Consider the following 55,532-nt stretch of genomic DNA (forward strand, 5'->3'; position numbering starts at 1 on the left):
CGAGGCGATCTCCCTCATGGGGGACAAGATCCGCGCCAAGGAGACGGTGAGCGCGGCCGGAGTGCCGGTCGTGCCCGGCGGCCGCGACCCCGAACTGGCCGGGGCCGCCCGCGAGCTGGGCGCACCCGTGCTGCTCAAGCCCAGCGCCGGCGGCGGCGGCAAGGGCATGCGGCTGGTGCGGGACCTCACCGCGCTGGAGGACGAGATCGCCGCCGCCCGCCGTGAGGCCCGCGCCTCCTTCGGCGACGACACGCTCCTGGTCGAGCGGTGGATCGACCGGCCCCGGCACATCGAGATCCAGGTCCTGGCCGACGGCCACGGGAACGTCGTCCACCTCGGCGAGCGCGAGTGCTCCCTCCAGCGCCGCCACCAGAAGATCGTCGAGGAGGCGCCGAGCGTGCTCCTCGACGAGGCCACCCGCGCCGCGATGGGCGAGGCGGCGGTGCGGGCGGCCCGCTCCTGCGGGTACCGGGGCGCGGGCACGGTGGAGTTCATCGTCCCCGGCCAGGACCCGACGTCGTACCACTTCATGGAGATGAACACCCGCCTCCAGGTGGAGCACCCGGTGACCGAGCTGGTCACGGGCGTGGACCTGGTGGAGTGGCAGCTGCGGGTGGCGGCCGGCGAGGCCCTGCCCTTCGGACAGGACGACATCGCGCTCACCGGGCACGCCGTGGAGGCCCGCGTCTGCGCCGAGGACCCCGCGCGCGGCTTCCTGCCCTCCGGGGGCACGGTGCTCAGGCTGCGCGAGCCGCGGGGCGACGGCGTGCGCACCGACTCGGGCCTGAGCGAGGGCGGCGAGGTCGGCAGCCTGTACGACCCGATGCTGTCCAAGGTGATCGCGTACGGCCCCGACCGGGCGACCGCGCTCAGGAGGCTGCGGGCGGCCCTGGCGGAGACGGTCACGCTGGGCGTGCAGACCAACGCCGGGTTCCTGCGCCGGCTGCTGGCCCACCCGGCGGTCGTGGCGGGCGAGCTGGACACCGGGCTGGTCGAGCGGGTGGTGGTGGAGCTGGTCCCGGACGGCGTGCCGGAGGAGGTCTACGAGGCCGCCGCGGCCGTACGCCTGGACGGGCTCAGGCCCCGGGACCGGGGGTGGACGGACCCGTTCTCCGTGCCGAGCGGGTGGCGGCTGGGAGGGGCGCACCGGCCGGTGGCCTTCGACCTGCGGGCGACGGGACTCGAACCCGTCACTCACCAGGCGCGCGGGACCCACACCGTCACCGACGAGCGGGTCGCCGTCACCCTCGACGGTGTCCGGCACACCTTCCACCGGGCCGGCGACTGGCTGGGCCGGGACGGCGACGCCTGGCAGGTGCGCGACCACGATCCGGTCGCCGCGTCCCTGACCGGCGCCGCGCGCACCGGCGTCGACTCGCTGACCGCGCCCATGCCGGGCACGGTGACGGTGGTGAAGGTCGCCGTCGGCGACGAGGTGGCCGCGGGCCAGAGCCTGCTGGTGGTGGAGGCGATGAAGATGGAGCACGTCATCTCGGCCCCGCACGCCGGCACGGTCGCCGCACTCGACGTCACCCCGGGCACGGCGGTCGCCATGGACCAGGTGCTGGCCGTCGTCGCCGCGCACGAGGAGGCGGCCCGATGACCGGGCGGGGACTGCCGATGGTGGTACCGGCCGGCCGGCTGCCCGCACGGGTGAGGATCCACGAGGTCGGCGCGCGCGACGGGCTCCAGAACGAGAAAGCGACCGTGCCGACGGAGGTGAAGGCGGAGTTCGTGCGCCGGCTCGCCGGGGCGGGGCTGACGACGATCGAGGCGACCAGCTTCGTCCACCCGAAGTGGGTGCCGCAGCTCGCGGACGCCGAGGAGCTGTTCCCGCTCGTCTCCGGCCTGCCGGTGGAGCTGCCGGTGCTGGTGCCGAACGAGCGCGGCCTGGAGCGGGCCCTGGCGCTCGGCGCGCGCCGGGTCGCCGTGTTCGCGAGCGCCACCGAGTCCTTCGCCAAGGCCAACCTCAACCGCACGGTGGACGAGGCGCTGGCCATGTTCGAGCCGGTGGTGGAGCGGGCGAAGGCCGGCGGTGTGCACGTGCGGGGCTACCTCTCCATGTGCTTCGGCGACCCCTGGGAGGGGGCGGTGCCGGTCCCGCAGGTGGTGCGGGTGTGCCGGGCCCTGCTCGACATGGGCTGCGACGAGCTGAGCCTCGGTGACACGATCGGCGTCGCCACCCCGGGACACGTCCTCGCGCTCCTGGCCGCCCTCGGCGAACAGGGCGTCCCGGCCGGTGTGCTCGGCGTGCACTTCCACGACACCTACGGCCAGGCCCTCGCCAACACCCTGGCCGCCCTCCAGTACGGCGTCACCACCGTGGACGCCTCCGCGGGCGGCCTGGGCGGCTGCCCGTTCGCGCGGTCCGCCACCGGCAACCTCGCCACCGAGGACCTCGTGTGGATGCTGCACGGCCTCGGCATCGAGACCGGGGCCGACCTCGGCCGCCTCGTCGCCACCAGCGTGTGGATGGCCGGGCGGCTGGGCCGGCCCAGCCCGTCCCGCACCGTCCGCGCCCTGTCCCACGAGGAGTTCCGGGGCCGAGAGGGCCGCGAGGCCCGCAAGGAGCAGTGACCGCCATGGACCACCGACTCTCCCCCGAGCTGGAAGACCTCCGGCGCACCGTCGAGGAGTTCGCGCACGACGTCGTCGCGCCGAAGATCGGCGACTTCTACGAGCGGCACGAGTTCCCGTACGAGATCGTCCGCGAGATGGGCCGGATGGGCCTGTTCGGGCTGCCGTTCCCCGAGGAGTACGGCGGCATGGGCGGCGACTACCTCGCCCTCGGGCTGGCGCTGGAGGAACTGGCGCGCGTCGACTCGTCCGTGGCGATCACCCTGGAGGCGGGCGTCTCCCTGGGCGCCATGCCGATCCATCTGTTCGGCACGGAGGAGCAGAAGCGGACCTGGCTCCCCCGGCTCTGCTCCGGCGAGGCGCTCGGCGCGTTCGGGCTCACCGAACCCGACGGCGGCTCGGACGCGGGCGCGACGCGCACGACGGCCCGTCTGGACGAGACGACGGGTGAATGGGTGATCAACGGCACCAAGTGCTTCATCACCAACTCGGGCACCGACATCACGGCCCTGGTCACGGTCACGGCGGTGACCGGCCGCACACCGGACGGCAAGCCGCTGATCTCGGCGATCGTCGTCCCGTCCGGCACCCCCGGCTTCACCGTCGCCGCCCCCTACTCGAAGGTCGGCTGGAACGCCTCGGACACCCGCGAGCTGTCGTTCTCCGACGTCCGTGTCCCGGCGGCCAACCTGCTCGGCGAGGAGGGCCGCGGCTACGCCCAGTTCCTGCGCATCCTGGACGAGGGCCGCGTCGCCATCGCGGCGCTCGCCACCGGACTCGCCCAGGGCTGTGTCGACGAGTCGGTGCGCTACGCGCGCCAACGCCACGCCTTCGGCCGGCCGATCGGCGCCAACCAGGCCATCCAGTTCAAGATCGCCGACATGGAGATGAAGGCCCACACGGCCCGCCTGGCGTGGCGGGACGCGGCGAGCCGCCTGGTGGCCGGCGAGCCCTTCAAGAAGGAGGCGGCCCTCGCGAAGCTCCACTCCTCCACCGTCGCCGTCGACAACGCCCGCGACGCCACCCAGATCCACGGCGGCTACGGCTTCATGAACGAGTACCCGGTCGCCCGCATGTGGCGCGACTCCAAGATCCTGGAGATCGGCGAGGGCACGAGCGAGGTGCAGCGGATGCTGATCGCGCGGGAGTTGGGGCTGGTGGGCTGACGGGACGGACCCGCTAACCCCCCAGCAGCCCCCGCACGCCCTCGATCAGGTCCCGCACCGGCGTCGCCGCCGCCCCGAGGGCCGCGACGACGCCGGAGAGGGCGACGAGGGCCGCGCGCCGGTCCTCGGGGGTGCGGACGGGGTCGGCGACGACGGGCAGGTTGTCGTCGACCGTCCGCGCGTCCTCGGGGCCGAGGTGCGCGCGCAGTTCCCGGAGCTGTCTGCGCAGTTCCTCGATCGCCTGGTCGGCCGCGCTCGCCCCGCCGAACTTGACGATGCCCTGGCTGTGCGAGGTGTTGACCATGTTGACGTGGTCGCCGGGCCCGCTGTGATCGAAGTTGAAGGTGCTCATTTCTTCACGACCCCCGTGTTGAACAGTCCGCCGTACATGTTCACGTTGTCCCCGAAGTGGTAGTTCTTCGGGTTGACCAGCACCCGCTCGACCCGCACCTGGAACTCGGAGCCCGGGTTCTCGATGGAGTGGACGATGTACTGGACCAGCCGGCGCAGTTGCTCCGGGTCGGGCAGCGTCACCAGCGCCGTGGACGCGCTGCTCGTCTCGACGGCCAGCACGTGCTCGGCGGGCGCCGTCCACACCTTCAGCATCCGCAGGAGCAGCCAGGTGACGACCACGACGCCCAGGACCCACACGCCCTGCTCGCTGTCGTCCCGGCTGCTGTACGAGGAGGCGCTGCGGTTGACCGCCCGGAGGACGACGAGCGCCACCACGACGACGGCCGTCCACTTCAGGAAGTCGCTGAGCGCCTCCATCCTCTTCGGCTTGAGCACGAAGGTGTGCACGCGGGTGATGTTGTGCAGCGGGTAGGCCGCCTCACCGACCCACAGCAGCCGTCTGCTCACCTTCAGGTCGACGCCGGTCCCGCCGCGCGGAGGCGGTGGTACCGGCAGCGACGAACCGAGCGTTCCCTGGGTCTCCACCAGTCCCCCCGTCGCACGTGCACCGGCGCGCACATGAGGACCATTTAGCAGCCGAGGACGGCTCGACGAGAGGCTGTTTACGGTCAACTACCTGGGAAGACGGACACTTTGGCCGAACAGGGACTCGAAACACGCTTCTCACAGGATGTGGATCACATCACCACACCCCTGGACAAGATCTGAGGTTAGGCTAACCTACCTTCGAATTGTCAGGCGGTATCCGCACGTTCGAAAGCAGCCACACTCATGTCCAACGCCAGAGCCACCCACCTCACCCGCCGCGGCATCCTCGCCGCCGGTGGCGCCCTCGGCCTCGGTGCCGTTCTCGCTGCCTGCGGGGACGACGACGCGACGAGCGGTGGCTCGGACGCGTCGGCGGGCGCCTCCGCCAAGTCCGGCGCCTGGACGTTCAAGGACGACCGCGGCACCACGGTGAAGCTCGACAAGGTCCCCGCGAACATCGTCGCGTTCACGGGTGTCGCCGCCGCGCTGTACGACTACGGCATCCAGGTCAAGGGCGTCTTCGGCCCGACCAAGACCACCGACGGCAAGGCCGACGTCCAGGCCGGCGACATGGACATCACCAAGGTGGAGATCCTGGGCAACGTCTGGGACGAGTTCAACGTCGAGAAGTACGCGGCGCTCGCCCCCGACGTCCTGATCTCCACCCTGTTCGACGACGCCGGCACCCTCTGGTACGTGCCCGAGGCCTCCAAGGACAAGATCGCCAAGCTCGCCCCGAGCGTCGGCGTCTCCGTCTACGACCGCCAGCTCACCGCGCCGCTGGAGCGCATGTGGGAGCTGGCCGAGTCGCTGGGCGCCGACATGACGGCGTCCCAGGTCACCGACGCCAAGACCCGGTTCGAGACGGCGGCCACCCGGCTGCGCGCGGCCGCCAAGGCCAAGCCCGACATCAAGGTGCTGGCCGGTTCCGCGAGCGACCAGATCTTCTACGTCTCCGGCACCAACCTCTCCATCGACCTGGAGTACTTCAAGGCCCTCGGCGTGAACTTCGTCGAGCCGCCGGAGAGCGCCAAGGCCGAGGGCGGCGGCTGGTACGAGTCCCTGAGCTGGGAGAACGTCGACAAGTACGCGGCGGACATCATCATGCTGGACGACCGTTCCTCGGCCCTCCAGGCCTCCGCGATCACCAAGGCGACGTGGAAGCAGCTCCCCGCGGTGAAGGCGAACCAGATCATCTCCCGTTCGCCCGAGCCGATCCTTTCGTACGACAAGTGCGTACCGCTGCTGGAGACCCTCGCCGAGGCTCTCGAGAACGCGAAGAAGGTCGCCTGACCCCCTGTTCGGTCGCGCGGTGAGGGGCCGCGGGCCGGCCGCGGCCGAGCCGCGCACCGGCACCGCCCCGGGCCCCTGAGCCGGCCGCCCTCCCCCACGCCTCAGGAGCTCCCATGACCACGGCCGTAGCCGCCCCGTTCCGCTTCTTCTCCCTCCAGGTCGTGACGACGAGGCGGCTCGGCCCGTCTCTGGTGCGGGTGAGCTTCGCCGGGGAGGACCTGAGGCACTTCCTCTCCGACGGGCAGGACCAGTCGCTGTCGCTGTTCCTGCCGCACCCGGGACAGAGCGAGCCGCGGATTCCCCACGAGCTCGGATGGGGGTCGCCCCGCTCGGGCGAAGCCGGCGGCGGGGGAGGCTGGTGGCAGGCCTGGCAGGAACTCCCGGACGACGTACGGGCGGTGATGCGTTCGTACACGCTGCGGTCGCTGCGCCGCGACGCGATGGGCCGGACCACCGGGATCGACATCGACTTCGTGCTGCACACTCCGGCCGGTCCGGCGTCCGCCTGGGCCGCCCGGGCGGCGGCCGGGGACCGGGTCGTGCTGCTGGGGCCGGCCGTCGCCGACAACCGCGCCATCCGCTTCCGCCCGCCGCAGGACACCGACCTGGTGCTGCTGTGGGGCGACGAGACGGCCCTGCCGGCGATTTCGTCGATCCTGGAGTCGCTGCCGGCCGGCCTGCGCGTGCGGGCCTGGCTGGAGGTGCGGGACGCCGGGAACGTGCAGGACCTGCTGACCCTCGCGGACGCCGAGATCACCTGGCTCGTCCGCGAGGACGGCTGCGACGGACCCGGCGAGGACGGCACCGGTGGCGCCCCCGCCGCGCTGGGCGTCCTGCGGGACACCGAACTCCCGCCCGCCGAGCGGCCGTACGCCTGGATCGCGGGCGAGTCGGCCTGTGTGAAGCAGCTGCGCCGGCATCTCGTCGGTGAGCGCGGCATGGACCGGCGCCGGGTCACCTTCGTCGGGTACTGGCGTCAGGGCCTGACGGAGGAACAGCTCCGGGCGCAGAGGTGACGACCGCCGCGCTCCCACCGGCCCGCGACCACTGAGTGCAAACGTGATCACTGTCACCGTCACGCCTGGATTGCGATCACGTTACTTAGGTTAGGCTAACCTAAGTTGAACCCGAGGCTCCGCCCCTGAGTCCGTACCGCAGCGGACCGTCCCCATCGGAGGACCCCCACCATGCGCTCGCACCTGCTCAATGACACGACCGCGGAGCAATACCGCCGCTCCGTGACCGAAGGAGTCGAGCGGGTGGCCGCCAAACTCGCCGCCACCGACCGTCCGTTCACCGGCGTCACGGTCGACGCCCTCGCCCCCCGCATCGAGGAGATCGACCTCGACAAGCCGCTGCACGACACGGCGGCGGTCCTGGACGAGCTGGAGGAGGTCTACCTCCGCGACGCCATCTACTTCCACCACCCCCGCTACCTCGCCCACCTCAACTGCCCGGTCGTCATACCGGCCGTGCTCGGCGAGGCGGTGCTCTCCGCCGTCAACTCCTCCCTCGACACCTGGGACCAGTCGGCCGGCGGCACACTCATCGAGCGCAAACTGATCGACTGGACGGCCGCCCGCATCGGGCTCGGCGCCTCCGCCGACGGCGTGTTCACCTCCGGCGGCAGCCAGTCCAACCTCCAGGCGCTGCTGCTCGCCCGCGACGAGGCCAAGAGCGACTCCCTGGCGAAACTGCGCATCTTCGCCTCCGAGGTCAGCCACTTCAGCGTGAAGAAGTCCGCGAAACTCCTCGGCCTCGGCCAGGACGCCGTGGTGACCATCCCCGTGGACCACGACAAGCGCATGCAGACCGTCGCTCTCGCCCGTGAACTGGAGCGCTGCGCCGAGGACGGCCTGATCCCCATGGCCGTCGTCGCCACGGCCGGCACCACCGACTTCGGCTCCATCGACCCGCTGCCCGAGATCGCCGAGCTGTGCGCCCAGTACGGCACCTGGATGCACGTCGACGCCGCCTACGGCTGCGGACTGCTCGCCTCGGTGAAGTACCGCGACCGCATCGACGGCATCGAGCGCGCCGACTCCGTCACCGTCGACTACCACAAGTCCTTCTTCCAGCCGGTGAGTTCCTCCGCGGTGCTGGTGAAGGACGCGACCACGCTGCGCCACGCCACCTACCACGCGGAGTACCTCAACCCCCGCCGCATGGTGCAGGAACGTATCCCCAACCAGGTGGACAAGTCCCTGCAGACCACCCGCCGCTTCGACGCGCTGAAGCTGTGGATGACCCTGCGCGTGATGGGCGCCGACGGCATCGGGCAGCTCTTCGACGAGGTGTGCGACCTGGCGGTCGAGGGCTGGAACCTGCTGGCCGCCGACCCGCGCTTCGACGTCGTCGTCCAGCCGACGCTGTCCACCCTGGTCTTCCGCTACATCCCGCAGACCGTCACCGACCCGGCCGAGATCGACCGGGCCAACCTCTACGCCCGCAAGGCCCTCTTCGCCTCCGGCGACGCGGTCGTCGCCGGCACCAAGGTCGGCGCCCGCCAGTACCTGAAGTTCACCCTGCTCAACCCCGAGACCACGCCGGCCGACATCGCCGCCGTCCTCGACCTGATCGCCGGCCACGCCGAGCAGTACCTGGGAGAGTCCCTTGACCGCGCTTGCTGAGACCACCGACGCCACGAAAAGGACCTACGACGTCGTGGGCATCGGGCTCGGCCCCTTCAACCTCGGCCTCGCCTGCCTGACCGAACCCATCGAGGAGCTCGACGCGGTCTTCCTGGAGTCCAAGCCGGACTTCGAGTGGCACGCCGGCATGTTCCTCGAAGGCGCCCACCTCCAGACCCCGTTCATGTCGGACCTGGTCACCCTCGCCGACCCGACGTCGCCGTACTCCTTCCTCAACTACCTGAAGGAGAAGGGCCGGCTGTACTCGTTCTACATCCGGGAGAACTTCTACCCGCTGCGCGTCGAGTACGACGACTACTGCCGCTGGGCCGCGAACAAACTGAGCAGCGTCCGCTTCTCCACGACGGTCGCCGAGGTGACCTACGAGGACGAGCTCTACGTCGTGCGCACCACCGCCGGCGACGTCTACCGCGCCCGGCACCTGGTCCTGGGCACCGGCACCTCGCCGCACGTCCCGCGGGCCTGCCAGGGCCTGGGCGGCGACTTCTTCCACAACTCCCGCTACGTGCAGAACAAGGCGGAGCTCCAGAAGAAGCGGTCGATCACGATCGTCGGCTCCGGCCAGTCCGCCGCCGAGATCTACTACGACCTCCTCGCCGAGATCGACGTCCACGGCTACCAGCTGAACTGGGTCACCCGCTCCCCGCGCTTCTTCCCGCTGGAGTACACCAAGCTCACGCTGGAGATGACCTCGCCGGAGTACATCGACTACTTCCGCGAGCTGCCGGAGGCCACCCGCTACCGGCTCACGGCGGAGCAGAAAGGTCTCTTCAAGGGTATCGACGGCGACCTGATCAACGAGATCTTCGACCTGCTGTACCAGAAGAACCTCGGCGGTCCGGTGCCCACCCGCCTGCTCACCAACTCGTCCCTGAACGGCGCCACGTACGACGACGGCGCCTACACCCTGTCCTTCCGCCAGGAGGAGCAGGAGAAGGAGTACGAGCTGACCTCCGAGGGCCTGGTCCTGGCCACCGGCTACCAGTACGCCGAGCCCGAGTTCCTCGCACCGGTCCGCGACCGGCTGCGCTACGACTCCCGGGGCAACTTCGACGTGGCCCGCAACTACTCCATCGACACCACGGGCCGCGGTGTGTTCCTGCAGAACGCGGGCGTGCACACGCACAGCATCACCAGCCCGGACCTCGGCATGGGCGCCTACCGCAACAGCTACATCATCCGTGAGCTGCTCGGCGGCGAGTACTACCCGGTCGAGAAGACGATCGCCTTCCAGGAGTTCGCCGTATGACCACCAGCACGACCATCGGCCCCCTCACCCTGCGCCCCCTCGACCCGATCGAGGACGCCGAGCTGCTGCACGGCTGGGTCACCCACCCCAAAGCGGCCTTCTGGATGATGCAGGACGCGAAACTGGAGGACGTCGAGCGCGCCTACATGGAGATCGCGGCGGACGAGCACCACCACGCCCTGCTCGGCCTGCACGACGGCGACCCGGCCTTCCTGATGGAGTACTACGACCCGGCCCACCGGGAGCTGGTCGGCCTGTACGAGCCGCAGCCCGGCGACGTCGGCATGCACTTCCTGGTCGCCCCCACCGACCGGCCCCTGCACGGCTTCACCCGCGCGGTGATCACGGCCGTGATGGCGCACCTGTTCGCCGACCCGGCGGTCGAGCGGGTCGTGGTCGAGCCGGACGTCTCCAACAAGGCCGTCCACGCCCTGAACGAGGCCGTCGGCTTCGTCCCCGAGCGGGAGATCCGGAAGCCGGAGAAGAAAGCGCTGCTGAGCTTCTGCACCCGGGAGCGGTTCACCGCCGCCACGGGGGTGAACCCGTGAGCCTCGCCGACGCCGTGGCCCATCTCTCCCCCGAACGCTGGGAGAAGGCCAACCGCCTCCTGGTCCGCAAAGCCCTCGCGGAGTTCGCCCACGAGCGGCTGATCACCCCCGAGCAGCGGGGCGACCGGTACGTCGTGCGCAGCGACGACGGCCTGACGTCCTACCGCTTCACCGCCGTGCGCCGCGCCCTGGACCACTGGCAGGTCGACGCCGACTCGATCACCCGTACCCGGGACGGCGCCGACCTGCCGGTCGCGGCGCTGGACTTCTTCATCGAGCTGCGCGCCGCGCTCGGGCTGAGCGACGAGATCCTGCCGGTCTACCTGGAGGAGATCTCCTCCACCCTCTCCGGCACCTGCTACAAGCTGACCAAACCACAGCCGACCTCGGCCGAGCTGGCCCGCTCGGACTTCCAGGCGATCGAGACCGGGATGACCGAGGGCCACCCCTGCTTCGTCGCCAACAACGGGCGGCTCGGCTTCGGCATCCACGAGTACCTGTCGTACGCGCCGGAGACCGCGAGCCCGGTCCGCCTGGTGTGGCTGGCCGCGCACCGGTCGCGGGCGGCGTTCACGGCGGGCGTCGGCATCGCGTACGAGTCGTTCGTCCGGCAGGAGCTGGGCGAGGCGACAGTCGACCGGTTCGACGGCGTCCTGCGCGAGCAGGGCCTCGACCCGGCCGACTACCTCCTGATGCCCGTCCACCCCTGGCAGTGGTGGAACAAGCTGTCCGTCACCTTCGCCGCCGAGGTGGCGCGGAAGAACCTGGTGTGCCTGGGCGAGGGCGACGACGAGTACCTGGCCCAGCAGTCCATCCGGACCTTCTTCAACACCTCGCACCCCGAGAAGCACTACGTGAAGACGGCCCTGTCCGTCATCAACATGGGCTTCATGCGCGGCCTGTCGGCGGCGTACATGGAGGCGACCCCGGCGATCAACGACTGGCTGGCGCAGCTCATCGACAACGACCCGGTGCTGAAGTCGACGGGCCTGTCGATCATCCGGGAGCGGGCGGCCGTGGGCTACCGGCACCTGGAGTACGAGGCGGCGACGGACCGCTACTCGCCGTACCGCAAGATGCTGGCCGCGCTGTGGCGGGAGAGCCCGGTGCCCTCCCTGCGCGACGGCGAGACGCTCGCGACGATGGCCTCGCTGGTCCACCTGGACCACGAGGGCAGGTCGGTGGCCGGCGCGCTGATCGAGCGGTCGGGCCAGTCCCCGACCCAGTGGCTGCGCGCCTACCTCCAGGCGTACTACACGCCCCTGCTGCACAGCTTCTACGCCTACGACCTGGTCTTCATGCCGCACGGCGAGAACACCATCCTGGTGCTGAAGGACGGGGCCGTGCAGCGGGCGGTCTACAAGGACATCGCCGAGGAGATCGCGGTCATGGACCCGGACGCGGTGCTGCCGCCCGAGGTGCGGCGTGTCCGCGTGGAGGTCCCGGAGGACAGGAAACTCCTGTCGATCTTCACGGACGTCTTCGACTGCTTCTTCCGCTTCCTGGCGGCGAACCTGGCCGCCGAGGGCATCCTGGAGGAGGACGACTTCTGGCGCACGGTCGCCGAGGTCACCCGCGCCTACCAGGAGGCGACGCCCGAACTCGCCGACAAGTTCCGGCAGTACGACATGTTCGCCCCCGAGTTCGCGCTGTCCTGCCTCAACCGGCTCCAGCTGCGCAACAACAAGCAGATGGTGGACCTGGCGGACCCGTCGGGCGCCCTCCAGCTGGTCGGCACGCTGAAGAACCCGATCGCGGGGTTCTGACAGGGACGGGCGGGCGCCCCCGAGTACGGTCCTCGGGGGCGCCCGCCGTGCTGTCCGGACGCGGGCGGGCCGCGGGTCGCGGCGGCCCGGCGCGCACCGCGCTGTGCGGCCCGGCGCGCACCGCGCTACTTGGCCCGGCGCGCCACCGTGAAGTGGTCCACCCGGTCGCCGGTCTCGGCGATGCCGCTGACGCTCAGGGTGGCGTAGCGGCCCTTGGCGGCGGGGGTGACGTCGACCCGCAGGAACGAGTAGTCGAGGTAGCGCACCCGCGACCAGGCGACGGTCTCGGTCTGCTTGCCGCCCTTCTGGACGACGTAGGAGGAGACGGCCTCGATGTCCTTCTCGTGGCCCTCGTAGGACTGGCCGGCGCTGAAGGCGTACAGGCTGCGTCCGGCCGCGCCCGCGGTGACGTAGACCACGCCCTCGGTCTCGGGGTAGGCGGTGCCGCCGATCGGCAGCTTCTTGACGACCTCGCCGCCCTTGAGGACGTCGGTGCGCTCGTAGACGTGGTTGTGGCCGTTGATCACGAGGTCGACGGTGTACTTCTCGAACAGCGGCACCCACTCCTGGCGCACGCCGCCCTCGGAGGCGTGGGCGGTGGAGGTGCAGTAGGCGCAGTGGTGGAAGAAGACGACGACGAAGTCGATGTCCTTCGCCGCCCGGTACTTCTTCAGCTGCGCCTCCAGCCAGGTGGTCTGGGTGCCGCCGGAGATGCCGAGGTTGGCCGGGATCTCGAAGGAGACGTCGTTGGCGTCGAGGGAGATGACCGCGGTGTTGCCGTGGACGAAGGAGTAGACGCCGGGGAGGTCGGCCGGGTCGGGGCCGTTGTCGGGGAGGACCCAGCGGGCCTCCTCGCCGCCGTAGCCGTTGGGCGAGTACCAGGCCTCCATGTCGTGGTTGCCGTACGCGACCATCCACGGGACCTGCTTGGCGACCGTCTCGGTCTGCGCCAGGAACAGGTCCCAGGTGCGCGAGTCGTAGCCGGTGTCGGTGGTCTTGCCCGCGCCGGCGGGGTCGGCGTAGCAGATGTCGCCGGCGTGCAGGTGGAAGGCGGGGTTCTGGCCGAGGATCAGGCCGTCGTTGGCGAGGGCGTGGTAGCTGACGCCCTGGTCGCCGAAGGCGGTGAAGGTGAAGGGCTCGGCCTTGGCGGGGGCGGTGGTGAAGGTGCCGAGCGTGCCGAGCAGGTGCGGGGCGGCCGGGTCGAAGCCGGCGTGGCCGACACCGTAGTAGTACGTACGGCCGGGCTGGAGACGGGCCAGCTTGGCGTGGACGTAGTACTGGGTGTGGTCGCCGCTCGCGCCGACACCGGCCGGGGTGTACAGCGTACGGACCTCGGCCTCGATCTTGCGGGAGAGGTCCCAGGGGTGGGCGCCGATGCGGACGAACGGCTTGTCCACGGCGACCGGCACCTGCCAGGAGATCGTCATCTCCGTGCGCGCGTCGGCGCCGTAGGCGAGGTGGCGGCCGAAGGGGGCGACGAGGGCGCCGTCGACCTTCTCGGTGCTGGTGGCGGTGGCCGTCCGGGGGGCGGCCTGTGCGGTGGCGCCCGTCACGAACGCGCCACCGGTGACGGCGCCCAGGGTGACCGCGCCGCCCCTGATCATCGTGCGCCGGGAGAAGCGGGAGCGCAGGTACTCGTGCTGCTCGGCCATGTTCATGCGTCCGGCGAGCTGCTCGGGAACGCCCATGCGAGGAATGTCCATGGCGTCTGAAACTGGTCCCCTCGGGCAACGGGTTGCAGGCGTGGGGGTGGACGGCTCACGAACATGCCCTCATGAGAGATTCAACGTTCGCCCAAAGATCCTTAACAGGCGGTTGCCCGATTTCGGGCAGGAATCTTGCGAAAGCCGCTGCGGTACCCCAGGATCTACCGGGTGCACGACGAACTTGTAGATCATCTGACCCGCTCCTCCCCCCTGAACAGGGGCGAGGCGCTGCGGGTGATCCAGGACGTGCTCGCCTACTTCGACGAGACGACCGAGAGTTTCGTCCGTCGCCGCCACCGCGAACTCCAGACCCAGGGCCTGGTCAACGCGGAGATCTTCGAACGGATCGAGGCGGACCTGCACTACCGAGCGGTCGCCCCGCCCGAGCTCACGCTCCGGCAGCTGCGGCGCATCGTCTACGGCTGACGGCCCCCCACCACGCCGGCACCATCCAACGGGACTTGAGGAATACGTATACATGTGCGGAATCGTCGGATACATCGGGAAGCGTGACGTCGCCCCCCTGCTCCTGGAGGGGCTCCAGCGCCTGGAGTACCGCGGCTACGACTCCGCGGGCGTCGTCGTCACCTCCCCGAAGACGGCCGGCCTGAAGATGGTCAAGGCCAAGGGCCGCGTCCGTGACCTGGAGGCGAAGGTCCCGGCCCGGTTCAAGGGCACCACCGGCATCGCCCACACCCGCTGGGCCACCCACGGCGCCCCCTCCGACGTCAACGCCCACCCGCACATGTCCGCCGACCTCAAGGTCGCCGTCGTCCACAACGGCATCATCGACAACGCCTCCGACCTGCGCCGCAAGCTGGAGGCGGACGGCGTCGAGTTCCTCTCCGAGACCGACACCGAGGTCCTCGTCCACCTGATCGCCCGCTCCGAGGCCGAGAAGCTGGAGGACAAGGTCCGCGAGGCGCTGCGCGTCGTCGAGGGCACCTACGGCATCGCCGTGATGCACGCCGACTTCTCCGACCGCATCGTCGTCGCCCGCAACGGCTCCCCGGTCGTCCTCGGCATCGGCGAGAAGGAGATGTTCGTCGCCTCGGACATCGCCGCCCTCGTCGCCCACACCCGCCAGATCGTCACGCTGGACGACGGCGAGATGGCCACCCTCAAGGCCGACGACTTCCGCACCTACACCACCGAGGGCACCCGCACCACCGCCGAGCCGACCCTCGTGGAGTGGGAGGCCGCCTCCTACGACATGGGCGGCCACGACACCTACATGCACAAGGAGATCCACGAGCAGGCCGACGCCGTGGACCGCGTGCTGCGCGGCCGCATCGACGACCGGTTCTCCACCGTGCACCTCGGCGGCCTCAACCTGGACGCCCGCGCGGCGCGCCAGATCCGCCGCGTGAAGATCCTCGGCTGCGGCACCTCGTACCACGCGGGCATGATCGGCGCCCAGATGATAGAGGAGCTGGCCCGCATCCCCGCCGACGCCGAGCCCGCCTCCGAGTTCCGCTACCGCAACGCGGTCGTCGACCCCGACACCCTGTACATCGCCGTCTCGCAGTCCGGTGAGACCTACGACGTGCTGGCCGCCGTGCAGGAGCTGAAGCGCAAGGGCGCCCGGGTCCTCGGCGTGGTCAACGTGGTCGGCTCGGCGATCGCCCGCGAGGCCGACGGCGGCGTCTACGTGCACGCCGGCCCCGAGGTCTGCGTCGTCTCGACGAAGTGCTTCACCAACACCACGGTCGCCTTCGCGCTGCTCGCCCTGCACCTGGGCCGCACCCGCGACCTGTCCGTGCGCGACGGCAAGCGGATCATCGAGGGCCTGCGCAAGCTGCCCGCCCAGATCGCCGAGATCATGAAGGGCGAGGAGGACATCAAGAAGCTGGCCGAGCAGTTCGCCGAGGCCCGCTCGATGCTCTTCATCGGCCGTGTCCGGGGCTACCCGGTGGCCCGTGAGGCCTCCCTGAAGCTCAAGGAGGTCTCCTACATCCACGCGGAGGCCTACCCGGCCTCCGAGCTCAAGCACGGCCCGCTGGCCCTGATCGAGCCGGCCCTGCCGACGGTCGCGATCGTCCCCGACGACGACCTGCTGGAGAAGAACCGCGCCGCCCTGGAGGAGATCAAGGCCCGCAGCGGCAGGATCCTCGCGGTCGCCCACCAGGAGCAGGAGAAGGCCGACCAGACGATCGTCGTCCCGAAGAACGAGGACGAGCTCGACCCGATCCTCATGGGCATCCCGCTCCAGCTGCTCGCCTACTACACGGCGAAGGCGCTGGGCCGTGACATCGACAAGCCGCGCAACCTCGCCAAGTCGGTGACGGTGGAGTAGGTCTCCACCGATCCGGCAGGGACTTCCGCCGGGGCGCCCTGTCCGGACGTCCCGGCAGGGACTTCCGCCGGGGTGTCCCGTCCGGACGTCCCGGCCCGGACGTGAACGACCCCCGTGGGCCACCTCCACGGGGGTCGTTCCCTCAAGGGGCCGGGGGAGTCCGAGCGCCCCGGCCCGCCGCTGCGATCAGCCGGTGGCCGTCACCCCCCGGCCGGCAGCGCGTCGGGGCAGTGCGGTCGGCCAGTGGGCCAGGGCCGCGGTCGCCGCGTACCAGGCGACCGCTCCCGCGGCGACGGCGAACCAGCCGCCGGCCCGGGCCGCTGCGCCGCTGTCCGCGAAGCGGGCGACGGCGAGCAGGACGAGGGCGACGGTCAGGAGCCCGTAGGCGGCCCGGCCGAGGGGATCGCCCCCGGCGGCGGTCAGGGAGAGCGCCACGAGGGCGAACAGGAGCAGGAAGAGTCCGGCGGCGTTGTCGGAGACCGGCGACCCGGCGGAGACCGCCCAGGTGAACCAGAGGGCGCCGAGGGCCGCGTACGAGGTGCCGGTGACCGTGTCGCGGTCCCGGAAGGCGAAGAGGCCGGCGACGAACAGCGCGACGCCGCCGACGTAGTGGGCGAGGGGCACGGCATCCGCCGCCGTCACGCCGTCGATCAGGTCGGTGTACCCGAGTCCGAGTGCCAACAGGGTGATGCCCAGGGCGAGTCGGCCGACGATCGTGGTGGTGCTTCCCGCGGAGACGTCGTTGTCCACGGCGGGCTCCCTTCATGCTTTGTGCAGTTGTGCGGTGAGCGATATATGCCCTTCACAAAGGCACAAACACCTCTACGCACAAGTAGGTTCACGTGCGCACAAAGGGGTCCCCGAGGTGCCGGCCGCTCATCTCCCGCGAGCGGACGGCGCGTTGGCGTCAAGGGATGACGACGACGGGCCGCTGGGCCCGCTTGGCGAGCCGTCCGGCGACCGAGCCGAAGATCCGCCCGACGATGCCGTGCGTGGAGCCGACGACGATCGCGTCGGCCTCGTACTCCCGCCCCACCTCTTCGAGTTCGTGGCAGATGTCACCGCCGCGCTCGACCAGGATCCACGGCACCTCGGCGAGGTAGTCGGCGCAGGCGAGCTCCAGGCCGAGCACCTCGGTGCGGTGGTCCGGCACGTCGACGAAGACCGGCGGCTCGCAGCCGGCCCACACCGTGGTGGGCAGCCGGTTGGCGACGTGCACGATGATCAGGCCCGAGCCGGACCGGTGGGCCATGCCGATCGCGTAGGCGAGGGCGCGCTCGCTGGAGGTGGAGCCGTCGAAGCCGACGACGACGCCGTGCTTGAAGGCGGGATCGCAGGTGTGGCGCGTCTCTTCCGCCGCCAGGGGATCGGCCGCCGTGGGGTCGGCGACCGGCCGCTTGCGGTCCGCGGGTTCGAAGAATTCGTGACCGGCCATGGCTGTCTCGGCGTATCGATCCTTATACGGTGGGGACGAGCTGGAGCGCCGGAGGTGTGTCCGGGAATCGTCTTCCCGACGTCATACCCCCAAGGGTACGGCGGCACGCCTCGTCGGCCCAGATCCCGCGCGTGGTCCGTAGGGGTTCCAGGGAGCATGCACGAGGGGGCGCCCGTAACGCAATGGTTGCTGCCCCGTACAGGCGGTTTGCACAGGATTCACGTGTCGGCCGTTCACCGTGTGAGTGACCGACCGGGCCGAACAGGCGTTGAACCCGCCGACCGTCCCCCAGGGAGGAGCCCGCACCATTCCCCCACCCCGCCCCGCGCCCGCGACCCGCACCGGCGGCGACAGGACCACCGACCTGATCCGCTGGGCGGCCTTCAGCTGCGTCCTGGTCCCGGTGGTCCTCCTCTGGTACGGCACCTCCCCGGCCGGCGCCGCCGGCACCGCCCTCGGGCTCGCCGCCGTCACGGCCGTGTGCCGGCTGCTGCTGCGACGGTCCGAGCGGTGCGCGGCACTCACACCCGCCGACGGGCACGAGCCGCACGGGCCCCCCGCCCCGGGGACGCCGGGCGCCTCGCAGCACGGCCCGCAGGCACCGCGGGGCCCGCAGGCACCGCACGGCCCGCACGGTTCGCACGACCCGCACTGTTCGCAGGACCCGCACTGTTCGCAGGACCACCCGCACGGCTCACGAACCTCAACCGCACCAGAAGCCTCAGGAGCCTCAGGAGCCTCACCGGCATCTCATGGAGCACCGGCATCAGGGCCATCACCCGCATCGCCGGGTACGCGGAGCACGCACGCGGCTCCCCGGGGCCGGGGTCGGCGCGGCGGCACGGGGGCGCACCGTGGTGGTCGTCACAACGGCGGAAGCTCACCGGTCGGCTGACCGGTTTTCACGCACGCGCCCGTATCTTTTCAGCCAACTTCCGGATACCGCGCATCCCTTGCCGCGACCACCCCCCACGCACCGTTCCACCTGCACGGAAAGGGCCTCAGGGCCCCTGCGCACCCTACGTAGATTGGCCACCGCCACGAGGCGCACTTCCCTGTGCCTCCCGCGAGTGCAACGCTTCGTGATCGAATGCTTCACGCCAAGTTGCCATGTCGACAATGTGCCGGGTGCTGAACTGGCCACTCCGGCATCACACGACACAGTAGATTCGATCTTGACTGTCTACGGCGGGGGACTCGTGCAGGACCGAGGGGAAACGTGCAGGAGCGACACAACCGAGGAGCCGCGACCACCGAGGGGGGCTTAGCAGGATGAGCCACGACTCCACTGCCGCGCCGGAAGCCGCGGCCCGGAAGCTGTCCGGGCGACGCCGCAAGGAGATCGTCGCCGTGCTGCTGTTCAGCGGCGGCCCCATCTTCGAGAGTTCCATCCCGCTGTCGGTCTTCGGCATCGACCGCCAGGACGCCGGCGTGCCGCGCTACCGCCTGCTGGTGTGCGGCGGCGAGGACGGTCCGCTGCGGACCACGGGAGGCCTGGAACTCACCGCGCCACACGGCCTGGAGGCGATCTCGCGGGCGGGCACGGTCGTCGTGCCGGCCTGGCGCTCGATCACCTCGCCACCGCCGGCGGAGGCGCTCGACGCGCTGCGCCGGGCGCACGAGGAGGGCGCCCGCATCGTGGGCCTGTGCACCGGCGCGTTCGTGCTGGCGGCGGCGGGCCTGCTGGACGGCCGGCCGGCCACCACGCACTGGATGTACGCGCCGACGCTGGCCAAGCGCTATCCGTCGGTGCACGTCGATCCCAGAGAGCTGTTCGTCGACGACGGCGACGTGCTGACGTCGGCGGGCACGGCCGCCGGGATCGACCTGTGCCTGCACATCGTGCGCACGGACCACGGCAACGAGGCGGCCGGCGCGCTCGCCCGGCGCCTGGTGGTACCGCCGCGCCGCTCGGGCGGGCAGGAACGCTACCTCGACCGGTCTTTACCCGAGGAGATCGGCGCCGACCCGCTCGCCGAGGTCGTCGCCTGGGCGCTGGAGCACCTCCACGAGCAGTTCGACGTGGAGACGCTCGCCGCGCGCGCCTACATGAGCCGGCGGACCTTCGACCGCCGTTTCCGGTCGCTCACGGGCAGCGCCCCGCTCCAGTGGCTGATCACCCAGCGGGTGCTCCAGGCGCAGCGGCTGCTGGAGACGTCGGACTACTCCGTCGACGAGGTCGCCGGCCGGTGCGGCTTCCGCTCGCCGGTGGCCCTGCGGGGACACTTCAGGCGACAGCTGGGCTCCTCGCCGGCCGCCTACCGGGCGGCGTACCGGGCCCGCCGGCCGCAGAGCGAGCGTCCGCCCGCCGACAGCGAGCCGACGGCGCCGGTCGCGGCACCCCCGGCCGGCGGACTGCCGAGCGGGCCGGCCCTCCACCCCGAGCCCGGTGTGCCGCCGCAGGTGCGCAGGACGGCGGCGGGCGCGGCGGTGGGCTCCACCGCGTCGGCGTCCTCCGGCGCCGGGTCCGCCGGGTCGGCGGAGCACCCGCGGGACTACGCGGGATCGCGGGCCGGGCTGCCGGGGCCACGCAGCGCGATGTGAGACCGGCGGGAGGGGGCGGCGGGGGCGGGCGACGCCCCCACCGCCCCCTCCTCATGCCGTCCTCCGGGGGACGGCCGGGCGGCGACCGACAGACGGCCGGGTGACGGCGGTGAGGCGGCCAGGAGACGGCCGGGCCACGACAGCGAGGCGGCCGGGTCGCGACCGAGGGACGGCCGGGTGACCACGGCGAGGCGGCCGGATGGCGACCGGGAGACGGCCGTGGGGCGGTTGCGGGGCGGTTGCGGGGCGGCCGTCCCCTTGTCCGGGCGGAACCGGGGGCATCCCATCGGGGGACGTCAGCCTTAGGGTGGTCGCATGAACGATCGCATGGTGTGGATCGACTGCGAGATGACCGGCCTCTCGCTGTCCGACGACGCGCTCATCGAGGTTGCCGCCCTCGTCACCGACTCCGAGCTGAACGTGCTCGGCGAGGGTGTGGACATCGTCATCCGGCCGCCGGACTCGGCGCTGGAGACGATGCCGGAGGTGGTGCGTCAGATGCACACCGCGTCCGGCCTGCTCGACGAACTCGCCGCCGGCACGACCCTCGCCGACGCCGAGAAGCAGGTGCTGGCGTACGTGCGGCAGCACGTGAAGGAGCCCGGCAAGGCCCCCCTGTGCGGGAACTCCGTGGGCACCGACCGCGGCTTCCTGCTGCGCGACATGCCGACGCTGGAGGACTACCTCCACTACCGGATCGTCGACGTCTCCAGCATCAAGGAGCTCGCCCGGCGCTGGTACCCGCGGGCGTACTTCAACAGCCCGGAGAAGAACGGCAACCACCGCGCCCTGGCCGACATCCGCGAGTCCATCGCCGAGCTGCGCTACTACCGTGAGGCCGTCTTCGTCCCGCAGCCCGGCCCCGACTCCGAGACCGCCAAGGCCATCGCCGCCAAGCACGTCCTGCCCGCCCAGTAGACGGCCGCCGGACCACCCCGGCGAAAGGCGTGCGCGAGCACCCCTTCGGACCCTGTACACTTTTTCTCGGCCGGTCGGTGAACCACCCAGTGAACCGCCGGTCATGGTGGGTGTAGCTCAGCTGGTAGAGCACCTGGTTGTGGTCCAGGATGCCGCGGGTTCGAGTCCCGTCACTCACCCTGAGTCATCAGGCGGTGACCTTCGGATGAAGGTCACCGCCTGATGCGTTTCCGGGAACACCCCCGCCCCCCGCACCCGCACCCGCCCCCGCCGACACGCCTGCCCCGCAGGCCTGGACAGCCGGTCCCCCCGAACGCGCCCGCCCGGCCGCCCGCGCCCCCGGCCCCTCCCCCGCCGCTACGACGACGCCCGGTCCACCAGTTCCGTGGCCAGCACCACCTGCCGCCGCTCCAGGCCCCGCGACACCGCCGGACGGCGATCCGCTATCTCCGTGAGCAGCAGATCCAGCATCCTGCGGCCCATCTCCTCGATGGGCTGGCGGACGCTGGTCAGCGGTGGGTCCATGTGACGGGCGATGGCGGAGTCGTCGTAGCCGACGAGGGCCACGTCCTCCGGGATGCGGCGGCCCGCCTCGCGCAGGACCTGGCGGGCGCCGGCCGCCATGACGTCCGAACCGGCGAAGACCGCGTCCAGCGAGGGCGTACGGGCGAGCAGGTCGGCCATCGCGCGGCGGCCGCCCTCCTCGGTGAAGTCGCCCAGCTCGATCAGCCCCTCGTCCACCTCGCACCCCGCGTCGCGCAGGGCGTCGCGGTAGCCGTCGACGCGGCGCTGGGCACCGTACACGTCCAGCCGGCCGGTGATGTGGGCGATACGGCGGCGGCCCCGGGCCAGCAGGTGCTCCACGGCGGAACGGGCGCCGCCGTAGTTGTCGGAGTCCACCGAGGGAAGCGTCTCCGCGGCGGAACGGGGGCCGCTGATCACGGCCGGGATCTCCAACTGGGAGAGCAGGTCCGGCAGCGGGTCGTTCGCGTGGACCGAGACCAGCAGGACACCGTCCACCCGGTGCGCCGCCAGGTACTGGGCCAGCCGCCGCCGCTCCCGGTCGCTGCCCGCGAAAATCAGCAGCAGCTGCATCTCCGTGTCGGAGAGCTCCGCGCCGACGCCCCGCAGCATGTCCGAGAAGTACGGCTCCGCGAAGAAGCGCGTCTCCGGCTCGGGGACGACGAGGGCGATGGCGTCCGTACGGTTGGCGGCGAGCGCGCGGGCGGCGGTGTTGGGGACGTAGCCGAGCTCGGCGACCGCCGCCTCCACGGCGGCGCGGGTCGCGTCGCTGACCCGGGGCGAACCGTTGATCACCCGGGAGACCGTGCCCCGGCCCACGCCGGCCCGTGCGGCCACCTCTTCGAGGGTCGGCCGGCCACCGCTCCGGCCCCGCGCTCCGTGGCTTGCCATGGGCTCCGCCTTCCCGCCGTTCGTCATCACGCTGGCCTGGAATCTAACAGTCCCGACTGTTCGCACGGCCGGGCACCGCAGGCCCGCTCCCCGCGACCGCGCACCGGAAGCCGCACGCCCACCGCCCCGGACGCCGCACGCCTACCGCCCCGGACGCCGCCCACCCGCGCCCGCCGCACGCCGTACGGCCACACCGGCGCGAAGGCCGCTCCGGCCGAAAAGCATCGCTGTCCGGGAGTTAGCTAACAGCCGGATAACTGAACGCATCTCTCCACGCGCCCACCCTTGACACCCCCGCCCGAACCGGCGACTCTTCAACACATCACTTGTGGGAGCGCTCCCACGGTACCTGACACATACATATCCCGCACGTTCCCCGCCCGAGCCGCAGCGAGAAACTAACGGGCCCAACAATGCAGTTGGCCGGGGGGTCGGCACGTCAGGGCAACAGGAGGACGTAATGCGAGCACGTACCCGAACCTCCCGTCGGGTGGTGGTCCTGGCGGCCGTCGCGACGCTGGGCGCCGGGCTGCTGGCCGGCTGTGCCGACGACGGCGGCAACGAGAACTCGGGCGGTTCGTCGTCCGGAGACGGCGACGGCAAGACCACGATCACGCTGGGACTCTTCGGCACGATGGGCTTCAAGGAGGCCGGGCTCTACGCGGAGTACGAGAAGCTCAACCCGAACATAAAGATCGCCGAGACGGTCATCGAGCGGAACGAGAACTACTACCCGCCGCTCCTCAACCACCTCACCACCAACAGCGGTCTGCAGGACGTGCAGGCCGTCGAAGTGGCCAACATCGCCGAGATCACCGCGACCCAGAGCGCCAAGCTCCAGGACATGTCCAAGGTTTCGGGTGTGAAGGCGAGCAACTGGGTGGACTGGAAGTGGGCGCAGGCCACGACCAAGGACGGCAAGACGATCGGCCTCGGCACCGACATCGGCCCGATGGCCATCTGCTACCGCACGGACCTCTTCCAGCAGGCCGGTCTGCCCACCGACCCGGCGGAGGTCGGCAAGCTGTGGGCGGGCGACTGGAACAAGTTCGTGTCGGTCGGTGAGCAGTACAAGGAGAAGGCCCCGAAGGGCACGTACTTCATGGACTCTCCCGGTGGCCTGATCAACGCCATCCTCAGCAGTCAGACGGAGAAGTTCTACAACTCCTCCGGCGAGGTCATCTACAAGACGAACCCGGCCGTCAGGAACGCCTTCAACCTGACCGCGAAGGCCGCCGAGGAGGGCCTGGTGCAGTCCTCGACGCAGTTCCAGGCGGCGTGGGACCAGACGATCGCGAACAGCAAGTTCGCCACGGTGGCGTGTCCGCCGTGGATGCTCGGCACCCTCAAGGGCAAGTCGAAGCCGGAGTCCGTGGGCAAGTGGGCCGTCGCGGTGGCCCCGAAGTCCGGCAACTGGGGCGGCTCCTTCCTCACCGTGCCCTCCAGCGGCAAGAACGTGAAGGAGGCCGAGAAGCTGGTCGCCTGGCTGACCGCGCCGGAGCAGCAGGCGAAGCTGTTCAAGGTGCAGGGCTCCTTCCCGAGCGCGCCGAGCGCGTACACGATGCCCGAGGTGACCGGCGCCAAGAACGAGATGACCGGTGACGCCCCCATCGGCACCATCTTCGCCGCGGCCGCGAAGGCCGCCCCGGAACAGGTGATCGGCCCGAAGGACCAGATCATCCAGCAGGGTCTGACCGACAACGGCGTCATCCTCGTGACGAAGGGCAAGTCGGCGGAGGAGGCCTGGAAGACGGCCACCAAGACCATCGACAACAGCCTGGACCAGTGACTCGTATGACCACCCGTCACGACAGCGCCGCGCCCCCCGTGAAGGAGGGGGGCGCGGCCCCGGGCCGCCCGACACCGGGCGCCGCGCCCGCGGAGGCGGAGCAGCGCCGGCGCGCCCGGCTCTCCCGCCGCTGGCAGCGCGACATCCGCTGGAGCCCGTACGCCTTCGTCTCCCCGTTCTTCCTGCTGTTCCTCGCCTTCGGCATGTTCCCGCTGGTCTACACGGGCTGGGCGTCGCTGCACCAGGTGGAGATGACCGCGCCCACCGACATGACCTGGGTGGGGCTGCACAACTACACGCGGATCTTCGACGACGAGTTCTTCTGGAACGCGGCGAAGAACACCCTGACCATCGGCATCATCTCGACGGTGCCGCAGCTGCTGATGGCGATGGGGCTCGCCCACATCCTCAACTACAAGCTGCGCGCCTCGACCTTCTACCGGGTCGTGATGCTCGCGCCGTACGCGACGTCGATCGCGGCCGCCTCGCTCGTCTTCGTGCTGCTCTTCGGGCGCGACTACGGCATGGTCAACTGGGTGCTCGACCTGGTCGGGATCGACGCGGTCGACTGGCAGGAGGACAAGTGGCCGTCGCAGTTCGCGGTCTCCACGATCATCATCTGGCGGTGGACCGGCTACAACGCGCTGATCTACCTGGCCGCGATGCAGGCGATCCCGCAGGATCTGTACGAGTCGGCGGCGCTGGACGGCGCGAGCCGCTGGAAGCAGTTCTTCCATGTGACGCTGCCGTCGCTGCGGCCGACGATCCTCTTCACGGTCGTCGTCTCGACGATCGGCGCCAGCCAGGTGTTCGGCGAGCCGCTGCTGTTCGACGCGAACAAGGGCTCGTCCGGTGGTGCGGAGCACCAGTTCCAGACGCTGGGCCTGTACCTGTACGAGCAGGGCTGGGTCAACCAGCACCTCGGCCGGGCCTCCGCGATCGCCTGGACGATGTTCCTGATCCTGATCGTGATCGGCATCGTCAACTACGTCATCTCGCGCCGGCTGCGCGCCAGTAGTTAGGAGTACGGCCGTGACGACGACACTGACTCCGCCGGACACGACCCCGCGGAAGTCCCCGGGCGGGCGACGGCCCAGGTCGGCCCGCGCCGGCGGCACGCTGCACGCCGGGCCGGTCGCCTACCTGATCCTGGCGCTTTTCACGATCGGCTCGTTGTTCCCGCTGGTGTGGACGGCGATCGCCGCCTCCCGCGACAGCAACCGGCTGGCGCAGACGCCGCCGCCGTTCTGGTTCGGCTCCAACCTCTTCCACAACCTGGACCTGGCCTGGAACGACGCCAATCTGGGGACGGCCTTCCTCAACACGACGATCGTGGCCGGGACGTCGGCCGTGACCATCGTCTTCCTCTCCACGATCGCCGGGTTCGCCTTCGCCAAGCTGCGGTTCAAGGGGCGGGGCGCGCTGATGCTGATCGTCATCGGCACGATGATGGTGCCGCCGCAGCTGAGCATCATCCCGCTGTACATGATGGTCGCCAAGCTGGAGTGGACCGACCAGCTCCAGTCGGTGATCCTGCCGTCGCTGGTGAGCGCCTTCGGTGTGTTCTTCATGCGGCAGTACCTGATCCAGGCGCTGCCGGACGAGATCATCGAGGCGGCCCGGGTGGACGGCGCGAGCAGTTGGCGCGTGGTGTGGCACGTGGTGTTCCCCGCGGCGCGCCCCGCGATGGCGGTGCTCGGCATGCTGATGTTCGTCCAGACGTGGAACGACTTCCTGTGGCCGTTCCTGGTGCTGAGCCAGACCGGCAACCCGACCGTGCAGGTGGCGGTCGCGGGCCTCGGCCGCGGGTTCACGCCCGACCAGTCCCTGATCATGGCGGGCGCGCTGCTGGGCACGCTGCCGCTGCTGCTGGTCTTCGCGATCTTCGGCAAGCAGATCGTGGGCGGCATCATGCAGGGGGCCGTGAAGGGCTGACGTCCACCGCCGATCCCAGCGACGTTTCCGGGGGCCGGGTCAGCGCCGCCTCGGCCCCCTTTCCGCACCCGCACCTCTTCCCCCATCCTCCGTCGGTCTCGACGACCTCGACGACCACCCATGGGAGCGCTTCCATGTCCGAGTCCGCACAGCCGGCCAACCCGGTGTCCTTCCCTTCCGCCTTCCTCTGGGGCGCCGCGACGTCCGCGTACCAGATCGAGGGGGCGGTGCGGGAGGACGGCCGCACGCCGTCGATCTGGGACACCTTCAGCCATACGCCGGGCAAGACCGCCGGCGGTGAGACCGGTGACATCGCTGTCGACCACTACCACCGCTACCGCGACGACGTGGCGCTGATGGCGGAGCTCGGTCTGTCGGCGTACCGCTTCTCCATCTCCTGGTCGCGGGTCCAGCCGACCGGCCGCGGTCCGGCGGTCCAGGTGGGCCTGGACTTCTACCGCCGCCTGGTCGACGAGCTGCTGTCCAAGGGCATCAAGCCGGCGATCACCCTCTACCACTGGGACCTCCCGCAGGAGCTGGAGGACGCGGGCGGCTGGCCGGAGCGCGACACGGCGTACCGGTTCGCCGAGTACGCGCAGATCGTCGGGGAGGCGCTCGGCGACCGGGTGGAGCACTGGATCACGCTCAACGAGCCCTGGTGCAGCGCTTTCCTCGGCTACGCGTCCGGCGTGCACGCGCCGGGCCGCACGGACCCGGTGGCGTCCCTGCGGGCGGCCCACCACCTGAACCTGGCGCACGGGCTGAGCGCCTCGGCGCTCCGGTCGGTGATGCCGGCCCGCAACTCGGTGGCGATCAGCCTCAACTCGTCGGTGGTGCGGCCGCTGTCGCAGTCGCCGGGGGACCTGGCCGCGGCCCGGAAGATCGACGACCTCGCCAACGGCGTCTTCCACGGCCCGCTGCTGCGGGGCGCGTACCCCGAGACGCTCCTTACCGCCACCTCCTCCCTCACCGACTGGTCGTACGTCCTCGACGGCGACCTGGAGGCGATCCACCAGCCGCTGGACGCGCTGGGCCTGAACTACTACACGCCCACCCTGGTCTCGGCGGCGGACGCCGACCCGAGGGCCCCGCGGGCCGACGGCCACGGCACCAGCGACCACACCCCCTGGCCGGGCGCGGACGACGTCGCCTTCCACCAGACGCCGGGCGAGCGCACCGAGATGGGCTGGACGGTCGACCCGACCGGTCTGCACGAGCTGATCATGCGCTACGCGAAGGAGGCGCCCGGCCTGCCGCTCTACATCACGGAGAACGGCGCGGCCTACGACGACAAGCCCGACTCCGACGGCCGCGTCCACGACCCCGAGCGCGTCGCCTACCTGCACGGCCACCTCCGGGCCGTCCGCCGCGCCATCACCGAGGGCGCCGACGTCCGCGGCTACTTCCTGTGGTCCCTGCTGGACAACTTCGAGTGGGCGTACGGCTACGAGAAGCGGTTCGGCGCGGTGTACGTGGACTACGCGACGCTCGCCCGTACGCCGAAGTCGAGCGCGCTGTGGTACGGCCAGGCGGCGAAGTCGGGCACGCTCCCGGCCCTCGAGACCGCCTGATTCGGGGGAACGGGGAAGGGGCGCGGCACGTCGTGGGAGCGTGCCGCGCCCCGCTGTCTTCCGAGGCCCGCTTACGCCTCGCCGAACAGGTCTTCGGCGGTTGACGCGGTCAGGGAACGGTCGAGCCAGGTGTCGAGGAGGTCGAGATCCGTGCAGGAGTTGACCCGCTCTCGTACGGCTTCGGGGACCTCGATGTCACGCAACTCGAGGACGCGGAGGATGGCCTTGGCGCGACCCTTGGCCTCGCCCTTGGCCTCTCCCTCGTTGAAAGCTTCCTCGATGATGGTGCCGCTGCCGGGGAAACGGGGGGTGTATGCGGCCATCAGCTGCCTCCACGGTGCACGGGCCGGGTGTCGCTACGACTCATCGAACAGGTCGTCCGCCGTCGACGCGGTCAAGGACCGGTCGAGCCAGGTGCCCAGCACCTCCAGGTCGGTGCAGGAGGTGACCCGCTCCCGAGCGGCCTCGGGGACCTCGATCCCGCGCACCTCGAGAACGCGGAGGATGTCAGCGGCCCGGCCCCTGGCCTCGCCCTCGTTGAAAGCTTCCTCGATGATGGTGCCGCTGCCGGGGAAACGGGGAGTGTAGGTGGCCATCAGCTGCCTCCAGAGTGCACGGGCCTGGGTGTCGCCCAGGCCGACTTCGGTGAATTCCGCCCAGCGCTTCGCGGTCTCGCCGCCGGTCTCGGCCACCGCCTCCGCCAGCGCGTCCAGTATCGCAGGAAGGTCCGGGTCCTTGGCGTGGGCGAGCGCGGAGAAGACGGCGAGGGCGAGGTCCTCGCTCGCCTCGTCCGGGTCGGTGACCGCGGGAACGTTGCTCGGGCCCAGGACCAGTGGGAAGACCGCCATGCTGGTGTGCACGGGCAGGCCGACCCGGACGGGTTCCGCCGCCCAGGACGCGGTGGCCTTGTCCCGGCAGACGACCAGCAGGATCGGGGGCAGTTGGTACTTGGCGTAGAGGTGCGCCAGGTAGTACGTCCAACTGCTCGGCTTGTCCTGGTCCGGCTTGCCCTGGGCCTCGACGGCGAGCAGGAAGCTGCCGTCGTCCGCCGTGTCGACCCGGAAGAGGGTGTCCACCCTGCGTGCCAGCGGCCTGATCTCGGTGAGATCCGTGTCCAGGTGCTGGATCGCCGTGGGCTGGGGGAAGGCGATGCCCGCCCGGGGCAGGGCCCGGGCGAAGAGCCCCGGATCCTCCCGGAAGATCTGGTGCATCGCCTCATGCGCTGAACTGACCATGTGACGGAACGTAGGCGGGTGCCGGGTGCGGTGAACACCGTTTCGCGGCTTATTCAGCCCTTTGGGTGAATGTGCCACCGGCCTATGCCTAGGTTGGCTGTCCGAGCTCGAACCAGGTGGCCTTGCCCCGGCCCGGACCGTGGGTGCAGATGCCCCAGGCGTCGGCGCCGGCGGCGATGAGGTGGAGGCCGCGGCCGTCCTCGTCGTCGTGGGCGGGGGTTCGGGGGGTGGGGAGGCCCGGGGCTTCGTCATGGATGGCGACGCGGAGGCGGCGGTGGGGGTCGGTCCAGCCGGCGTGGAGGGTGACAGGGGTGGTGCAGCCCTTGTCGGCACAGGCGTTGATGGCGTTGGTGACGGCCTCGGAGGTGAGGAGGACGGCGGTGTCGGCGAGGCCGGGGTGGGAGGAGATGAGGAGGAGGGTCCGGACGGCGTCACGGGCCGTGCGGACCCAGGCGGGGTGGGGCGGGAAGGTGAGGGAGACGCTTGGGGGGTCGTCCACGGGAGGGTCCCTTCGTCGGTCGGTTGTGGATCCACGCGGTGACCAGGTCCGTGCCTCGACAAGTGGCGTGAGAGCGGGGGTGCTTCCTCGTGGGTGGCTTGTCATCGACGGTAGGGAAATGTTTTCCTTCACAGCAAGCTTCTCCCTGCACTGTCACCTAAGTGGGTGACCAGCCAACAGCTCGGTGACTCTCTCCGGTCGAGGTCGGCAGACTGCTGAACAGGAGGTCGACATGGCACCCAGAACCAACCCCAGCGAGCGTCAGCGCCGGCTGGGAGCAGAGCTGCGCAAGCTGCGCGTTCGAGCCGGGCTGACCGGCGAGCAGGCCGCCGCCTTCCTGGACGCGGACCGCGCCCGCGTCAGCAACATCGAGACGGGGCGCATCGACGTGTCCCGCAACCGCCTCTACAAGGTGTTGCGGGAGTACCGCTGTCCTTCGGGACCGTACTTCGACGCCCTCATGGCCATGGCACAGGAGAATGGAAGGGGCTGGTGGGACGAGTTCAGCGAGACGATCGGCCCGGCGGCCCGGGATCTCGCCGAGCTCGAAGCCCGCTCGACGGTGCTGCGCACCCACAACCCACTGGTGATCCCCGGCATGCTGCAGACCAAGGAGTACGCCCGTGCCGTCCTCGCCGCCACGGAAGCCGAGCCACAACGGGCCGACCGGTACGCGGAGTTCCGCCTCCGCCGGCAGGACGTGCTGACGAGCGAGTCGTCGGTGGCCTGCCACGCGATCATCCACGAAGCCGCACTCCACACCCGGGTGGGCAGTCCGGCGGTCATGCGCAAACAACTGCTGCGGCTGATGGAAGTCTCGCGCCTCCCCAACGTGACCGTGCAGGTGTACCCGTTCGAGGCGGGCGTCTACGCCGCCCACAGCCGGTCGTTCGTCATCTTCGGCACAGGAGTCGCCGAACTGGACACGGTCTACCTGGAGCATCCGACGAACTCGCTCTTCCTCTGGGATGGAGCTCAACTGGATGAGTACGCCAGAATGTTCGAGCGACTCTCGGAGCTGGCGCTGGCGCCCATCGACCCGGAGACGGCACCCGAGTCGCACGAGTCACGCGACTCCCTGAGCCTCATCCAGCATGTGATGTACACCCTTTGAAAGGACCCCGCCGTGCCTCACCTTGCCTGGCAGAAGTCGTCGTTCAGCACCGGCGGCGAGGGCGAGTGCGTAGAGCTGGCGGCATCCGCCCCCACCCGCCTCCACCTCCGCGAGAGCGACCGCCCGGAGGAGGTCGCTCTCGTGGCGCCCCGTGCTCTCGCGGCTCTGCTGCACGCCGTGAAGGACGGTGGCCCGGGGCGTTGACCCCCTGGGGTCACTGGTAGGTGGCGAAGGCCTTCGAGAACGCGCCGGCGGCCTGGACGATCGAGCTGCACGTGGGGTCGGCGTAGGTCTTGGCGCCGCCCGTGCACTGCTTGTCGCGGGTGGCGGACCACATCGACAGCCAGCCGAGTCCCTTGGCCTTCGCGAAGGCGACGAGCTGGGTGGCGTCGGCGACCGTGAAGATCTCGGAGGTGACGTCGTTGACGCCGATCATGGGGGTCACGGCGACGGCCTTCCAGGCGGCGGCGTCGCTCAGGCCGAGGACGCTCTTGATCTGGGCCTGGGTGGCGGTGGCCGCCTGCTCGGCGTAGGTGCCCATGTCGCCGCTGTACGCCGCGCCGTAGTCCATCGCCATGATGTTGACGCTGCTGATCTGCACGCCGTTGGTCTTCGCGTTGGCCAGCAGGTTCACGCCGTCCTGGGTCAGGCCCTCCGGCATCACGGGGAGGGTGAAGGAGACGTCCAGGTCGGGGTACTGCTGCTGGAGCGTGGCGATCGCCTGGGCGCGGCGGGTGTTCGCGGCCGTGTTCGGCAGCGCGCCGCCCTCGACGTCGAAGTCGACCTTGGTGAGGCCGTACGCGTCCACGACCTTGCCGTACGCCGCCGCCAGCGCGTCCGCCGACGAGCAGGTCGTACCCAACTCGGAGCCGGCCGCGCCGCCGAAGGAGACCCGGACGTCACCGCCCTTGGCGCGCAGGGCGCCGATCTGGGCGGCGACGGCGTCGGTGGCGAGGTCGGTGACGCCACCCCACTTGGGCGTGCAGCCGCCGCCGTCGGTGACGAAGGCGAGGTTGTACTCCTTCACGCCGGTCGCGGACGCGTGGGCGAGGAGGTCGAAGGCGGGGTAGAGGGAGGTGTCGACGTAGGGGGCGAAGCCGGCGGAGGCGGTGGTGCCGGTCCCCGAGCCGGTGCCGGTGCCGGTGCTCGCCGAGGGGGAGGCGGTGGCCGTCGGGGTGGAGGCGGTGGCCGTGGGGCTCGCGGTGGCCGACGCGGTCGCCGTGGCCGTCGGGGTCGCGCTCGCGGTCTGCGTCGGGCGGCCGCTCGGCTCGGGGGTCGCGCCCTCGTCCGCCGAGCAACGGGCGCCGTCGACGCGGCAGCCGGACGGATCGCCGCTGCCGTTGACGACGAACCCGACGGTGACCGACTCACCGGCCGCGAGGCCGTCGGTGTCCCACTTCGGGGGTGTCACGGTGACGTGCTGTCCGCTGACGCCCGACTCCGCGTTCCACAGGGAGCTGATTCTGGAACCGGCCGGCAGATCGAACTCCAGCGTCCAGTCGGCCTTCACCGCACCGCTGTTGTTCGTGACGACGTACTGCGCGGTGTACCCCGTCGACCAGTCGCTGGTCTTCGTGTACGCGGCGCCGACCCCGGCCGCCTGCGCGGTACCGGTGAGCAGGACCGCGCCGCCGCCGACCACGGCCGCGGCGACCACGCCGCCGATCGCCTTGTTCCTGCCGCTGAACTTGCGCCGGTGCGTACTCATGGCGTGCCTGCCTTCGTGGTTCACGGGGGTTCCAGGGAGGTCCCGGAGGGGGACGCGGCAGCACGCTAGCGATCCCGAATCGGGCAAAGCGCCTGATCGGGGCGGGGGTTGATGATCTTAGGGTGCGCTTAAGGAAGGGATCGGGGGCGGTTAAAGGTGGCGGCCGATCTGCCCTGCCGGCGCCTGCGCACCGACCCCCGGTGTCCTCTGCGCCCCGGCTCCCGCCCGGTCCGCCCGTCGACCTGGAGCCAGATCCGCACCTCGGTGCCACCCAGCACCGACGAGCCGATCCGCACGTCGCCGCCGGTCGACTCCGCGAGCCGGCGCACGATGTCCAGGCCGAGCCCGGTCGACCCGGCGCTCCCCGACCCACTGCCGCGTGCCATGGCCGCCTCGGGGTCGGGTATGCCGGGCCCCGCGTCCGACACCAGGACGATCACCGCGTCCTCGCCGTTGTGCACGTCCACAGCGAAGGCCGTGCCCTCGGGGGTGTGCCGGAAGACGTTGCCGAGCAGGGCGTCCAGCGCGGCCGCGAGGTCGGCGCGGGCCACGGGTATGCGCACGGGACGGTCGACGCCGGCCAGCCGCACCGTGCGGCCCTCGTCCTCCGCGAGCGCCGACCAGAACGCCATCCGCTCCCGGACGACCTCGGCCGCGTCGCACCCGGCGCCCGGGCCCGCCGCCGCCGTCTGCGGCTTGGCCTCGCGGGCCGTGCGGATGATGGTGTCGACCTCGCGTTCGAGCTGGGCGACCGCGGCCCGGGTCTGTTCGGCGGCCGGGGAGTCGCCGAGGGAGGCGGCGTTGAGCCGGAGCACGGTCAGCGGGGTGCGCAGCCGGTGGGAGAGGTCGGCGGCCAGCTCCCGTTCGTTCGCCAGGAGCTGGACGACCTGGTCGGCCATGGAGTTGAACGCGACCGCCGCGAGCCGCAGTTCGTTCGGCCCCTCCTCGGGGACGCGGACCCCCAGTTTCCCCTCCCCCAGTTCGTGGGCGCCCTCGGCCAGCCGCTGGGCGGGCTGCACCATCCGCACGCCCAGCCGGTCGGCGACGGCGACCGAACCGACGACCAGCGCGACGCCGACCGCCGCCAGCACCGCCCAGGCCGTGGCGACGCCGTTGCTGACCTCGGACTCGGGGACGTACACCTCGACGACCACGGTCCCGAGGCTGAGCGCGACGGGCTGGAGCAGGGCGGAGCCGCCGGGCACCTCGGCGGTGGAGGCGCGGCCCAGCTCGCGCACGGCATCGATGTCCGCGCCGGTGGCGCGCTGCCGGCCCAGTTCGACGGCGGCCCGGCCGTCGCTCGCCGGGATGTGCACCGCCATCCCGTCGTCGGAGCCGGCGGAGGCGACGACCCGCTCGAGCTGCTCGCGGTCGGTGGTGATGGACAGCGCGGGGACCACGACGGCGGCCTCCCGCTCCGCGTTGGAGAAGGCGCGGTCGCGGGCCATCTCCTTGATGACCAGGCCGAGCGGGACCGCGAAGGCGACCACGACCATCGCGGTGACCGCCAGGCAGACCTTGACCAGTGCCCATCTCATCGCGGCGGCTCCCCGTCCGACTGCGTGACGGGCGGTTCCAGCTTCACGCCGACGCCCCGCAGGGTGTGCAGATAGCGCGGGCGGGCCGCCGTCTCGCCCAGCTTGCGGCGCAGCCAGGACAGATGGACGTCGATGGTCTGATCGTCGCCGTAGGACTGCTGCCAGACCTCGGCGAGCAGCTCCCGGCGCGGGACGACGACGCCGGGGCGGCCGGCGAGGAAGGCGAGCAGGTCGAACTCGCGGCGGGTGAGGTCGAGTCGGACGCCGTCCAGCTCGGCCTGGCGGCGCAGCGGGTCGACGGTGAGGCCGCCGACGCGCAGGACGGAGGAGGGCGGGGCGTCCCCGGCGCCGGCGCGGGAGCGGCGCAGCACGGCCGCCATGCGCGCCGAGAGGTGCTCCACCGAGAAGGGCTTGGTCAGATAGTCGTCCGCCCCCGCGTTCAGCAGCCGGACGATCTCCGTCTCGTCGTCGCGGGCGGTCGCGATGATGACGGGCACGTCCGTGATGCCGCGCAGCATCTTCAGAGCCTCGGAGCCGTCCAGATCGGGCAGTCCGAGGTCCAGGACGACCACGTCGAAACGGAAATGGGCGACCTCGCGCAGCGCCTCCAGTGCTGTCCCGACGCTGCGCACGGTGTGCGAGGCGTCGGTCAGGTGCCGGATGAGCGCGGAGCGTACGAACTGGTCGTCCTCGACGACGAGCACACTTGCCATGCGCCGCACCGTACGCCATGCGGGCGACGGGCATTCGGGCCTGTGGACAACTCGGCGCCTGTGGACGACCGGTGGACCGTCCGTGCGGCGCCCGCGGCGCGTGGGGCAAGATGGCCCACGATGCGCAGAGCACTCGTACACGTACTGGCCTGGTCGCTCGCCACGGGCGCGGCGACCACGCTGTCGTGGTGGGGTGTCCACACGGTCATGGCGGGCACCGCGTACGACCCGCCGCGCGCCGTGCCCCTGGCGGCCGGGGACACGGCCGAGCGGGAGTCGGAGACTCCGACGTCGGTGCCGACGCCGGCGCGGGAGTCGGCGTCGCCCGAGGGCCGTCCGACGTCCTCCGCGAGCCCCTCGCCCAGCCCGTCCCCGGAACCGAGCCGCACGTCCCGCTCGCCCACCCCCTCGGAACCGTCCTCGACGACCGCCGCCTCCCCCACCCCCACCGGGCGGGTCCGCAGCTACGACACCGACGGCGGGCGCGTGGTGTTCGAACTCGGGACGGCCTCCGCGACGCTCGTCTCGGCGACGCCGGACGCGGGCTGGTCGATGCAGGTGTGGAAGACGGAGACCTGGATCCGTGTGGAGTTCACCTCGGGCGCGGACCATGTGTCGGTGTTCTGCACCTGGCACGACGGGCCGCCGCGGGTGGAGGTCGGCACCTACTGAGACGCGCCGCGCCTACCGAGGTGCGGCACGCCTACTGAGGTGCGGTGCCGGACCGGCCGGGCCCGGCCCTACCGGAACGCGTCGGGCGGTGGGGCCGGTGACGCCACCGCCGAGGCGTCGACGACCGGGGCGGCGCCGCCGGTGAAGTCGGTGAGCGCCCTGCCGTGCTCGACCCGGCCGGGGTGCGGGTCGGAGGCGGCGCGGCGGGTCAGTTCGGCGACCGGCAGGGGGAGGTCGCAGGCGACGAGGACGGCGTTGCCGAACCGCTTGCCGCGCAGCACGGTCGGGTCGGCGACGAGGGCGAGTTCCGGGAAGCGGGCGGCGGCGGTGGCGATCTGGCCGCGCAGGTGGGCGAGCGGCGGGCCGTCGGCGAGATTGGCGGCGTAGAGCCCGCCGGGCCGGAGCGCCCTGCGGACCTCGTCGAGGAACTCGGTGGAGGTCAGGTGGGCGGGGGTGCGGGCGCCGCTGAACACGTCGGCGATGACGAGGTCGGCCCACCCCTCGGGCACCTTGAGCAGGCCCTCACGGGCGTCGACGGACCTGACCCGGATCCGCGCGCCGGGGTCCAACGGCAGTTCCCGGCGGACCAGTTGGACGAGGCGCGCGTCGCGTTCGACGACCTGCTGGGTGGAGCGGGGGCGGGTCGCGGCGACGTACCGGGCGAGGGAGAGGGCGCCACCGCCGAGGTGGACGACGTGCAGGGACCTGCCGGGCGGTGCGGCGAGGTCGATGACGTGGCCGAGCCGTCGCTGGTACTCGAAGGAGAGGAACCGCGGGTCGTCGAGGTCCACGTGCGACTGCGGCGCGCCGTCGACGAGGAGGGTCCAGGCCCTCGTCCGGTCCCGGTCGGGTATGAGCTGTGCGAGGCCGCCGTCGACGGCCTCGGCCACGGTGGCCTCGGTGTCCCGCCCGCGCCGGGAGTTCCTGGACTTTCCCATGCGGGCATTTTCGCAGCCGGGTCAGGGCCGCGCCGACCGGCGTCCGCCCGCCCGCCTGAGACCTGGGACCTGGGACCTGAGACCGCCTGCCGCCTGCCGCCTGCCGCCTGCCGCCTGCCGCCTGCCACCTGCCACCTGCCACTTGCCACTTGCCGTCCACCGCCTACCGGCACCCGTCCGCCGCCTCGATCGTGCGGGCCGCCTCCCCCAGCGCGCGCCGCAGCACCGCCGGGGGGTGCGTCGCGAGGTCGGCCTCGCCGGGTGGGACCAGCCAGTCCGCGCCCTCCACCGGGGGCTCGGGGTCGAGTCTCAGTCCCCGCCCCTCGGTCTCCGTACAGGTGCTTCCCGGGACGTCCCAGGCCGCCGCGGTGCCCGGCGGCACGAGGAAGGCGAGGGTGTCGCCCCCGTCGTGGAGCACGGGCCCCACCCCGTCCCCCGCGGCCCGGCGCAGGATGTCGACCGCCTCCAGCCCGTGCCGGGTCGGCACCGTCACCAGGTCACAGGCCGTCACCGACGGCGTACAAGGATCGTTGCTCTGGCTGGTCACCATGCCGGCCTCCACCGCGCAGCCCTCTTGCAGTCCGCAGTGGTCAACGCGTCACACCGTCAACGGCTACGGCGGAAGTCCGCCGCAAAGGATGGCAGTTCATGGCAGATCGTGGATGAGATATCCGGTTTGTAGCCAAACACTGCGTGGCGACACAGCAACAGCAGGTACGTTCTTGCCCGCTGGAGACCGGGGTGAGCGCCTTGTGAGAGGCGGTCGGCCCACCGGGTTCCGGCATGGTTCGACGGTTCGCACGAGAGGACCCGGCCATGGCGTCGTCAACGGTGCCCCCACCTCGGCCCAACCGGCCACCCCGGCCCAACTTCGCCTTCCGGCACCTGCGCGGACAGCGCTCGCCGGCCGAGTTCGCCGCGCTGGTACGGCGGGCCGCACGCGAGATCGGCGAGGGTGTCAGCTGTGACGCGCGTTACATCGGCCGGGTCGAGGCAGGGGAGATCCGTTGCCCCAACTACGCCTACGAACGGGTGTTCCTGCACATGTTCCCCGGCCGCACGCTCACCGATCTGGGGTTCGCGCCCCGCTCGTCCGTACGCGGGCGAGGGGCACGGACGACCGACGACGCGCCGGGTGTGGATGAGACGCCCGGGGCATACGAGCCGTATGACCCGCAGGACCCGTACGACACGCACCACAACCACGAGGAGAGCGACGTGCTGCGTCGCGCATTCATGACCGGCGGAGGCGCCACGGTGGCCGCCGCCTCGCTGGGCCCCCTGGGGCTCGCCCTGGACGCATCGGCGGCCGAACGGCCCGTGCGCCGTGTCGGGGCGGGCGAGGCGAGCGCCCTCGAAGAAGCGGTCCGCAGGATCCGGTTGCTGGACGACCGGCACGGCGCCGACGGCCTCTACCGGCGCGCGGCGGCACCGCTGCGCGCCGCGTACGCGCTGCTGGACGCCGGCACCACCCGGCAGGCGACCGCCGACCGGCTCCACTCGGGCGCCGGGGAACTCGCCATCTCGGTGGGCTGGCTGGCGCACGACTCGGGGCGTTTCGACGACGCGCGCTCCCACTACGCGGAGGCCCTCGCCACCGCCCGGATGGCCGGGGACGAGGCGCTGGAGGCGCACGCCTTCTGCAACACGGCCTTCCTCGCGCGGGACGCGGGCCGGCCCCGCGAGGCCGTGCGCGCGGCACAGGCCGCGCAGCGCGTCGCGCGGCCCCTCGGCTCGGCCCGGCTGATGTCACTGCTCACGCTGCGCGAGGCGGGCGGCTGGGCCGGGCTCGCCGACCGCACCGGCTGCGAGCAGGCCCTCGCGCGGGCCCAGGCCCTCTACGGGCGGGGCTCCTCGGACGCCGACCCCGAGTGGATGAGCTTCTACGGCGAGGCCGAGCTGGAGGGGCTGGAGGCGCAGTGCTGGTCCACCCTGGGCGACTGGCCGCGCGCGGCCCGGCACGCCCGGCGGGCGGCGCAGCTCCAGGACCCCCACTTCACCCGGAACATCGCCCTCTACACCGCGGAGCTGGCGGACGACCTCGCGCGCGGAGGACGGCCGGACGAGGCCGCGGCTGCGGGGATGCGGGTGCTGGACCTGCTGGGGCAGGTCCAGTCGTCGAGGATCCAGACGATGCTGGCGGGCACGGCACGGGTGCTGCTGCCGCACCGGCGGGCCTCGGGGGTGTCGGAGTTCCTGGAACGGCACGCCTCCGCGCCCCGCACGGTGTAGCGCCCCGCACGGTCCGAGCGTCCCGGAACCGCGCGTCCCTCGGAACCGAGCGTCCCGCGGACCCGCGCGGCGGGGACCGTGTCGTCGCCCGACGGCGACGCGGTCACCCGGTCCCGCGGTCATCCGGTCCCCTCACGCGCGGGGGTGACGTGGTGGGGGCGGACGGGGTGAAGCCGCTGCTGGTCCGGTCCCCCCACCCCCACGCGCGGGGGCGACGTGCCGGATCAGTCCGCGGTCAGGTGCCCGCGGTCGTTCCAGCTCTCGATCGCCGGTTCCCCGTAGGCCCAGCCGAGGATCGACAGCGACGTCGGGTACAGCCGTATCCGCGCCGCGAAGTCCAGCGGCAGCCCCAGCCAGCGCGCCCCGATCGACCGCAGGATGTGCCCGTGGGCGAAGACCAGCACATCCCGGTCGGCGGAGCGCGCCCACGCGACCACCTCGTCCGCGCGCGCGGTGACCTCGGCGAGGCTCTCCCCCTCGGGCACGCCGTCGCGCCATATGAGCCAGCCGGGGCGGGCGGCCTGGATCTCGGCGGGCGTCATGCCCTCGTAGGCGCCGTAGTGGTACTCCATGAGCGTGTCCCACGCGGTGGCCCGCTCGCCGAAGCCGGCCAGCTCGCACGTCTCCCGCGCGCGGGCCAGCGGGCTGGTGCGGACCTCGACGCCGGGGAGGCCGTCGAACGGCGCCCGGTGCAGCCGCTCGCCGAGCAGCTTGGCGCCCCGGCGGCCCTCCTCCAGCAGGGGGATGTCCGTCCTGCCGGTGTGCTTGCCGGACAACGACCACTCGGTCTGTCCGTGCCGGGCCAGCAGGATGCGCGGTGCCATGGGGGACCTTTCCGGGGGTAACCCTGAGAGAACCAAGGGATGAGTCGACGGCGGAACCCCTCCATCATCGCTCACCCTTGAACAGGGCAACCCGGGGGGCGATCTCTGCGTCTTTGAGGGCCGGGGGCGTCGTCTTCGAGGGCCGGGGGCGTCCGGGGCGGGCGCGCGCTCACGCCGTAAAGTGGCACCTCCCGTGCCACTGCCGGCGCAGCGACGAGAAGGGGGAGGCGATCGGATGCCGCAGACCGAGTCACCGGGCACCGAGGCGGTCCCGCGGAGCCGGCTGCGCTGGTGGACCGAGCTGCCGCTGATCCTGCTGGTGTACGCCTGCTACTCGGCGGGCCGGCTGCTCGCCCGGGGAGACGTCGGCACCGCCGTCGACCACGGCCTGGCGATCCTGCGGATCGAGAAGTTCCTCCACATCAACGCCGAGCACCCGCTGAACCGCCTCTTCCGCAGCGAGCCGTGGATCGGCGTCCCGGCGGACTTCTGGTACGCGTCGCTGCACTACCTGCTGACACCGGTGCTCCTGGTCTGGCTGTTCCGCTCGCGTGCCGTGCACTACCGGGCGGCCCGCACCTGGCTGATGACGTCGACGTTCATCGGTCTGATCGGCTTCGCCCTCCTGCCCACCTGCCCGCCCCGGCTGCTGGCCGCGGAGCACGGCTTCGTGGACACCATGGCCCAGTACAGCTCCTGGGGCTGGTGGGGCGGCGAGGCGAGCGCGCCCCGGGGGCTGGGCGGCATGACCAACCAGTACGCGGCCATGCCGAGCCTGCACGTGGGATGGGCGCTGTGGTGCGGGGTGATGCTGTGGCGCCACGGCGGCACACGGGCGGCGCGGGTGGCGGGCGTCGTCTACCCGCTGGTGACCACGATCGTGGTGATGGGCACCGCGAACCACTACTTCCTCGACGCGGTCGCGGGCGCCGCCGTGATGGGGGCGGGCCTGCTGCTGACGCCGCTGGTGCTGCGCCGCGCGGACCGGATCCGGGACCGGTACGCACCCCGCGTCCCGCGCCTCGCGGCGCGTGTCCCGTCCGTCTCGGCGGCCTCCGCGGGCGCGGAGGCCTCGATTGTCAGTGGCGGATGCCAGACTTCCCCGGGTGAGCGAATTCCACGGCAGCGCGAGTCACGGTTCGGGCCCCCGGCCGAGCCGGGTGCCTCCCCCTCGGACGCGGGGGACGGCGCTCCGGCAGCGGCTCGCTGACCTGCGCGGTCCCGACGTACCCGCCAAGGCTCTGGACGCCCGGGCGCTCGCGGCGCTCGCCGCGAACCCTGGCTGCAGGCGGCGCGCGATCCTCGACGGCGCCGGGGTGGACAAGGCGGCGCTGGCGGGCGCGCTGGGCTCGCCGTCGGCCTTCGGCCAGTCGCAGTTCGCCCTGACCCGGGGCAACGCGTTCGAGGCGAAGGTGAAGGCGGACGGCGGCGCGGAGCTGCTGCGCCTGGTGCACGAGAAGCTGGACCCGCGCGCCCCCGCGCCCGCCGGGGCGAGCGTCCCCGACCTGTCGGCGGCCGGCCCCGAGGGCCGCACCGCCCGGACGGCGCTGGCGCTGCGCGAGGCCGCCGAGGCGGCCGGCACCTGGACCCTGCTCGACCACCCGATGCTCGCGCTCGACGTGGCCGGCTCCCCCGCCTTCCTCGAACCGGACGCGGTGGTGGTGCACCCGGACGGCGGCTGGACGGTCGTGGAGATCAAGTCGTTCCCGATGCTGGACGGGTCGGCGGACCCGGCGAAGGTCGGCGCGGCGGCCCGCCAGGCCGCGGTGTACGTGCTGGCGCTGGAGGACGTCGCCGCCCGCCTCGACCCCGCGCCGCAGGTGCGCCACCGTGTCCTGCTGGTCTGCCCGAAGGACTTCTCCAACCTGCCCACCGCGTCCGCCGTGGACGTCCGCAAGCAGCGCGCGGTCACCGGCCGCCAGCTGGCCCGGCTCACCCGCATCCAGGACATCGCCGACGCCCTCCCGGAAGGCACCTGCTTCTCCCCCGAGCTGCCCGCCGAGCAGCTCACGGCGGCCGTCGCGTCGGTTCCGGCGACGTACGCGCCCGAGTGCCTGGCCGCGTGCGAGCTGGCGTTCCACTGCCGCGACCGCTCCCGCGCGGCCGGCGCGGTGACCGCGCTGGGCCGCCCGGTCCGCGCCGAGCTGGGCGGGCTGACGACGGTCGAGGAGGTGCTGGCGGCCGCGCGCGGGGAGGCCGGTGATCCGGACGACCCGGCGGTGGCGGCACTGCGCCGGGCGGCGCGGCTGCGCGGCGAGGCCCTGGGGGCGATGTGTCGCTGATCGCCACGCTCGCCCGGCTCGAGGCCGTCGCCACCGGCCGGGCGCAGCCCGCCGCCACCGTCCGCCACCGGCATCTGTCCGACCGCCCGCTGGTGTTCGTGCCGCTGACCACCGCCGGTGAGGCCGGCGCCCCGCTGGGCGCACTGGTCGGCACCGACCGGGACGCGCCGCGCCTGCTGGTCGTCCCGCAGCCGCGCGACCGCGACCTGCGGTTCGCGTTCCTCACCGAGCTCGCCGACACCGTGCTGCCGTACATCGACTCCTACGCCGACACCGTCGAGGCCGCCGAGCGCAACGAGACCGACCCGGAGACCGGCAAGCGCGTCAAGGTCGAGGTCGAGCTGTGCGCCGACGCGCCCCAGTTGATCGTGCCGAGCCGCGCGGGCGTCGACTTCGTCCGTCTGCTGGGCCGCTCCATGCGCTTCAGGCGTACGGCGGAGCAGGACCCCGAGACGCCGTTCCCGGCGCCCCCGCGCGTGCCGCTGCTCGGGCGGTGGCTGACGCACTTCGGGGAGCGGGCCCGGGTGCCGGGCTCCTCGCTGCTGACGGCGCTGACCGAGGTGCTGGGCCGGCACTGGGCGACCGGGCAGTCCAGCCTGGAGGACCAGCACCTGGGGGCGCTGCTCGCCTGGATCGACCCGCCCGGGGGCGCCTCGGGCGCCGAGGCGGCGCTGCGGGCCGAACTGGCGCGCGACGCGGAGGGCCAGCTGCTGTGCCCGCCGGCCGGCCCGGCCACCGACCCGGCGTTCGACAACAAGCTGCTCGCCCCCGCCATCGAGCGCTACGACCGGGCGCGCACCGCCCTGGCCGCCGCCGAGGACGGTCTCCAGGCCGACGACCGGCTCGGCGCGCTGACCGCCGCCGAGCGGGAGATCCGCGCCCTGGTCGAGAGCCGCACGCGGCCCACCTGGGACGCGGTGTGGCGCGGACTGGACCTGCTGCGGACGCTGCCCGAGGGCGCGCACGTCGAGGAGCGGTGGACGCGCGACCGCTGGTCGTTCACCGGTCACCGCGACCGCGTCCTGGCCGGCGAGCCCCCGCAGCCCCGCCGCGACGACGCGGTCACCGCCGCCGACAAACTCGCCACGCGCGAGCGGGAACAGGCCCGGCTGGAGGCGCAGGAGGCCCTCGACGACCCGCTGGTGATGGCGGGGCGGCGGCTGGCCGGGGAGGCGTTCGCGGGCGAGGTCGTCGACGTCGTCATGGCCTACAGCGAGGGCAGGCGGCCGAGTCCGCGCCCGCTGGTCACCGTGCGCACGGACGACCGGCCGCACCTCGGGGAGCGGGCGAAGGTGTTCCGGTCGCTGGGCGGCAAGCCGCAGGCGGCGGAGTTCGTCGAGCGGCAGGGCGAGGACGACGAGGGCCTGCTGGTGCTGCGGATCGTCGACAGGATGGGGCGCGGCAAGGAACCGGAGAAGGGGTCGGTGCCCGAGAAGGGGGAACCGGTGTGCTTCACCCTCTTCGAGCACGCGCAGCGCGGCGGCGCGAAGCTGCCCGACCCGGAACAGACGCCGTGGACGCACGGCGGGCCGCCCGGGGAGCAGGCGCCCGAAGCACCCGATTCCGTCACCCAGGAGGACGTGCTGTGACCACCCAGGCCGCGTTCGACCCCGGTACGGCCGCCGCCCGCGCGACCGACGCGATCCTCCACGACACGCTGCACGGCACGGCGCGCGGTGTGGTCGTGGACTCCCCGCCCGGCGCCGGGAAGTCCACGCTCGTCGTCCGCGCGGCGCTGGAGCTGGCGGACACCGGGCGCTCCCTGATGGTGGTCGCGCAGACCAACGCCCAGGTCGACGACCTGGTCCTGCGGCTCGCCGAGAAGAGTCCCGAGCTGCCGGTGGGCCGTCTGCACAGCAGCGACGCCGACGCGTACGACAAGGCGCTGGACGACCTGCCGAACGTACGGAAGTCGGCGAAGGCGGCCGATCTGGCCGGGCTGCCCGTCGTGATCTCCACGGCGGCGAAGTGGGCGCATGTGAAGGTCGACGAGCCGTGGCGGCACGCGATCGTGGACGAGGCGTACCAGATGCGCTCGGACGGTCTGCTGGCCGTGGCGGGGCTGTTCGAGCGGGCGCTGTTCGTGGGCGACCCGGGGCAGCTGGACCCGTTCGCGATCGTGGGCAGCGAGCAGTGGGCGGGTCTGTCGTACGACCCGTCGGCGTCGGCGGTGACGACGCTGCTCGCCCACAACCCGCGGCTGCCGCAGCACCGGCTGCCGGTGTCGTGGCGGCTGCCGGCGTCGGCGGCCCCGCTGGTCTCGAACGCGTTCTATCCGTACACCCCGTTCCGCAGCGGCACCGGCCACGGCGACCGGCGCCTGTCCTTCGCCGTCCCGTCGGACGGCTCCGCCCCCGACCGGGTGATCGACGAGGCGGCGGAGTCGGGCTGGGGCCTGCTGGAACTGCCCGCCCGCCACACGCCGCGCACGGACCCGGAGGCGGTCCGGGCGGTCGCGACGGTGGTGCGGCGCCTGCTGGACCGGGACGGCGCGGCCGTCTCGGAACGCTCCCCGGTCCCGACGCGGCTGACCGCCGACCGGGTCGCCGTCGGCACGGCCCACCGCGACCAGGCGGCGGCGGTCCGGGCGGCCCTCGCCGAGCTGGGCGTGGCGGACGTCACCGTGGACACGGCGAACCGGCTCCAGGGCCGGGAGTTCGACGTCACCGTCGTCCTCCACCCCCTCTCCGGCCGCCCCGACGCCACCGCCTTCCACCTGGAGACGGGCCGCCTGTGCGTCCTCGCCTCCCGGCACCGGCACGCGTGCGTCGTGGTGTGCCGGGCGGGGGTGGGCGACCTGCTGGACGACTATCCGTCGACGGAGCCGGTGCAGCTGGGGACGCTCGTGAAGTTCCCGGACGGCTGGGAGGCCAACCACGCGGTGCTGGCCCACCTGGCGGAGCACCGCGTGACGTGGCGCCCGTGAGCCACCCGGCACCGGCCGCCCGTCGGCGGCTCCGGCGACCCGCAACCTCGGTGGCCCGGCGGCTCCGGCGACCCGCAACCTCGGTGGCCCGGCGGCCCGGCAGTCCGGCAGTCCGGCGGCCGGCAGCCCGGCATCCGGCGGTCGGCAGTGCGGCATCCGGTGGTCGCCAGCCAGGCGGCCGGCGGTCGGCGGCCGGCCGCCCGAGCCGCGCCCGATGCATACCGGCCGGGCCACTGGGCAGCCAACCACGCGGTGCCGGTGCGCCCGGAGAGCATCAGCTGTCCCGGGAACATCGTGCGCCCCGGGAGCCTTGAGAGTGCGGGCCCCCGGGCCCCCTTGCGTGCCCGGGGGACAATGGAAGGTGGTCCGCTCACCGGTGGCGCCACCCCGACCGTACGAGGAGGAGAAGACATGGCGGAGCCCACGCCGCGTCGGAACCAACCGCGGCTACGCCCCGCGCCCCTGCTGTTCGAGCCCGCGGAAGCGGCAGGCGATCCGGAGCACTTCTTCGACCTGGAGTCGATCGACGACCCGGGGGCGCTGCTGGCGCGTGCCACGGAGCTGACGCTCGCCTTCCGCGCGGCGGCCGACCGGGCGGTGGAGTTCCAGGCCGTGGCGGCGGCCCAGCTCGCCGATCCGCGACGGTTCGACCGGCTGACGCCGGCCGACATCGCCGAGCGGGCCGAGTGGACCGAGGACTACGCGAAGAAGATGGTCGAGTTCGGGCGGGATCTGCTGAAGGGCGAGGTCGAGGGCCGGGAGCACGTCGACCCCGTGTAGGACACCGCCACCCGTCCGGCGGACAGCCCCCGCCCAGGACCCCGCACTCGCCACCGTCACTCTCCGCTACCTTCTGGCATATGCCGGGCGCGTAAGATACCCGCCCCCGCCCTCTCCCGTCCCGATTTCCCCCCAACCCGGAGAACCGACCGCTCACGCCCGGTAGACCTGACGGCATGAGCAGCGCTTGGGACACCCGCCTGACCGATCGCTCCGACGCCGCCGGAGTCACCGCCGACGGCGCCGCCTGGCTGGCCTCCGCCGGCCCCCGCCCGCACACCACGCTCGCCCTCTGGGAGGAACGGCCGTACGCCCCCGTGGTCCTGCCCTGCGGGTCCGTCTTCGACATCGTGAGCTCCCCGGCGCTGTTCGGGCGGCTGATGCTGGACCGGCTGTGGGGCGAGGGCCCCGGCTCCGGGCCGGTGGCCGCGTTCCGCGGGCGGACGCTGCTGTTCGCCGCGCCGGGCACCGCCCAGCGGCTGCCCTCGCTGCTGGAGTGGGAGGAGTGGAGCGCCGACGGCCGCCCGGACGGCCGGACGAGCACCGTCCCGCCGCTGCTGTGCCACGGCACCGGCGACGCGGTGACCGTGCCGCCCCCGATCACCTCCCCGCAGGACGCCGCCACCCGCTGGATGGTCGCCCCCGACACACGGCACCCCTGGCTGCCGGGGCCCGAGATCCTGCTCTGGGCGGCCGTCCGGGCGGCCCGATCGGCCGTGCGGATATCGATTTCTCACCCCGCCGACCAGGGTGCTAAGGTCTACGACGTCAGCAGGCGCCGCTAGCTCAGTTGGTTAGAGCAGCTGACTCTTAATCAGCGGGTCCGGGGTTCGAGTCCCTGGCGGCGCACGACACCGGAAGGCCCCTCGCAGCAGCGAGGGGCCTTCCGCCTGTCCCGGGACGACACCCTCGGGAGACCGGAGAAACCAGGGGGCCGGGGGGACAGGGGGGCAGGGGAGACAGGGGCGCAGGGGGAAACCGGTGAGACCGGGGAGACCGGCGCGGCTGCAAGGTGCAGAGGGTTAGAGGGCCAGAGGTTCAGAGGTTCAGAGGTTCAAGCCGTGATGCTCACGGTCCACGCCCCCGTCACCGTCCGCTCCTCCACGTCCACCCGTACGTCCTCCTCCGGCACCGCGAAACTCTCACCGACGGTGACCGGGGCGTCCGCGAGGGGTGGATAGACCGAGTCCGCCCAGCAGGCCTCGGTGCCCGGATGGGCGTCGACCACCTCGACCGGCCCCCGGCCGGACTCCGCGCCGCTGTGGACGCGGTACACGAGGATCCCGGCGCGGCAGGCGCCGCGGTCGTTGCCGACCGGGCCGCGCACCTCGAAGGCGAGGGCGGAGTCGGTGCCGGTGCGGACGACCGCGAGCCTGGTTCCGTGCCCGAGCCCGAAGCCCGGCACACCGGGGATCCCGGCCACCGGCACCCCCGGACCGGCGGCCAGCGGCTCCAGCGTGAGCCGGGTCGGCGCCCCCTCGGCCACGCACGCCACCTGGCTCGGATCCAGCCAGCCCAGCTTCCACTTGTGCCAGGCGAACAGATCCGGCGCCAGTCCGAACTGGCTGCCCATCAGGTCCCAGTCCCCGACGTGCGTGTCCCAGTCGCCCTTGCCGTCCGCCGGACGGCGGTAGAGGTCCGGCAGGTCGAAGACATGGCCGGTCTCGTGGGCCAGGACGAGCCGGTCCGGCGGATGCTGCTCGAACACCGTGACGACACGCCGGATATCCGTGCCGTCGGCGCGCAGCGGCTCGTCCAGGTTGACGACCTTGGTGGCGTCGGAGTCCACACCGGGGGCGTCGGGATCGGCGACGAAGTAGACGACGTCGTAGCGGGAGAAGTCCACCTGAGCGTCGGCCGCGTCGAGCGCGTCGCGTAGATAGGTGGCGCGGTGCTCCGCGTTCCAGTCACGCTGTATGGCGTACGCGGTGGACGGCTTCGGCATGCGGACCCACCGCTTCAGCGGATGCGCACGCAGGGTGAATCTGCCGTAGGAGGCCCGGCGGAAGTAGTCGCTGGTGACCGGGAAGTGGTCGGCGGCGAGTTCGGCGGGGGAGGTCATCGGGGCCCAGTCCGGGAAGGACAGGAAGACCATCACCGCGTCAAGGGCGCGGTCCGGCCGCGGATAGGCGGTGTTCCAGGTGTCCAGTCCCTCCGAGTGGTGGGCGTCGGTGCGCTTGAGGGCGCAGGGCAGCGAGGAGAAGGGTTCGGCGACCGAGGGGCCGGTGATCAGGGAGGTCGCGGCGAGCGCCGAGAGGGTCGTGAACACGGCCGCGGTGCTGCGCAGTCGGGGACGCGGGAGCTGTCGCGGCACGGAGACCTCCGGGAACGGTTCACGGGACACCGCACCCAGCCTGTGCAGATTTGTCGTACTACGCCCTGTTTATCTGCACCAGAAGAGTGAGACCCCGGAAACCGGGCATGAACCCCGACACCCCCGGAATACTCACGGAACGTCACAAGTGGTCGCCCGCTCGCAGAACCGTCCCGTGTGGGGGCAGAAACGATCTGTCAGAAAGGCGGGGTGTTCCGGGACACTGGGCAGTGGCTGCGCAAGTCCGGGGCCAGCCTCTATGATCGGCACACTTTCCTGGGCGGACAGAGATCGAGTGCACTGCGGGAGCGAGCGGTGAGCGGAACGTCCGAAGGGCCGACGCCCGCGGCAGACCTCGACCGGTCAGCCGTCACAGAGAGTGATCATCAGGCGTCTCCTCGTACGGGAGCGCCGGAACAGCCGGAAGGCGCTGACCTCACGGACGGCACGGGCGACACGAGAACACCAGGTGGGGACCGTCGTGACGGCTCCGCCCCGGCCTACCGTTCCGTCTTCGCGAGCGCCCCTCTCGCCATGGCCGTCGTCGACCGCGAGGGCCTGGTCACCGACGCCAACCGCGCGCTCGGAGCGCTGCTGGCCGGCGGACCCGGGGACCTGATCGGGCGGGTGGCCGCCGATCTGCTGGACCTGGCCTCCGACGCCCGCACCTGGCACGCCTACCGCGAGGTGCTCCGCGGCCGCCAGGCCCGGCTGCGCTGCACCCGGCGGCTGAAGCAGCCCGACGGGCGCTCGCTGTGGGCGCAGATCACCGTCGCGCCGCTGGACGGCGACCCGGCCGGCGTCCTGCTGTCCGTCGCCGACATCAGCGTCCACCGCGACCTCCAGGCCCGGCTGCGCCACCTCCAGATGCACGACCCCGTCACCCGGCTGCCCAACCGCACCCTGTTCTTCGAGCGGGTGTCGGCGGCGCTGGAGGCGGAGTCGTACGACGGTGGCGGGACCGGCCGGATCGGGCTGTGCTACCTGGACATCGACGGGTTCAAGGCGGTCAACGACACCCTGGGCCACCGGGTCGGCGACCGGCTGCTCGCCTCCGTGGCCGAGCGGCTGACGGCGTGCGCGCAGGAGGCCGGGCGGACCCGGCCGAGCGTACCGCTGGTGGCACGGCTCGGCGGGGACGAGTTCGCGCTGCTGGTGGAGGACTCCACCGGCACCGAACAGCTCGCCGACCTCGCCGAGTCGGTGCTGAAGGCGCTCCAGGCGCCGTTCGACCTCGCCGGACACCGGCTGAACGTCTCCGCGTCGATCGGGGTCGTCGAGCGGCACGCGGCCGGCACCACCGCCACCGGGCTGATGCAGGCCGCCGACACCACGCTGTACTGGGCGAAGGTGGACGGCAAGGACCGCTGGACGCTGTTCGACCCGGAGCGCAACGCCCACCTGATGACCCGCCAGGCCCTGGCCTCCACGCTGCGCCCCGCCATCGAGCGGGGCGAGTTCCGTCTGGAGTACCAGCCGCTGGTCGGCATGGCGGACGGGCGGCTGCGCGGGGTGGAGGCGCTGGTGCGCTGGGACCACCCCCGGTTCGGGCTGCTGCCGCCGAATCGGTTCGTCGCCCTGGCCGAGGAGGACGGCTCGATCGTGCCGCTCGGCCGGTGGGTTCTGGCCACCGCCTGCCGTCAGGCCCGCCGCTGGCAGCTGGAGCGCCCCGAGGAGCCGCCGCTGTTCGTCAGCGTCAACGTGGCGGTCCGCCAGGTGTGGGACTCCGACCTGGTGGCGGACGTGGCGGACATCCTCGACGAGACCGGGCTGGCCCCGCACCTGCTCCAGCTGGAGCTGACGGAGTCCGCGGTGATGGGCTCGGCCGGGCGGCCGTTGCAGGCGTTGCAGGCGCTCAGCGACATGGGGGTGGGCATCGCCATCGACGACTTCGGCACCGGCTACTCCAACCTCGCCTACCTGAGCCGGCTGCCCGTGTCGGTGCTGAAGCTGGACGGGTCGTTCGTGCGCGGCTTCCAGTACGAGGGCGCCGGGGCGGCGCCCAACCCGGCCGACCAGGTGGTCGTCGAGGCGATGATCGACCTGGCGCACCGGCTGGGGCTGACCGTCACCGCCGAGTGCGTGGAGACGTCCGCGCAGGCCGGCCGGCTGCGCAGCATCGGCTGCGACACCGGGCAGGGCTGGCTGTACTCCCGCCCGGTGTCCCCGGACCGCATCTCCGAGCTGCTGCTGGGTTCCGCGTCCTACGCGGTCGGCAACCCGTAGGCGTCGGCGACGAGTTCGTAGGAGCGCAGGCGCAGGGCGCCGCGGTGGGCGAGGCTGGTGAGCATCAACTCGTCGGCGCCGGTGCGCTTGTGGAGGTCGTCGAGGCCGGAGCGGACCTCGTCGGCCGTGCCGTGCACGATGTTCGCCGTCCAGGAGTCGACGAACTCGCGCTCCAGCGGGCTGAACGCGTACGCCTCCGCCTCCTCCGGCGAGGGGAACAGGCCGGGCCGGCCGGTGCGCAGGCGGACCATGTTCACGCCGGTGGCCAGGACCTGGCGGCGGGCCTCGCGCTCGTCGTCGGCGGCGAGCACGGAGACGCCGATGAGGGCGTACGGCTCGTCGAGGACCGCCGACGGGCGGAAGTGCTCGCGGTAGAGGTCGAGCGCCGGGATGGTGTTCTGCGCGGAGAAGTGGTGCGCGAAGGCGAACGGCAGTCCGAGCAGGGCCGCGAGGCGGGCGCTGAACCCGGAGGAGCCCAGCAGCCAGATCGGCGGGCGGTGCCGGGACTGCACGCCGCCGGGGGACGTGGCCTGGACGGGGCCGGGGACCGCGTGGATCCGGCGGTAGGGGTGGCCGTCGGGGAAGTCGTCGTCCAGGAAGCGGGTCAGCTCGGCGAGCTGCTCGGGGAAGTCGTCGGCACCCTCGTTCAGCCGCTCGGTGCGGCGCAGGGCGGCGGCGGTGGCGCCGTCGGTGCCGGGGGCGCGGCCGAGGCCGAGGTCGACGCGGCCGGGGGCGAGGGCCTCCAGGGTGCCGAACTGCTCGGCTATCACCAGCGGCGCGTGGTTGGGCAGCATGACGCCGCCCGAGCCGAGCCGGATGCGCTCGGTGTGGGCGGCGAGGTGGGCGAGGATCACCGCGGGCGAGGAGGAGGCGACGCCGGGCATGGAGTGGTGCTCGGCCACCCAGTACCGGTGGAAGCCGCGCGCCTCGGCGAGCCGGGCGAGGTCGACGCCGGTGCGCAGGGCGTCGCCGGCGGTGCTGCCGGAGCCGACGGTGACCAGGTCCAGGACGGACAGGGGGACGGGGGCGGTGCCGAGCGCCGCGCCACGGATGCCGTCCGACGGGCGCTCGGCCGTGCCGCGCTCGTCCGGCCCGCGCCCGGCCGTGCCGCGCCCGGCCGCCGCCGTGCCGTGCGCCGCGGTGTCGCCCACCGCCGGGTCGTGCGCCGTGGTTCCGTGCGCCGTGGTGTCGCCCACCGCCGGGTCGTGCGCCGTGGTTCCGTGCGCCGTGGTTCCGCGCGCGGTCGTGGTGTCCACCGCCGGCTCGTCCGGCGCCTTCCTGTCCGCCCTGTCGTCCGCCGCCCTGTCGTCCGCCGCCTTCTCGTCCGCCGCCACGGGGTTCTCCTGTCCTCGGCCGCGCGCTGTCGTCGGACCACCAACAGGGGGGTGCCCCCGTTTGTTCCCGCCGTCCCCGCGGTCGGCGCGGTCGGCGCGGTCGGCGCGCCGGACGGGTCATACCTGCACGATCGGCTCCCGCGTGAACAGCGCTCCGAGGGCGGGCGCGTTCACCCGCCGGTCCGCCAGCCGCAGCGCCTCCCAGACGGTGACCTGGTTGGCGGTGAGGACCGGCTTGCCCAGCTCCTTCTCCAGGGCGGGCAGGGACGCGGCGGTGTGCAGGGCGGTGTCGGGCAGCAGGACCGCGTCCGCGCCGGGGTCGTCGGCCGCGCGGGCCAGCGCGAGCACCTCGGCCTCGCCCCAGGTGCCCACCTCGGCGGCCGTGACGATCCCGGAGCTGTGGACGCCCTTCACCTCCAGGCCGCCGGCCCGCAGGAACGCGGCGAACAGGCCGGCGACCTCGTCCGGGTAGGTCGCGCCGACGGCGACCCGGGCCGCCGCGATCTCCTGGGCGGCGTGCACGAAGGCGAAGGAGGTCGAGGAGGCCGGCATCCCGGCGGTGCGGGCCAGGCTGCGCACCTGTTCCTGGGCGCCCTCCCAGCCGTGCACGAAGCCCCCGCTGGTGCAGGCCCACACGACGGCCTCGGCGCCCGACAGCCGCAGCTGCTCCACGCCAGCCGCGAGCCGTTCGGGCGTGCCCATCTGCCGTAGTACGTCCACGCGGTGGGCATCCTCGCCGATGTCCGTGTGGACCAGGTCCATCCGGATGTCGCTGCCGAGGAGCTGCTCGATCCGGGGGTAGTCGTCCTCGGCGGAGTGGCCCGGGTAGAGAACTCCGAGTGCGGTCATGTCCAGCCTTCCTGCTGTTCTTCCGGCAGTACGGGGGGCCACTGCCGCGCCCCCTCCTCCAGCAGAGCCTGGTACGGCCCCACGGCTCGGGTACCCATTCGGCGCAGCGCCGCCCACATCGTCACCTGGTTGGCCGAGATGACCGGTATGCACGGCTCCGCCTCCCGTTGGGGGATGACGTCGTACGTCGAGAGGTCGGCGCAGGAGATGAACAGCGCGTCGGCGCGTGCGGACGGCGTCGCCGAGGGTCTCGTGCTCGACGGCCGTGTTGACGGAGGTGGGTTCGGGTGCGAACGTGGTCAATCCGTGCACGTCAGCCCCTTGGTCACGGACGTCCGGGCCGCGGCCGCGCACGCCCCGCACGCCCTGCACGCACGTCCTGCACGTCCTGCGTCCTGCACGCCCTGCACGCCCTGCACGCACGTCTCGCACGCCCTGCGCGTCCTGCCGGAGGAAGGGGCACCCCGGATGTCCGCCGTCCCCACGCTCCTGGTCCTCGACGCCGACCCCACGCCCCGGCTCGGCCGGCTCACCGGGCGGGCGGTGGTGGTGCGCACCGACGAGGCCGGTCTCGCGGCGCGGCTGCCGGCGGCGGACGTGCTGCTGGTGTGGGACTTCACCTCGCACGCGGTACGGGCCGCCTGGCCGGGCGAGGGGCCGCGACCGCGCTGGGTGCACGCGGCGAGCGCGGGCGTGGACCATCTGATGTGCCCGGAGCTGACCGCGTCGGACACGGTGGTGACGAACGCGCGCGGCGTCTTCGACGAGCCGATCGCCGAGTACGTCGCCGCGCTGGTCCTGGCGATGGCGAAGGACCTGCCGGGCACCTGGGAGCTTCAGCGGCGGCGCGAGTGGCGGCACCGGGAGGGCCTGCGGGTCGCGGGCACGCGCGCCGTGGTGGTCGGCTCGGGCCCGATCGGCCGGGCGGTCGCGCGCAGGCTGAAGGCGCTCGGGGTGGCCGTGGCGGTCGTCGGCCGCGTCCCGCGCACCGGCGTCCACGGCCCCGACGACCTGGACCGTCTCCTGGCCCGTGCCGACTGGGTGATCGCGGCGGCGCCGCTCACCGAGCGGACGCACGGCATGTTCGACCTGCGCCGGTTCGGCGTGATGCAGCCCTCCGCCCGGTTCGTGAACGTCGGCCGGGGGCAGCTCGTCGTCGAGGACGCGCTGGTGCACGCGCTGGAGCGGCGGTGGATCGCGGGTGCCGCCCTGGACGTCCTCGTGACCGAACCCCTGCCCGCGGACAGCCCGTTGTGGCGGGTCCCGGGGCTGCTGCTGTCCCCCCACATGAGCGGGGACACGGTCGGCTGGCGCGACGAACTCGGCGCGCAGTTCGTGGAGTTGTTCGAGCTGTGGGCGGCGGGCCGGCCGCTGCGGAACGTGGTCGACAAGCAGCGCGGGTACGTTCCCGGGCCCTGACGTCCGAGGAGAAATGGCGGAGATCGCCGGGAATCGGGGTGACGGTCGGATTCTCCAGCGGTGGTTCGGACACGGCGAACGGCGGGAAAACGGCGTCGATATGGCGGTCCGCCATGACATCCATGGTGCATAACCGGGGTGGTCCCGGGTAGCCGCGCCGCCATGGCTCCACCGAACAGGCACGTCAGACAGAACGCACGCACACCGGGGCTCACCCGTCGGTCGCTGCTCGCGGGGGTGGCGGCGCTCGGCGCACTGGGCGCGGCAGGCTGCACCCGGGTGGCCACGGCCTCGACGGCACCCGGCGGCGACCTGCTCGACCGGCTGCGGGCGCAGGGTGTCGTACGGCTCGGCATCGCGGGGGAGATCCCGTTCGGGTACATCGACCGGAACGGGCAGCTCACCGGTGAGGCGCCCGAGTTGGCGAAGGTCATATTCAAGCGGCTCGGTGTGGACGAGGTGCAGCCGGTGCCCACCGAGTTCGGCTCGCTCATACCCGGGCTGAATTCGCAGCAGTTCGACGTCGTGGCCGCCGGAATGTACGTCAACGCCGAGCGCTGCGCGCAGGTGATATTCGCCGACCCCGATTACCAGATGCTCGATTCCTTCATCGTCCGCAAGGGAAATCCCAAGAATCTCCACAACTACCAGGACGTGGTGGAGAAGAAGGCGCGGTTCGCCACCGGCAGCGGGTACGCCGACATCCAGTACGCCGTCGAGGCGGGGTACGCGCAGGACGACATCCTCATCGTCCCGGACCAGGTCGCCGGTCTGAACGCCGTCGAGGCGGGCCGGGTCGACGTGTTCGCGGGGACCGCGCTGACCGTCCGTGAGGTGGTGAAGAAGTCGGCCGCGGCGGAGGCGACCGAGCCGTTCACCCCGCTCGTCGACGGCAAGCCGCACGTCGACGGGGGCGCGTTCGCGTTCCGTCCGACGGAGACCGCGCTGCGGGACGCCTTCAACGCCGAACTGCGCGGGCTGAAGGAGAGCGACGAGCTGTTCCCCATCCTTCAGCCGTTCGGGTTCACCCGGTCCGAGATGACCGACCTGACGGCGAAGGAGCTCTGCGGCGGATGACCTCGGGACTCTGGGACCTCGTCCTCAAGGGCGTCTGGACGACCCTGCAACTGCTCGTGCTGAGCTCCCTGCTGGCGGCGGCCGTCTCCTTCGCCGCCGGGATCGCGCGCACCCACCGCCGGTGGATCGTCCGCTTCCTCGCGGGCTTCTACACCGAGGTGTTCCGCGGGACCTCGGCCCTCGTCATGATCTTCTGGGTGTTCTTCGTGCTGCCGCTCGTCTTCGGCTGGCAACTGGTGCCGATGTGGGCGGGCACCCTCGCCCTCGGCCTGACCTACGGCGCGTACGGCTCGGAGATCGTGCGCGGCGCGCTGGGCTGCGTCGACCCCGCGCAGCGGGAGGGCGGCATCGCGCTCGGCTTCACGCCCGCCCAGCGGATGCGCAAGATCCTGCTGCCGCAGGCCGTGCCGGAGATGATCCCGCCGTTCTGCAACCTGCTGATCGAACTGCTGAAGGGCACCGCCCTGGTGTCGGTCATGGGGATGGGCGACCTCGCCTTCAGCGGGAACCTGGTGCGCCTGGCGCTCCAGGAGAGCACGGAGATCTACACGTACGTCCTGCTCATCTACTTCGTGATCGCCTTCCTGCTCACCCGGATGATGCGCGGGCTGGAGCAGCGGCTGAAGGCAGGTGTCCGATGAACTGGGACTGGAGCGCCGTCGGCGACTTCATGCCGCTCTTCCGGGACGGGCTGCTGGTCACCCTCCAGGCGCTGGCCCTCGGCTCGCTGATCTCGTTCACGCTGGGGCTGGTGTGGGCGCTGCTGATGCGGACGCCGACGCGGTGGGTGCAGTGGCCGGTCGGGATCGTCACGGAGTTCGTCCGCGACACCCCGCTGCTGGTGCAGCTGTTCTTCCTCTTCTACGTGCTGCCCGAGTGGGGCCTGACCCTGTCGGCGATGGCCACCGGCGTCGTCGCCCTCGGCCTGCACTACTCGACGTACACGATGCAGGTCTACCGGGCCGGCATCGACGCGGTGCCCGCCGGCCAGTGGGAGGCGGCGACCGCGCTGAACCTGTCGCGGACCCGCACCTGGCGGGCGGTGATCCTTCC

Annotated in this window: 50 protein-coding genes, 2 tRNA genes and 2 pseudogenes (2 of these 54 only partly in view); 34 read left to right on the top strand and 20 right to left on the bottom strand. The window is 72.2% G+C overall.

The annotated features are described in order from the left end of the window. The 3 genes in view from ACFV9M_RS04740 to ACFV9M_RS04750 are tightly spaced (at most 5 nt apart) and all read left to right on the top strand, a layout consistent with a single transcriptional unit that may run on beyond the window. Positions 1-1,603, top strand: the 3' portion of a protein-coding gene (locus tag ACFV9M_RS04740) for an acetyl/propionyl/methylcrotonyl-CoA carboxylase subunit alpha (RefSeq protein WP_385062478.1). It extends 320 nt beyond the left edge of the window; only the last 1,603 of its 1,923 coding nucleotides appear in the window; its start codon lies off the left edge, out of view; it ends in the stop codon at positions 1,601-1,603. Continuing rightward, the gene (locus tag ACFV9M_RS04745; protein WP_385062476.1) at positions 1,600-2,577 is read left to right on the top strand and encodes a hydroxymethylglutaryl-CoA lyase; all 978 of its coding nucleotides are present in this window, start codon (positions 1,600-1,602) and stop codon (positions 2,575-2,577) included. Before ACFV9M_RS04740 ends, ACFV9M_RS04745 begins: the two co-directional genes overlap by 4 nt. Positions 2,578-2,582: 5 nt before the next feature. Then, a complete protein-coding gene (locus tag ACFV9M_RS04750; protein WP_385062474.1) occupies positions 2,583-3,743 on the top strand; it encodes an acyl-CoA dehydrogenase family protein in 1,161 nt (386 codons plus the stop codon). A gap of 13 nt (positions 3,744-3,756) precedes the next feature. On the opposite strand, the gene ACFV9M_RS04755 is transcribed toward ACFV9M_RS04750, so the two are convergent. Further along, positions 3,757-4,095 (bottom strand): hypothetical protein, encoded by a 339-nt coding sequence (locus ACFV9M_RS04755; RefSeq protein WP_385062472.1) that lies wholly within the window; start codon positions 4,093-4,095, stop codon positions 3,757-3,759. Next, complete coding sequence (locus tag ACFV9M_RS04760; RefSeq protein WP_385062470.1) at positions 4,092-4,682, bottom strand: DUF6232 family protein; 591 nt, start codon at positions 4,680-4,682, stop codon at positions 4,092-4,094. The genes ACFV9M_RS04755 and ACFV9M_RS04760 overlap by 4 nt, the downstream gene beginning before the upstream one ends. Positions 4,683-4,928: 246 nt before the next feature. On the opposite strand from ACFV9M_RS04760, the gene ACFV9M_RS04765 reads away from it, so the two are divergent. The 6 genes from ACFV9M_RS04765 to ACFV9M_RS04790 all read left to right on the top strand — a co-directional run bounded on the left by ACFV9M_RS04765 (position 4,929) and on the right by ACFV9M_RS04790 (position 12,192). Then, complete coding sequence (locus ACFV9M_RS04765; protein WP_385062468.1) at positions 4,929-5,978, top strand: ABC transporter substrate-binding protein; 1,050 nt, start codon at positions 4,929-4,931, stop codon at positions 5,976-5,978. 113 nt (positions 5,979-6,091) lie between these two features. After that, positions 6,092-6,994, top strand: coding sequence for a siderophore-interacting protein (locus ACFV9M_RS04770; protein ID WP_385062466.1), 903 nt, complete (start codon positions 6,092-6,094; stop codon positions 6,992-6,994). Between the two features lie 171 nt (positions 6,995-7,165). Then, complete coding sequence (gene desA / locus ACFV9M_RS04775) at positions 7,166-8,608, top strand: lysine decarboxylase DesA (protein ID WP_385062464.1); 1,443 nt, start codon at positions 7,166-7,168, stop codon at positions 8,606-8,608. Next, positions 8,592-9,878: a lysine N(6)-hydroxylase/L-ornithine N(5)-oxygenase family protein gene (locus tag ACFV9M_RS04780; protein WP_385062462.1), complete on the top strand. Its 1,287-nt coding sequence runs from the start codon at positions 8,592-8,594 to the stop codon at positions 9,876-9,878. Before desA ends, ACFV9M_RS04780 begins: the two co-directional genes overlap by 17 nt. Then, positions 9,875-10,426 carry a GNAT family N-acetyltransferase gene (locus tag ACFV9M_RS04785; RefSeq protein ID WP_385062460.1) on the top strand — a complete coding sequence of 184 codons (552 nt, stop codon included), beginning with the start codon at positions 9,875-9,877 and terminating at the stop codon, positions 10,424-10,426. The genes ACFV9M_RS04780 and ACFV9M_RS04785 overlap by 4 nt, the downstream gene beginning before the upstream one ends. After that, entirely contained in the window at positions 10,423-12,192 is a 1,770-nt protein-coding gene (locus ACFV9M_RS04790) for an IucA/IucC family protein (protein ID WP_385062458.1), read from the top strand. The genes ACFV9M_RS04785 and ACFV9M_RS04790 overlap by 4 nt, the downstream gene beginning before the upstream one ends. A 125-nt stretch (positions 12,193-12,317) precedes the next feature. Here the strand turns inward: ACFV9M_RS04790 and ACFV9M_RS04795 are convergent, their stop codons facing one another. Then, on the bottom strand, positions 12,318-13,880 hold the full coding sequence (locus tag ACFV9M_RS04795) for a purple acid phosphatase family protein (RefSeq protein WP_385062456.1): 1,563 nt from the start codon (positions 13,878-13,880) through the stop codon (positions 12,318-12,320). Between the two features lie 186 nt (positions 13,881-14,066). Between ACFV9M_RS04795 and ACFV9M_RS04800 the strand changes: the two genes are divergently transcribed. Continuing rightward, complete coding sequence (locus ACFV9M_RS04800; RefSeq protein WP_385062604.1) at positions 14,067-14,324, top strand: hypothetical protein; 258 nt, start codon at positions 14,067-14,069, stop codon at positions 14,322-14,324. 52 nt (positions 14,325-14,376) lie between these two features. Next, on the top strand, positions 14,377-16,194 hold the full coding sequence (gene glmS, locus ACFV9M_RS04805) for a glutamine--fructose-6-phosphate transaminase (isomerizing) (protein WP_385062454.1): 1,818 nt from the start codon (positions 14,377-14,379) through the stop codon (positions 16,192-16,194). A gap of 186 nt (positions 16,195-16,380) precedes the next feature. Here the strand turns inward: glmS and ACFV9M_RS04810 are convergent, their stop codons facing one another. Further along, positions 16,381-16,944 (bottom strand): GPR1/FUN34/YaaH family transporter, encoded by a 564-nt coding sequence (locus ACFV9M_RS04810; protein ID WP_385062452.1) that lies wholly within the window; start codon positions 16,942-16,944, stop codon positions 16,381-16,383. A gap of 157 nt (positions 16,945-17,101) precedes the next feature. Beyond that, positions 17,102-17,629 (bottom strand): universal stress protein, encoded by a 528-nt coding sequence (locus ACFV9M_RS04815; protein ID WP_385062450.1) that lies wholly within the window; start codon positions 17,627-17,629, stop codon positions 17,102-17,104. A gap of 1,272 nt (positions 17,630-18,901) precedes the next feature. On the opposite strand from ACFV9M_RS04815, the gene ACFV9M_RS04820 reads away from it, so the two are divergent. The 3 genes from ACFV9M_RS04820 (at position 18,902) to ACFV9M_RS04830 (ending at position 21,270) form a co-directional block, all read left to right on the top strand. Beyond that, positions 18,902-20,173: a helix-turn-helix domain-containing protein gene (locus ACFV9M_RS04820; protein WP_385062448.1), complete on the top strand. Its 1,272-nt coding sequence runs from the start codon at positions 18,902-18,904 to the stop codon at positions 20,171-20,173. A gap of 315 nt (positions 20,174-20,488) precedes the next feature. Further along, positions 20,489-21,091, top strand: coding sequence for an oligoribonuclease (gene orn, locus ACFV9M_RS04825; protein WP_385062446.1), 603 nt, complete (start codon positions 20,489-20,491; stop codon positions 21,089-21,091). A gap of 106 nt (positions 21,092-21,197) precedes the next feature. Then, positions 21,198-21,270, top strand: a tRNA-His gene (locus tag ACFV9M_RS04830). A 178-nt stretch (positions 21,271-21,448) separates the two neighbouring features. On the opposite strand, the gene ACFV9M_RS04835 is transcribed toward ACFV9M_RS04830, so the two are convergent. Next, complete coding sequence (locus ACFV9M_RS04835; RefSeq protein ID WP_385062444.1) at positions 21,449-22,504, bottom strand: LacI family DNA-binding transcriptional regulator; 1,056 nt, start codon at positions 22,502-22,504, stop codon at positions 21,449-21,451. Between the two features lie 460 nt (positions 22,505-22,964). Between ACFV9M_RS04835 and ACFV9M_RS04840 the strand changes: the two genes are divergently transcribed. The 4 genes from ACFV9M_RS04840 to ACFV9M_RS04855 all read left to right on the top strand — a co-directional run bounded on the left by ACFV9M_RS04840 (position 22,965) and on the right by ACFV9M_RS04855 (position 27,799). Next, complete coding sequence (locus ACFV9M_RS04840) at positions 22,965-24,293, top strand: extracellular solute-binding protein (protein WP_385062442.1); 1,329 nt, start codon at positions 22,965-22,967, stop codon at positions 24,291-24,293. 5 nt (positions 24,294-24,298) lie between these two features. After that, complete coding sequence (locus ACFV9M_RS04845; RefSeq protein WP_385062440.1) at positions 24,299-25,315, top strand: carbohydrate ABC transporter permease; 1,017 nt, start codon at positions 24,299-24,301, stop codon at positions 25,313-25,315. A gap of 10 nt (positions 25,316-25,325) precedes the next feature. Next, positions 25,326-26,228, top strand: coding sequence for a carbohydrate ABC transporter permease (locus ACFV9M_RS04850; protein ID WP_385062438.1), 903 nt, complete (start codon positions 25,326-25,328; stop codon positions 26,226-26,228). A 134-nt stretch (positions 26,229-26,362) separates the two neighbouring features. Beyond that, a complete protein-coding gene (locus ACFV9M_RS04855; RefSeq protein ID WP_385062436.1) occupies positions 26,363-27,799 on the top strand; it encodes a GH1 family beta-glucosidase in 1,437 nt (478 codons plus the stop codon). Between the two features lie 71 nt (positions 27,800-27,870). Here ACFV9M_RS04855 and ACFV9M_RS04860 read toward each other — a convergent pair whose 3' ends face one another. The 3 genes from ACFV9M_RS04860 to ACFV9M_RS04870 form a co-directional block, all read right to left on the bottom strand. Next, positions 27,871-28,122, bottom strand: a complete 252-nt coding sequence (locus ACFV9M_RS04860) for a hypothetical protein (protein WP_385062434.1) — start codon at positions 28,120-28,122, stop codon at positions 27,871-27,873. A 33-nt stretch (positions 28,123-28,155) separates the two neighbouring features. Then, positions 28,156-29,034, bottom strand: coding sequence for a hypothetical protein (locus ACFV9M_RS04865; protein WP_385062432.1), 879 nt, complete (start codon positions 29,032-29,034; stop codon positions 28,156-28,158). A gap of 88 nt (positions 29,035-29,122) precedes the next feature. Then, on the bottom strand, positions 29,123-29,533 hold the full coding sequence (locus ACFV9M_RS04870; RefSeq protein WP_385062430.1) for an ATP-binding protein: 411 nt from the start codon (positions 29,531-29,533) through the stop codon (positions 29,123-29,125). A gap of 232 nt (positions 29,534-29,765) precedes the next feature. Between ACFV9M_RS04870 and ACFV9M_RS04875 the strand changes: the two genes are divergently transcribed. Next, entirely contained in the window at positions 29,766-30,647 is an 882-nt protein-coding gene (locus tag ACFV9M_RS04875) for a Scr1 family TA system antitoxin-like transcriptional regulator (RefSeq protein ID WP_385062428.1), read from the top strand. A 12-nt stretch (positions 30,648-30,659) separates the two neighbouring features. After that, positions 30,660-30,851, top strand: a complete 192-nt coding sequence (locus ACFV9M_RS04880; RefSeq protein ID WP_385062426.1) for a DUF397 domain-containing protein — start codon at positions 30,660-30,662, stop codon at positions 30,849-30,851. 10 nt (positions 30,852-30,861) lie between these two features. Here the strand turns inward: ACFV9M_RS04880 and ACFV9M_RS04885 are convergent, their stop codons facing one another. The 3 genes from ACFV9M_RS04885 to ACFV9M_RS04895 form a co-directional block, all read right to left on the bottom strand. Beyond that, on the bottom strand, positions 30,862-32,355 hold the full coding sequence (locus tag ACFV9M_RS04885; RefSeq protein ID WP_385062425.1) for a cellulose binding domain-containing protein: 1,494 nt from the start codon (positions 32,353-32,355) through the stop codon (positions 30,862-30,864). A gap of 128 nt (positions 32,356-32,483) precedes the next feature. Next, on the bottom strand, positions 32,484-33,893 hold the full coding sequence (locus tag ACFV9M_RS04890) for a sensor histidine kinase (RefSeq protein WP_385062423.1): 1,410 nt from the start codon (positions 33,891-33,893) through the stop codon (positions 32,484-32,486). Then, positions 33,890-34,606, bottom strand: a complete 717-nt coding sequence (locus ACFV9M_RS04895) for a response regulator transcription factor (protein WP_385062421.1) — start codon at positions 34,604-34,606, stop codon at positions 33,890-33,892. Before ACFV9M_RS04895 ends, ACFV9M_RS04890 begins: the two co-directional genes overlap by 4 nt. A 120-nt stretch (positions 34,607-34,726) precedes the next feature. Here ACFV9M_RS04895 and ACFV9M_RS04900 point away from each other — a divergent pair, with 120 nt between their 5' ends. Further along, positions 34,727-35,278: a hypothetical protein gene (locus ACFV9M_RS04900; RefSeq protein WP_385062419.1), complete on the top strand. Its 552-nt coding sequence runs from the start codon at positions 34,727-34,729 to the stop codon at positions 35,276-35,278. 68 nt (positions 35,279-35,346) lie between these two features. On the opposite strand, the gene ACFV9M_RS04905 is transcribed toward ACFV9M_RS04900, so the two are convergent. Beyond that, positions 35,347-36,216: a spermidine synthase gene (locus tag ACFV9M_RS04905; RefSeq protein WP_385062417.1), complete on the bottom strand. Its 870-nt coding sequence runs from the start codon at positions 36,214-36,216 to the stop codon at positions 35,347-35,349. Between the two features lie 163 nt (positions 36,217-36,379). Further along, positions 36,380-36,766, bottom strand: a complete 387-nt coding sequence (locus ACFV9M_RS04910; RefSeq protein WP_385062415.1) for a hypothetical protein — start codon at positions 36,764-36,766, stop codon at positions 36,380-36,382. Positions 36,767-37,032: 266 nt separating this feature from the next. Between ACFV9M_RS04910 and ACFV9M_RS04915 the strand changes: the two genes are divergently transcribed. Next, positions 37,033-38,448, top strand: coding sequence for a hypothetical protein (locus ACFV9M_RS04915; RefSeq protein ID WP_385062413.1), 1,416 nt, complete (start codon positions 37,033-37,035; stop codon positions 38,446-38,448). 224 nt (positions 38,449-38,672) lie between these two features. Here the strand turns inward: ACFV9M_RS04915 and ACFV9M_RS04920 are convergent, their stop codons facing one another. Continuing rightward, a complete protein-coding gene (locus ACFV9M_RS04920) occupies positions 38,673-39,272 on the bottom strand; it encodes a histidine phosphatase family protein (RefSeq protein ID WP_385062411.1) in 600 nt (199 codons plus the stop codon). Between the two features lie 235 nt (positions 39,273-39,507). Between ACFV9M_RS04920 and ACFV9M_RS04925 the strand changes: the two genes are divergently transcribed. The 7 genes from ACFV9M_RS04925 to ACFV9M_RS04955 all read left to right on the top strand — a co-directional run bounded on the left by ACFV9M_RS04925 (position 39,508) and on the right by ACFV9M_RS04955 (position 46,109). Beyond that, positions 39,508-40,482, top strand: a complete 975-nt coding sequence (locus ACFV9M_RS04925) for a phosphatase PAP2 family protein (RefSeq protein WP_385062409.1) — start codon at positions 39,508-39,510, stop codon at positions 40,480-40,482. Further along, positions 40,433-41,554, top strand: a complete 1,122-nt coding sequence (locus ACFV9M_RS04930) for a hypothetical protein (RefSeq protein ID WP_385062407.1) — start codon at positions 40,433-40,435, stop codon at positions 41,552-41,554. Before ACFV9M_RS04925 ends, ACFV9M_RS04930 begins: the two co-directional genes overlap by 50 nt. Then, positions 41,545-43,143, top strand: a complete 1,599-nt coding sequence (locus tag ACFV9M_RS04935; protein WP_385062404.1) for a hypothetical protein — start codon at positions 41,545-41,547, stop codon at positions 43,141-43,143. Before ACFV9M_RS04930 ends, ACFV9M_RS04935 begins: the two co-directional genes overlap by 10 nt. Beyond that, entirely contained in the window at positions 43,140-44,480 is a 1,341-nt protein-coding gene (locus ACFV9M_RS04940) for an AAA domain-containing protein (protein ID WP_385062402.1), read from the top strand. The genes ACFV9M_RS04935 and ACFV9M_RS04940 overlap by 4 nt, the downstream gene beginning before the upstream one ends. Before the next feature lie 411 nt (positions 44,481-44,891). Then, a complete protein-coding gene (locus tag ACFV9M_RS04945) occupies positions 44,892-45,260 on the top strand; it encodes a hypothetical protein (RefSeq protein ID WP_385062401.1) in 369 nt (122 codons plus the stop codon). A 176-nt stretch (positions 45,261-45,436) separates the two neighbouring features. Continuing rightward, positions 45,437-46,045 carry a bifunctional DNA primase/polymerase gene (locus ACFV9M_RS04950; protein WP_385062399.1) on the top strand — a complete coding sequence of 203 codons (609 nt, stop codon included), beginning with the start codon at positions 45,437-45,439 and terminating at the stop codon, positions 46,043-46,045. Continuing rightward, positions 46,036-46,109 (top strand) — tRNA-Lys (locus ACFV9M_RS04955). Before ACFV9M_RS04950 ends, ACFV9M_RS04955 begins: the two co-directional genes overlap by 10 nt. Positions 46,110-46,314: 205 nt before the next feature. On the opposite strand, the gene ACFV9M_RS04960 is transcribed toward ACFV9M_RS04955, so the two are convergent. Next, on the bottom strand, positions 46,315-47,574 hold the full coding sequence (locus tag ACFV9M_RS04960; protein ID WP_385062602.1) for a M6 family metalloprotease domain-containing protein: 1,260 nt from the start codon (positions 47,572-47,574) through the stop codon (positions 46,315-46,317). Between the two features lie 315 nt (positions 47,575-47,889). On the opposite strand from ACFV9M_RS04960, the gene ACFV9M_RS04965 reads away from it, so the two are divergent. Further along, on the top strand, positions 47,890-49,800 hold the full coding sequence (locus tag ACFV9M_RS04965) for a putative bifunctional diguanylate cyclase/phosphodiesterase (protein ID WP_385062397.1): 1,911 nt from the start codon (positions 47,890-47,892) through the stop codon (positions 49,798-49,800). Here the strand turns inward: ACFV9M_RS04965 and ACFV9M_RS04970 are convergent. From ACFV9M_RS04970 to ACFV9M_RS04980, 3 genes and pseudogenes are all read right to left on the bottom strand, one after another. Beyond that, positions 49,779-50,852, bottom strand: coding sequence for an LLM class flavin-dependent oxidoreductase (locus ACFV9M_RS04970; RefSeq protein ID WP_385062600.1), 1,074 nt, complete (start codon positions 50,850-50,852; stop codon positions 49,779-49,781). The genes ACFV9M_RS04965 and ACFV9M_RS04970 overlap by 22 nt on opposite strands. A 399-nt stretch (positions 50,853-51,251) precedes the next feature. Continuing rightward, positions 51,252-51,983, bottom strand: a complete 732-nt coding sequence (locus ACFV9M_RS04975) for an aspartate/glutamate racemase family protein (protein WP_385062395.1) — start codon at positions 51,981-51,983, stop codon at positions 51,252-51,254. Continuing rightward, a pseudogene (locus ACFV9M_RS04980) lies at positions 51,980-52,207 on the bottom strand (decarboxylase); the annotation flags it as partial. The pseudogene ACFV9M_RS04980 and the gene ACFV9M_RS04975, both read right to left, overlap by 4 nt. A gap of 244 nt (positions 52,208-52,451) precedes the next feature. Here ACFV9M_RS04980 and ACFV9M_RS04985 point away from each other — a divergent pair. After that, positions 52,452-53,402, top strand: coding sequence for a D-2-hydroxyacid dehydrogenase (locus tag ACFV9M_RS04985; RefSeq protein ID WP_385062598.1), 951 nt, complete (start codon positions 52,452-52,454; stop codon positions 53,400-53,402). Between the two features lie 7 nt (positions 53,403-53,409). Here the strand turns inward: ACFV9M_RS04985 and ACFV9M_RS04990 are convergent. Continuing rightward, positions 53,410-53,574 (bottom strand): annotated as a pseudogene (locus ACFV9M_RS04990) (DUF3830 family protein); the annotation flags it as partial. On the opposite strand from ACFV9M_RS04990, the gene ehuB reads away from it, so the two are divergent. The 3 genes in view from ehuB to ehuD are tightly spaced (each overlapping or abutting the next) and all read left to right on the top strand, a layout consistent with a single transcriptional unit that may run on beyond the window. Next, positions 53,565-54,479, top strand: coding sequence for an ectoine/hydroxyectoine ABC transporter substrate-binding protein EhuB (gene ehuB, locus ACFV9M_RS04995; protein WP_385062393.1), 915 nt, complete (start codon positions 53,565-53,567; stop codon positions 54,477-54,479). The pseudogene ACFV9M_RS04990 and the gene ehuB overlap by 10 nt on opposite strands. Continuing rightward, complete coding sequence (gene ehuC / locus ACFV9M_RS05000) at positions 54,476-55,120, top strand: ectoine/hydroxyectoine ABC transporter permease subunit EhuC (protein WP_385062391.1); 645 nt, start codon at positions 54,476-54,478, stop codon at positions 55,118-55,120. The genes ehuB and ehuC overlap by 4 nt, the downstream gene beginning before the upstream one ends. Continuing rightward, positions 55,117-55,532, top strand: partial view of an ectoine/hydroxyectoine ABC transporter permease subunit EhuD gene (gene ehuD, locus ACFV9M_RS05005; protein ID WP_385062389.1) — the 5' portion only. 235 nt of this gene lie beyond the right edge of the window; only the first 416 of its 651 coding nucleotides appear in the window; it begins with the start codon at positions 55,117-55,119; its stop codon lies beyond the right edge, outside the window. The genes ehuC and ehuD overlap by 4 nt, the downstream gene beginning before the upstream one ends.

The sequence above is a fragment of the Streptomyces sp. NPDC059895 genome (assembly GCF_042731035.1).
GTDB lineage: Bacteria > Actinomycetota > Actinomycetes > Streptomycetales > Streptomycetaceae > Streptomyces.

Excerpts from the sequence above, each read along its gene's own strand:
- ACFV9M_RS04745 (WP_385062476.1), top strand. The coding sequence starts at position 1,600 with ATGACCGGGCGGGGACTGCCGATGGTGGTACCGGCCGGCCGGCTGCCC.
- ACFV9M_RS04750 (WP_385062474.1), top strand. The coding sequence starts at position 2,583 with ATGGACCACCGACTCTCCCCCGAGCTGGAAGACCTCCGGCGCACCGTC.
- ACFV9M_RS04755 (WP_385062472.1), bottom strand. The coding sequence starts at position 4,095 with ATGAGCACCTTCAACTTCGATCACAGCGGGCCCGGCGACCACGTCAAC.
- ACFV9M_RS04765 (WP_385062468.1), top strand. The coding sequence starts at position 4,929 with ATGTCCAACGCCAGAGCCACCCACCTCACCCGCCGCGGCATCCTCGCC.
- ACFV9M_RS04770 (WP_385062466.1), top strand. The coding sequence starts at position 6,092 with ATGACCACGGCCGTAGCCGCCCCGTTCCGCTTCTTCTCCCTCCAGGTC.
- desA (WP_385062464.1), top strand. The coding sequence starts at position 7,166 with ATGCGCTCGCACCTGCTCAATGACACGACCGCGGAGCAATACCGCCGC.
- ACFV9M_RS04785 (WP_385062460.1), top strand. The coding sequence starts at position 9,875 with ATGACCACCAGCACGACCATCGGCCCCCTCACCCTGCGCCCCCTCGAC.
- ACFV9M_RS04795 (WP_385062456.1), bottom strand. The coding sequence starts at position 13,880 with ATGGGCGTTCCCGAGCAGCTCGCCGGACGCATGAACATGGCCGAGCAG.
- glmS (WP_385062454.1), top strand. The coding sequence starts at position 14,377 with ATGTGCGGAATCGTCGGATACATCGGGAAGCGTGACGTCGCCCCCCTG.
- ACFV9M_RS04815 (WP_385062450.1), bottom strand. The coding sequence starts at position 17,629 with ATGGCCGGTCACGAATTCTTCGAACCCGCGGACCGCAAGCGGCCGGTC.
- ACFV9M_RS04820 (WP_385062448.1), top strand. The coding sequence starts at position 18,902 with ATGAGCCACGACTCCACTGCCGCGCCGGAAGCCGCGGCCCGGAAGCTG.
- orn (WP_385062446.1), top strand. The coding sequence starts at position 20,489 with ATGAACGATCGCATGGTGTGGATCGACTGCGAGATGACCGGCCTCTCG.
- ACFV9M_RS04835 (WP_385062444.1), bottom strand. The coding sequence starts at position 22,504 with ATGGCAAGCCACGGAGCGCGGGGCCGGAGCGGTGGCCGGCCGACCCTC.
- ACFV9M_RS04840 (WP_385062442.1), top strand. The coding sequence starts at position 22,965 with ATGCGAGCACGTACCCGAACCTCCCGTCGGGTGGTGGTCCTGGCGGCC.
- ACFV9M_RS04845 (WP_385062440.1), top strand. The coding sequence starts at position 24,299 with ATGACCACCCGTCACGACAGCGCCGCGCCCCCCGTGAAGGAGGGGGGC.
- ACFV9M_RS04855 (WP_385062436.1), top strand. The coding sequence starts at position 26,363 with ATGTCCGAGTCCGCACAGCCGGCCAACCCGGTGTCCTTCCCTTCCGCC.
- ACFV9M_RS04860 (WP_385062434.1), bottom strand. The coding sequence starts at position 28,122 with ATGGCCGCATACACCCCCCGTTTCCCCGGCAGCGGCACCATCATCGAG.
- ACFV9M_RS04865 (WP_385062432.1), bottom strand. The coding sequence starts at position 29,034 with ATGGTCAGTTCAGCGCATGAGGCGATGCACCAGATCTTCCGGGAGGAT.
- ACFV9M_RS04875 (WP_385062428.1), top strand. The coding sequence starts at position 29,766 with ATGGCACCCAGAACCAACCCCAGCGAGCGTCAGCGCCGGCTGGGAGCA.
- ACFV9M_RS04885 (WP_385062425.1), bottom strand. The coding sequence starts at position 32,355 with ATGAGTACGCACCGGCGCAAGTTCAGCGGCAGGAACAAGGCGATCGGC.
- ACFV9M_RS04890 (WP_385062423.1), bottom strand. The coding sequence starts at position 33,893 with ATGAGATGGGCACTGGTCAAGGTCTGCCTGGCGGTCACCGCGATGGTC.
- ACFV9M_RS04895 (WP_385062421.1), bottom strand. The coding sequence starts at position 34,606 with ATGGCAAGTGTGCTCGTCGTCGAGGACGACCAGTTCGTACGCTCCGCG.
- ACFV9M_RS04900 (WP_385062419.1), top strand. The coding sequence starts at position 34,727 with ATGCGCAGAGCACTCGTACACGTACTGGCCTGGTCGCTCGCCACGGGC.
- ACFV9M_RS04905 (WP_385062417.1), bottom strand. The coding sequence starts at position 36,216 with ATGGGAAAGTCCAGGAACTCCCGGCGCGGGCGGGACACCGAGGCCACC.
- ACFV9M_RS04910 (WP_385062415.1), bottom strand. The coding sequence starts at position 36,766 with ATGGTGACCAGCCAGAGCAACGATCCTTGTACGCCGTCGGTGACGGCC.
- ACFV9M_RS04915 (WP_385062413.1), top strand. The coding sequence starts at position 37,033 with ATGGCGTCGTCAACGGTGCCCCCACCTCGGCCCAACCGGCCACCCCGG.
- ACFV9M_RS04920 (WP_385062411.1), bottom strand. The coding sequence starts at position 39,272 with ATGGCACCGCGCATCCTGCTGGCCCGGCACGGACAGACCGAGTGGTCG.
- ACFV9M_RS04925 (WP_385062409.1), top strand. The coding sequence starts at position 39,508 with ATGCCGCAGACCGAGTCACCGGGCACCGAGGCGGTCCCGCGGAGCCGG.
- ACFV9M_RS04945 (WP_385062401.1), top strand. The coding sequence starts at position 44,892 with ATGGCGGAGCCCACGCCGCGTCGGAACCAACCGCGGCTACGCCCCGCG.
- ACFV9M_RS04950 (WP_385062399.1), top strand. The coding sequence starts at position 45,437 with ATGAGCAGCGCTTGGGACACCCGCCTGACCGATCGCTCCGACGCCGCC.
- ACFV9M_RS04975 (WP_385062395.1), bottom strand. The coding sequence starts at position 51,983 with ATGACCGCACTCGGAGTTCTCTACCCGGGCCACTCCGCCGAGGACGAC.
- ACFV9M_RS04985 (WP_385062598.1), top strand. The coding sequence starts at position 52,452 with ATGTCCGCCGTCCCCACGCTCCTGGTCCTCGACGCCGACCCCACGCCC.
- ehuB (WP_385062393.1), top strand. The coding sequence starts at position 53,565 with ATGGCTCCACCGAACAGGCACGTCAGACAGAACGCACGCACACCGGGG.
- ehuC (WP_385062391.1), top strand. The coding sequence starts at position 54,476 with ATGACCTCGGGACTCTGGGACCTCGTCCTCAAGGGCGTCTGGACGACC.